General features: G+C 60.1%; 64 protein-coding genes and 7 pseudogenes (1 of these 71 cut by a window edge). 35 read left to right on the plus strand and 36 right to left on the minus strand.

Annotation, left to right across the window (positions count from 1 at the left end):
* Positions 1-297 precede the first annotated feature (297 nt).
* The 5 genes and pseudogenes from ACIPSK_RS19100 to ACIPSK_RS19120 form a co-directional block, all read right to left on the minus strand.
* Positions 298-474: pseudogene (locus ACIPSK_RS19100) on the minus strand (DUF3606 domain-containing protein).
* 376 nt (positions 475-850) lie between these two features.
* Positions 851-970: pseudogene (locus tag ACIPSK_RS19105) on the minus strand (DUF6894 family protein); the annotation flags it as partial.
* 192 nt (positions 971-1,162) lie between these two features.
* Entirely contained in the window at positions 1,163-1,390 is a 228-nt protein-coding gene (locus ACIPSK_RS19110; RefSeq protein WP_017963296.1) for a hypothetical protein, read from the minus strand.
* A 169-nt stretch (positions 1,391-1,559) separates the two neighbouring features.
* On the minus strand, positions 1,560-2,120 hold the full coding sequence (locus ACIPSK_RS19115) for a hydrolase (RefSeq protein ID WP_162118183.1): 561 nt from the start codon (positions 2,118-2,120) through the stop codon (positions 1,560-1,562).
* Positions 2,121-2,125: 5 nt separating this feature from the next.
* The gene (locus tag ACIPSK_RS19120) at positions 2,126-2,302 is read right to left on the minus strand and encodes a DUF3606 domain-containing protein (protein ID WP_162118182.1); all 177 of its coding nucleotides are present in this window, start codon (positions 2,300-2,302) and stop codon (positions 2,126-2,128) included.
* Positions 2,303-2,733: 431 nt separating this feature from the next.
* On the opposite strand from ACIPSK_RS19120, the gene ACIPSK_RS19125 reads away from it, so the two are divergent.
* Together ACIPSK_RS19125 and ACIPSK_RS19130 are read left to right on the plus strand one after the other, a co-directional pair.
* On the plus strand, positions 2,734-3,030 hold the full coding sequence (locus ACIPSK_RS19125) for a DUF982 domain-containing protein (RefSeq protein WP_162118181.1): 297 nt from the start codon (positions 2,734-2,736) through the stop codon (positions 3,028-3,030).
* A gap of 254 nt (positions 3,031-3,284) precedes the next feature.
* Positions 3,285-3,893 (plus strand): L,D-transpeptidase, encoded by a 609-nt coding sequence (locus tag ACIPSK_RS19130; protein ID WP_162118180.1) that lies wholly within the window; start codon positions 3,285-3,287, stop codon positions 3,891-3,893.
* A 225-nt stretch (positions 3,894-4,118) separates the two neighbouring features.
* Here ACIPSK_RS19130 and ftsH read toward each other — a convergent pair whose 3' ends face one another.
* The 7 genes from ftsH to ACIPSK_RS19165 all read right to left on the minus strand — a co-directional run bounded on the left by ftsH (position 4,119) and on the right by ACIPSK_RS19165 (position 9,959).
* Positions 4,119-5,960 carry an ATP-dependent zinc metalloprotease FtsH gene (gene ftsH / locus ACIPSK_RS19135; RefSeq protein ID WP_017963301.1) on the minus strand — a complete coding sequence of 614 codons (1,842 nt, stop codon included), beginning with the start codon at positions 5,958-5,960 and terminating at the stop codon, positions 4,119-4,121.
* Between the two features lie 12 nt (positions 5,961-5,972).
* Positions 5,973-7,358 (minus strand): Do family serine endopeptidase, encoded by a 1,386-nt coding sequence (locus ACIPSK_RS19140; protein ID WP_162118179.1) that lies wholly within the window; start codon positions 7,356-7,358, stop codon positions 5,973-5,975.
* Positions 7,359-7,453: 95 nt separating this feature from the next.
* The gene (locus ACIPSK_RS19145) at positions 7,454-7,819 is read right to left on the minus strand and encodes an SPW repeat protein (protein ID WP_017963303.1); all 366 of its coding nucleotides are present in this window, start codon (positions 7,817-7,819) and stop codon (positions 7,454-7,456) included.
* Positions 7,816-8,166 (minus strand): DNA-directed RNA polymerase subunit omega, encoded by a 351-nt coding sequence (locus ACIPSK_RS19150; RefSeq protein WP_017963304.1) that lies wholly within the window; start codon positions 8,164-8,166, stop codon positions 7,816-7,818. The genes ACIPSK_RS19145 and ACIPSK_RS19150 overlap by 4 nt, the downstream gene beginning before the upstream one ends.
* A 9-nt stretch (positions 8,167-8,175) precedes the next feature.
* Positions 8,176-8,823 (minus strand): ETC complex I subunit, encoded by a 648-nt coding sequence (locus ACIPSK_RS19155; protein WP_017963305.1) that lies wholly within the window; start codon positions 8,821-8,823, stop codon positions 8,176-8,178.
* Positions 8,824-8,892: 69 nt separating this feature from the next.
* Entirely contained in the window at positions 8,893-9,402 is a 510-nt protein-coding gene (locus ACIPSK_RS19160) for an Hsp20/alpha crystallin family protein (RefSeq protein ID WP_017963306.1), read from the minus strand.
* Between the two features lie 83 nt (positions 9,403-9,485).
* Positions 9,486-9,959, minus strand: a complete 474-nt coding sequence (locus ACIPSK_RS19165) for an Hsp20 family protein (RefSeq protein ID WP_017963307.1) — start codon at positions 9,957-9,959, stop codon at positions 9,486-9,488.
* Between the two features lie 576 nt (positions 9,960-10,535).
* Here ACIPSK_RS19165 and ACIPSK_RS19170 point away from each other — a divergent pair.
* The 5 genes from ACIPSK_RS19170 to ACIPSK_RS19190 all read left to right on the plus strand — a co-directional run bounded on the left by ACIPSK_RS19170 (position 10,536) and on the right by ACIPSK_RS19190 (position 13,496).
* The gene (locus tag ACIPSK_RS19170) at positions 10,536-10,808 is read left to right on the plus strand and encodes a DUF6894 family protein (protein ID WP_017963308.1); all 273 of its coding nucleotides are present in this window, start codon (positions 10,536-10,538) and stop codon (positions 10,806-10,808) included.
* A gap of 131 nt (positions 10,809-10,939) precedes the next feature.
* On the plus strand, positions 10,940-11,665 hold the full coding sequence (locus ACIPSK_RS19175; protein WP_017963309.1) for a Crp/Fnr family transcriptional regulator: 726 nt from the start codon (positions 10,940-10,942) through the stop codon (positions 11,663-11,665).
* 228 nt (positions 11,666-11,893) lie between these two features.
* Positions 11,894-12,286, plus strand: coding sequence for a hypothetical protein (locus ACIPSK_RS19180; protein WP_017963310.1), 393 nt, complete (start codon positions 11,894-11,896; stop codon positions 12,284-12,286).
* Between the two features lie 281 nt (positions 12,287-12,567).
* Positions 12,568-12,738 carry a hypothetical protein gene (locus ACIPSK_RS19185; protein ID WP_017963311.1) on the plus strand — a complete coding sequence of 57 codons (171 nt, stop codon included), beginning with the start codon at positions 12,568-12,570 and terminating at the stop codon, positions 12,736-12,738.
* Between the two features lie 107 nt (positions 12,739-12,845).
* Positions 12,846-13,496, plus strand: coding sequence for a pyridoxamine 5'-phosphate oxidase family protein (locus tag ACIPSK_RS19190; RefSeq protein ID WP_017963312.1), 651 nt, complete (start codon positions 12,846-12,848; stop codon positions 13,494-13,496).
* A 115-nt stretch (positions 13,497-13,611) separates the two neighbouring features.
* Here ACIPSK_RS19190 and ACIPSK_RS19195 read toward each other — a convergent pair whose 3' ends face one another.
* Positions 13,612-13,800 carry a hypothetical protein gene (locus ACIPSK_RS19195; RefSeq protein WP_017959409.1) on the minus strand — a complete coding sequence of 63 codons (189 nt, stop codon included), beginning with the start codon at positions 13,798-13,800 and terminating at the stop codon, positions 13,612-13,614.
* A gap of 389 nt (positions 13,801-14,189) precedes the next feature.
* Here ACIPSK_RS19195 and aac(3) point away from each other — a divergent pair, with 389 nt between their 5' ends.
* Positions 14,190-15,005, plus strand: a complete 816-nt coding sequence (gene aac(3), locus ACIPSK_RS19200; RefSeq protein ID WP_026154049.1) for an aminoglycoside 3-N-acetyltransferase — start codon at positions 14,190-14,192, stop codon at positions 15,003-15,005.
* Between the two features lie 21 nt (positions 15,006-15,026).
* On the opposite strand, the pseudogene ACIPSK_RS19205 reads toward aac(3), so the two are convergent.
* From ACIPSK_RS19205 to ACIPSK_RS19215, 3 genes and pseudogenes are all read right to left on the minus strand, one after another.
* Positions 15,027-15,197, minus strand: a pseudogene (locus ACIPSK_RS19205) (kinase); the annotation flags it as partial.
* Positions 15,198-15,767, minus strand: coding sequence for a pyridoxamine 5'-phosphate oxidase family protein (locus ACIPSK_RS19210; protein ID WP_162119637.1), 570 nt, complete (start codon positions 15,765-15,767; stop codon positions 15,198-15,200). It abuts the pseudogene before it with no gap.
* Between the two features lie 85 nt (positions 15,768-15,852).
* Positions 15,853-16,557 (minus strand): SDR family oxidoreductase, encoded by a 705-nt coding sequence (locus tag ACIPSK_RS19215; protein WP_162119636.1) that lies wholly within the window; start codon positions 16,555-16,557, stop codon positions 15,853-15,855.
* A gap of 122 nt (positions 16,558-16,679) precedes the next feature.
* Here ACIPSK_RS19215 and ACIPSK_RS19220 point away from each other — a divergent pair, with 122 nt between their 5' ends.
* From ACIPSK_RS19220 to ACIPSK_RS19230, 3 genes are all read left to right on the plus strand, one after another.
* Complete coding sequence (locus ACIPSK_RS19220; protein ID WP_162119635.1) at positions 16,680-17,561, plus strand: LysR substrate-binding domain-containing protein; 882 nt, start codon at positions 16,680-16,682, stop codon at positions 17,559-17,561.
* 199 nt (positions 17,562-17,760) lie between these two features.
* On the plus strand, positions 17,761-18,015 hold the full coding sequence (locus tag ACIPSK_RS19225; protein WP_246709952.1) for a hypothetical protein: 255 nt from the start codon (positions 17,761-17,763) through the stop codon (positions 18,013-18,015).
* Positions 18,016-18,045: 30 nt separating this feature from the next.
* The gene (locus ACIPSK_RS19230) at positions 18,046-18,384 is read left to right on the plus strand and encodes a LysR substrate-binding domain-containing protein (RefSeq protein ID WP_246709951.1); all 339 of its coding nucleotides are present in this window, start codon (positions 18,046-18,048) and stop codon (positions 18,382-18,384) included.
* A gap of 258 nt (positions 18,385-18,642) precedes the next feature.
* Here ACIPSK_RS19230 and ACIPSK_RS19235 read toward each other — a convergent pair whose 3' ends face one another.
* Both ACIPSK_RS19235 and ACIPSK_RS19240 read right to left on the minus strand, forming a co-directional pair.
* Entirely contained in the window at positions 18,643-19,626 is a 984-nt protein-coding gene (locus ACIPSK_RS19235) for a phosphotransferase enzyme family protein (protein WP_162119634.1), read from the minus strand.
* Positions 19,613-19,951: a hypothetical protein gene (locus ACIPSK_RS19240; RefSeq protein ID WP_162119633.1), complete on the minus strand. Its 339-nt coding sequence runs from the start codon at positions 19,949-19,951 to the stop codon at positions 19,613-19,615. Before ACIPSK_RS19240 ends, ACIPSK_RS19235 begins: the two co-directional genes overlap by 14 nt.
* Before the next feature lie 63 nt (positions 19,952-20,014).
* Between ACIPSK_RS19240 and ACIPSK_RS19245 the strand changes: the two genes are divergently transcribed.
* From ACIPSK_RS19245 to ACIPSK_RS19260, 4 genes are all read left to right on the plus strand, one after another.
* Positions 20,015-20,377 (plus strand): DUF4087 domain-containing protein, encoded by a 363-nt coding sequence (locus ACIPSK_RS19245; protein WP_130699755.1) that lies wholly within the window; start codon positions 20,015-20,017, stop codon positions 20,375-20,377.
* A 234-nt stretch (positions 20,378-20,611) separates the two neighbouring features.
* Positions 20,612-21,361, plus strand: a complete 750-nt coding sequence (locus ACIPSK_RS19250) for an SDR family NAD(P)-dependent oxidoreductase (protein WP_162119639.1) — start codon at positions 20,612-20,614, stop codon at positions 21,359-21,361.
* Positions 21,351-22,268 carry an RNA polymerase sigma factor gene (locus ACIPSK_RS19255; protein ID WP_162119632.1) on the plus strand — a complete coding sequence of 306 codons (918 nt, stop codon included), beginning with the start codon at positions 21,351-21,353 and terminating at the stop codon, positions 22,266-22,268. Before ACIPSK_RS19250 ends, ACIPSK_RS19255 begins: the two co-directional genes overlap by 11 nt.
* Positions 22,269-22,343: 75 nt before the next feature.
* The gene (locus ACIPSK_RS19260) at positions 22,344-22,853 is read left to right on the plus strand and encodes a GFA family protein (protein WP_246709950.1); all 510 of its coding nucleotides are present in this window, start codon (positions 22,344-22,346) and stop codon (positions 22,851-22,853) included.
* A gap of 88 nt (positions 22,854-22,941) precedes the next feature.
* On the opposite strand, the gene ACIPSK_RS19265 is transcribed toward ACIPSK_RS19260, so the two are convergent.
* Complete coding sequence (locus tag ACIPSK_RS19265; RefSeq protein ID WP_162119631.1) at positions 22,942-23,286, minus strand: ArsR/SmtB family transcription factor; 345 nt, start codon at positions 23,284-23,286, stop codon at positions 22,942-22,944.
* Positions 23,287-23,393: 107 nt separating this feature from the next.
* On the opposite strand from ACIPSK_RS19265, the gene ACIPSK_RS19270 reads away from it, so the two are divergent.
* The 6 genes from ACIPSK_RS19270 to ACIPSK_RS19295 all read left to right on the plus strand — a co-directional run bounded on the left by ACIPSK_RS19270 (position 23,394) and on the right by ACIPSK_RS19295 (position 28,221).
* Positions 23,394-24,140 carry a glucose 1-dehydrogenase gene (locus ACIPSK_RS19270; protein ID WP_162119630.1) on the plus strand — a complete coding sequence of 249 codons (747 nt, stop codon included), beginning with the start codon at positions 23,394-23,396 and terminating at the stop codon, positions 24,138-24,140.
* 539 nt (positions 24,141-24,679) lie between these two features.
* Positions 24,680-24,982: a hypothetical protein gene (locus ACIPSK_RS19275; RefSeq protein ID WP_017963329.1), complete on the plus strand. Its 303-nt coding sequence runs from the start codon at positions 24,680-24,682 to the stop codon at positions 24,980-24,982.
* Positions 24,983-24,998: 16 nt separating this feature from the next.
* Positions 24,999-26,093 (plus strand): sialidase family protein, encoded by a 1,095-nt coding sequence (locus ACIPSK_RS19280; protein ID WP_446532956.1) that lies wholly within the window; start codon positions 24,999-25,001, stop codon positions 26,091-26,093.
* Positions 26,094-26,232: 139 nt separating this feature from the next.
* Positions 26,233-26,799: a hypothetical protein gene (locus tag ACIPSK_RS19285; RefSeq protein ID WP_017963331.1), complete on the plus strand. Its 567-nt coding sequence runs from the start codon at positions 26,233-26,235 to the stop codon at positions 26,797-26,799.
* Complete coding sequence (locus tag ACIPSK_RS19290; protein ID WP_446532957.1) at positions 26,792-27,208, plus strand: phage holin family protein; 417 nt, start codon at positions 26,792-26,794, stop codon at positions 27,206-27,208. Before ACIPSK_RS19285 ends, ACIPSK_RS19290 begins: the two co-directional genes overlap by 8 nt.
* Positions 27,208-28,221 carry a DUF3618 domain-containing protein gene (locus ACIPSK_RS19295; RefSeq protein WP_446532958.1) on the plus strand — a complete coding sequence of 338 codons (1,014 nt, stop codon included), beginning with the start codon at positions 27,208-27,210 and terminating at the stop codon, positions 28,219-28,221. The genes ACIPSK_RS19290 and ACIPSK_RS19295 overlap by 1 nt, the downstream gene beginning before the upstream one ends.
* 358 nt (positions 28,222-28,579) lie before the next feature.
* Here the strand turns inward: ACIPSK_RS19295 and ACIPSK_RS19300 are convergent, their stop codons facing one another.
* The 4 genes and pseudogenes from ACIPSK_RS19300 to ACIPSK_RS19315 form a co-directional block, all read right to left on the minus strand.
* Complete coding sequence (locus tag ACIPSK_RS19300; protein ID WP_162119048.1) at positions 28,580-29,128, minus strand: BA14K family protein; 549 nt, start codon at positions 29,126-29,128, stop codon at positions 28,580-28,582.
* A gap of 146 nt (positions 29,129-29,274) precedes the next feature.
* Positions 29,275-29,459, minus strand: a pseudogene (locus tag ACIPSK_RS19305) (kinase); the annotation flags it as partial.
* 26 nt (positions 29,460-29,485) lie between these two features.
* Complete coding sequence (locus ACIPSK_RS19310) at positions 29,486-29,920, minus strand: hypothetical protein (protein ID WP_162119049.1); 435 nt, start codon at positions 29,918-29,920, stop codon at positions 29,486-29,488.
* 72 nt (positions 29,921-29,992) lie between these two features.
* Positions 29,993-30,883, minus strand: coding sequence for a LysR family transcriptional regulator (locus ACIPSK_RS19315; protein WP_162119050.1), 891 nt, complete (start codon positions 30,881-30,883; stop codon positions 29,993-29,995).
* Between the two features lie 104 nt (positions 30,884-30,987).
* Here ACIPSK_RS19315 and ACIPSK_RS19320 point away from each other — a divergent pair, with 104 nt between their 5' ends.
* From ACIPSK_RS19320 to ACIPSK_RS19330, 3 genes are all read left to right on the plus strand, one after another.
* A complete protein-coding gene (locus tag ACIPSK_RS19320; RefSeq protein WP_162119051.1) occupies positions 30,988-31,857 on the plus strand; it encodes an SDR family oxidoreductase in 870 nt (289 codons plus the stop codon).
* Between the two features lie 37 nt (positions 31,858-31,894).
* Positions 31,895-32,368: an AtaL-like protein gene (locus tag ACIPSK_RS19325; RefSeq protein ID WP_162119052.1), complete on the plus strand. Its 474-nt coding sequence runs from the start codon at positions 31,895-31,897 to the stop codon at positions 32,366-32,368.
* 467 nt (positions 32,369-32,835) lie between these two features.
* Positions 32,836-33,774 (plus strand): sialate O-acetylesterase, encoded by a 939-nt coding sequence (locus ACIPSK_RS19330; protein WP_017963342.1) that lies wholly within the window; start codon positions 32,836-32,838, stop codon positions 33,772-33,774.
* A 994-nt stretch (positions 33,775-34,768) separates the two neighbouring features.
* Here ACIPSK_RS19330 and ACIPSK_RS19335 read toward each other — a convergent pair.
* Positions 34,769-35,461, minus strand: a complete 693-nt coding sequence (locus ACIPSK_RS19335) for a type 1 glutamine amidotransferase domain-containing protein (protein WP_017963343.1) — start codon at positions 35,459-35,461, stop codon at positions 34,769-34,771.
* 121 nt (positions 35,462-35,582) lie between these two features.
* Here ACIPSK_RS19335 and ACIPSK_RS19340 point away from each other — a divergent pair, with 121 nt between their 5' ends.
* The gene (locus tag ACIPSK_RS19340) at positions 35,583-36,515 is read left to right on the plus strand and encodes a LysR family transcriptional regulator (RefSeq protein ID WP_162119053.1); all 933 of its coding nucleotides are present in this window, start codon (positions 35,583-35,585) and stop codon (positions 36,513-36,515) included.
* Positions 36,516-36,819: 304 nt separating this feature from the next.
* Positions 36,820-37,290 (plus strand): hypothetical protein, encoded by a 471-nt coding sequence (locus tag ACIPSK_RS19345; RefSeq protein WP_210254225.1) that lies wholly within the window; start codon positions 36,820-36,822, stop codon positions 37,288-37,290.
* 461 nt (positions 37,291-37,751) lie between these two features.
* On the opposite strand, the gene ACIPSK_RS19350 is transcribed toward ACIPSK_RS19345, so the two are convergent.
* The 9 genes from ACIPSK_RS19350 to ACIPSK_RS19390 all read right to left on the minus strand — a co-directional run bounded on the left by ACIPSK_RS19350 (position 37,752) and on the right by ACIPSK_RS19390 (position 44,933).
* Positions 37,752-38,216 (minus strand): DUF2269 family protein, encoded by a 465-nt coding sequence (locus tag ACIPSK_RS19350; RefSeq protein ID WP_162119054.1) that lies wholly within the window; start codon positions 38,214-38,216, stop codon positions 37,752-37,754.
* Positions 38,213-39,499, minus strand: coding sequence for an SDR family oxidoreductase (locus ACIPSK_RS19355; RefSeq protein WP_162119098.1), 1,287 nt, complete (start codon positions 39,497-39,499; stop codon positions 38,213-38,215). The genes ACIPSK_RS19350 and ACIPSK_RS19355 overlap by 4 nt, the downstream gene beginning before the upstream one ends.
* A 256-nt stretch (positions 39,500-39,755) precedes the next feature.
* On the minus strand, positions 39,756-40,376 hold the full coding sequence (locus ACIPSK_RS19360) for a DUF4142 domain-containing protein (protein ID WP_017963348.1): 621 nt from the start codon (positions 40,374-40,376) through the stop codon (positions 39,756-39,758).
* 13 nt (positions 40,377-40,389) lie between these two features.
* Positions 40,390-41,799, minus strand: a complete 1,410-nt coding sequence (locus ACIPSK_RS19365) for a cytochrome B6 (RefSeq protein WP_162119055.1) — start codon at positions 41,797-41,799, stop codon at positions 40,390-40,392.
* 126 nt (positions 41,800-41,925) lie between these two features.
* The gene (locus ACIPSK_RS19370; RefSeq protein ID WP_017963350.1) at positions 41,926-42,144 is read right to left on the minus strand and encodes a hypothetical protein; all 219 of its coding nucleotides are present in this window, start codon (positions 42,142-42,144) and stop codon (positions 41,926-41,928) included.
* Positions 42,141-42,401: a DUF982 domain-containing protein gene (locus ACIPSK_RS19375; RefSeq protein WP_026154053.1), complete on the minus strand. Its 261-nt coding sequence runs from the start codon at positions 42,399-42,401 to the stop codon at positions 42,141-42,143. The genes ACIPSK_RS19370 and ACIPSK_RS19375 overlap by 4 nt, the downstream gene beginning before the upstream one ends.
* A 426-nt stretch (positions 42,402-42,827) precedes the next feature.
* The gene (locus ACIPSK_RS19380; protein ID WP_162119056.1) at positions 42,828-43,403 is read right to left on the minus strand and encodes a DUF308 domain-containing protein; all 576 of its coding nucleotides are present in this window, start codon (positions 43,401-43,403) and stop codon (positions 42,828-42,830) included.
* Positions 43,404-43,641: 238 nt separating this feature from the next.
* A complete protein-coding gene (locus tag ACIPSK_RS19385; protein ID WP_162119057.1) occupies positions 43,642-44,271 on the minus strand; it encodes a hypothetical protein in 630 nt (209 codons plus the stop codon).
* Between the two features lie 71 nt (positions 44,272-44,342).
* Positions 44,343-44,933: a TetR/AcrR family transcriptional regulator gene (locus ACIPSK_RS19390; protein ID WP_162119058.1), complete on the minus strand. Its 591-nt coding sequence runs from the start codon at positions 44,931-44,933 to the stop codon at positions 44,343-44,345.
* A 197-nt stretch (positions 44,934-45,130) separates the two neighbouring features.
* Here ACIPSK_RS19390 and ACIPSK_RS19395 point away from each other — a divergent pair, with 197 nt between their 5' ends.
* The 3 genes and pseudogenes from ACIPSK_RS19395 to ACIPSK_RS19405 all read left to right on the plus strand — a co-directional run bounded on the left by ACIPSK_RS19395 (position 45,131) and on the right by ACIPSK_RS19405 (position 46,475).
* Entirely contained in the window at positions 45,131-45,847 is a 717-nt protein-coding gene (locus ACIPSK_RS19395; RefSeq protein ID WP_162119059.1) for an SOS response-associated peptidase, read from the plus strand.
* Positions 45,848-45,922: 75 nt separating this feature from the next.
* Positions 45,923-46,243, plus strand: a complete 321-nt coding sequence (locus tag ACIPSK_RS19400) for a hypothetical protein (protein ID WP_162119060.1) — start codon at positions 45,923-45,925, stop codon at positions 46,241-46,243.
* Positions 46,240-46,475 (plus strand): annotated as a pseudogene (locus ACIPSK_RS19405) (hypothetical protein). The gene ACIPSK_RS19400 and the pseudogene ACIPSK_RS19405 overlap by 4 nt, the downstream one beginning before the upstream one ends.
* 25 nt (positions 46,476-46,500) lie before the next feature.
* Here ACIPSK_RS19405 and ACIPSK_RS19410 read toward each other — a convergent pair.
* The gene (locus tag ACIPSK_RS19410; RefSeq protein ID WP_162119061.1) at positions 46,501-47,340 is read right to left on the minus strand and encodes an oxidoreductase; all 840 of its coding nucleotides are present in this window, start codon (positions 47,338-47,340) and stop codon (positions 46,501-46,503) included.
* On the opposite strand from ACIPSK_RS19410, the pseudogene ACIPSK_RS19415 reads away from it, so the two are divergent.
* A pseudogene (locus ACIPSK_RS19415) lies at positions 47,306-47,602 on the plus strand (helix-turn-helix transcriptional regulator); the annotation flags it as partial. The gene ACIPSK_RS19410 and the pseudogene ACIPSK_RS19415 overlap by 35 nt on opposite strands.
* Before the next feature lie 388 nt (positions 47,603-47,990).
* Positions 47,991-48,341 (plus strand): AraC family ligand binding domain-containing protein, encoded by a 351-nt coding sequence (locus tag ACIPSK_RS19420; RefSeq protein WP_162119062.1) that lies wholly within the window; start codon positions 47,991-47,993, stop codon positions 48,339-48,341.
* A gap of 15 nt (positions 48,342-48,356) precedes the next feature.
* On the opposite strand, the gene ACIPSK_RS19425 is transcribed toward ACIPSK_RS19420, so the two are convergent.
* A complete protein-coding gene (locus ACIPSK_RS19425; protein ID WP_162119063.1) occupies positions 48,357-49,148 on the minus strand; it encodes an aldolase in 792 nt (263 codons plus the stop codon).
* A 313-nt stretch (positions 49,149-49,461) separates the two neighbouring features.
* Here ACIPSK_RS19425 and ACIPSK_RS19430 point away from each other — a divergent pair, with 313 nt between their 5' ends.
* Entirely contained in the window at positions 49,462-49,860 is a 399-nt protein-coding gene (locus ACIPSK_RS19430; RefSeq protein ID WP_162119064.1) for a hypothetical protein, read from the plus strand.
* Positions 49,861-49,868: 8 nt separating this feature from the next.
* A pseudogene (locus ACIPSK_RS19435) lies at positions 49,869-50,079 on the plus strand (hypothetical protein).
* Between the two features lie 91 nt (positions 50,080-50,170).
* On the opposite strand, the gene ACIPSK_RS19440 reads toward ACIPSK_RS19435, so the two are convergent.
* A complete protein-coding gene (locus ACIPSK_RS19440) occupies positions 50,171-50,746 on the minus strand; it encodes a TetR/AcrR family transcriptional regulator (RefSeq protein ID WP_162119065.1) in 576 nt (191 codons plus the stop codon).
* A gap of 114 nt (positions 50,747-50,860) precedes the next feature.
* Between ACIPSK_RS19440 and ACIPSK_RS19445 the strand changes: the two genes are divergently transcribed.
* Both ACIPSK_RS19445 and ACIPSK_RS19450 read left to right on the plus strand, forming a co-directional pair.
* Entirely contained in the window at positions 50,861-51,649 is a 789-nt protein-coding gene (locus ACIPSK_RS19445) for an SDR family NAD(P)-dependent oxidoreductase (protein WP_162119066.1), read from the plus strand.
* 121 nt (positions 51,650-51,770) lie between these two features.
* Positions 51,771-52,126 carry the 5' portion of an alkene reductase gene (locus ACIPSK_RS19450; protein WP_162119067.1) on the plus strand. 718 nt of this gene lie beyond the right edge of the window, so the window shows 356 of its 1,074 coding nt (coding positions 1-356); the start codon lies at positions 51,771-51,773; its stop codon lies beyond the right edge, outside the window.

The raw sequence follows: 52,126 nt of genomic DNA on the forward strand, positions 1-52,126 counted from the left end.
ATCTCTCATTCGGCCGAACACTGATTATAGTCGTTCTGATGATGGGTGATCGCTGGGATTGTCGCGGTGTTCCTGCGGATGGGTTGGACGCTGAGTGTTTAGATCTCAACCCTTCACGTTGGGAGCACCGCCGTCTAAATGCATGGGCAAAAAAGGCAGAACAGTCAAAGCGCATCCTAACTTCGTTGCGGGCAACCGAAAATAGACTTTGGTCCGATGCAGCTGACGGGGTACGGAAACGTACGAGCCGCGGGCGTCCCGCATGGACGTGCCACAGTGACCGTCCAACGGCGCTGTTCACTTACGGTCGAGTTTGTCTTCGACCTTCTTGCGGCTGTTGCCGAGACCGCCTTGACGGTCTTCTTTACCGCGTCTTTTGGCACGCCTTCTTTCGTCGCCTTATACTTCACTTCGTGCTCTTAGCCGCCGGCGACGTGCGCGGTCCTGAGCGCGGCTTCGAGATGGTGTCGCCATGTCTGAAGTTTTTCTTTCGGTTGCCAGGAAGAAACCGAGGCTGATTTAACAAGTCCGCTCGCACCTTCGCATACGCGACGACGGGTTTAATCCAACGCCAAAAAGAAAGCCCCGCGCGAGAGGCGGGGCTAGTAATTTTCGACAGAAGGAGTGGTCGCACAGAAGCAGCGAAGGGTCGCGGCGTCAAACTTGCCTCCGCACGGCCCGGCCCCTTACTCTCACTGAACGAATTGGTTCCGGAGCCGGCGGACATACCCAACAAGGTGGAACTACTCGGTTGGTGGCTTCTCGCGATCTCGGTGATGGCGGCATCGACGGCAACCTCGCGAAGGATCGTGCCTTCCTTGCCGCAGATCGCGATGCCAAGCGGAATTCTTTGCTTTCTGGACAAAAGAGCCGTTGCGACTATTTCTTGGAGCCTCTCCCTGGCTGCTTCAATTGCAACAAAAAGGTCGGGGAATTCCCGGCCCTCGGTGTCCAATACCGAACCATCCATGTGCGTGATATGAAAGTACAGCGTCAGCAAGGCACACCTCCTTCACAGGTGCCCACTTACGCTTGATCTGCTTCAGAAGTTTCGGTCAAAACCGTACAGTTGCTCGAGCGGCGCCAGCGCAGAGCTTGGAAGAGCAGCCACCCAGCACCAGAGACGGGAACTCGTGAGACAGGCGCGCACGGCAACTCTGCTTCACTGCGAATCGGGCGGTTCGCCGACCGGTCCATCAAGTCTCTTGGAGAGCTCGAGCGGCAGCGCTTCACGAAATCCCGTCGTCTGGATCAGATCCACGGCGGTCGTAAGCGCAAGTCTGCCGCGACGGCTATCGATGGTGCAATGATGCTGTGAGCACCAGTCCCGCACCGTATCGATGACACATTCGACATCCTGGTCGGAAAGAGAAATCAGGGATTGCAGCATCGTTTGCTCCACTATTCTCTAGCGCAGAGAGACGACGTCTCTCCAGGTTCAAGATGACAAAAGATCTGTGTGACCAAAAAGATAGTGCAGTTTTGTGACGATTTAAATGAGCGCATGCGAACGGAGCGATATCGTACGTTCTGGTAGCCGGCGCCGAAATGGACCAGCCTCAGCGTCGGCCTTCTTTCACGGCTGATCCCTGGGTCGCGTTCACTATAGCTCGCCGTGCGTTAGCCTTTTGGCGGCTCGAGGAAAGCAGAGCGTCAAGCCGAACCGGCTGGAGTTCACGTGCATCGACGCCGACATCGAACTGACGGGGGACCGGCTTCAGCCTGCCGTGGGAGTGTCCGTGCAGATTGATCGAGCCCTTGCCCATCTTGTTCCAGGTTCTAAACGCGTAGTGGCATAGCACCAGATGGTAGCCGTCCAAGGCCAACTCTTTGTAATGCTGGACGCTGCTCCAGCCCGATGCATCGGTCGTCGCCTCTGTATCGTTGTTGCCGACAATGAGATGTTTCCTGCCGTGCAGGCGGTCGAGGAGCGTGTCGCAATCGCCCGCCCGCGATGACATGAAGTCGCCCAAATGCCAAACTTCGTCGTCGATCCCGACGATCAGGTTCCAGTTCCTGATGAGGGCAAGATCGTGGGACACCATATCAGGGAAGGGTCGCCGATCGATGCGAAGGACGCGAGAGTCGCCGAAGTGGGTGTCGCCGGTGAAGAAGATCATGCTGATCACTTATGATCGAGTCTGTCTTCGACCTTCTTGCGGCTGTTGCCGACCGCCTTGACGGTCTTCTTTACCGCGTCCTTTGACGCGCCTTCCTTCATTGCCTCGTACTTCACTTCGTGATCCTGGCCGCTGGCGACGCGTGCGCGGTCCTGAGCGCGGCCTCGAGATGGTGTTGCCATGTCTGAAGTTTTCCTTTCGGATTCCAGGAAGAAGCTGAGGCTGATTTAAGAAGTTCCCTCGCTTCGCATGTTCGCCGATGCGTTCAAAACAACCTCCAAAAAGAAGCCCCGCGCGACGGGGCCAGCTAATTTGCGACAGAAGGAGTGGGCCGCACAGAAGCAGCGAAGGGTCGCTGTGTCCAACTCACCTCCGCACCACCCGGCCCCTTACTCTCACCGAACGAATTGGTTCCTGAGCCGGCGGATATACCCAGCGAGGTGGAACTACTCGGTGGGCGGCTTTTCGTGATCTCGATGATGCTGTGAGCGCCGGTCCCGCACCGTATCGATGGCACATTCGACGGTGACGATCTCGGCCAAACCGTGATCTTGAACAGCCGATATTCGTTGCCTAAATCAAGGGCACTCAATGCCATGAAAGGAGGTAAACGATGGCACTCGATACTTTTGAACACCCGATCTACGCGCAACGAAAGTACTTCGTGCAGGAGATCGCTGGGCTTGACGATGTCTTTGACTTTCTCGACGAATGGCCACAGGAGAAACGCGATATTACCTACGAGGTAATGTTGGAGGCCTGCCGGAAAGCAGCCAATCGCCAGCTTCCCGCGTCGGTCGTGGCGGGGAATTTCAGCCGCTTTCTCAAAAAGCATGGCAAGCTTGCAGACATAGAAGATGTGCCCCTGCACCTGCGGCGGTTCAGCGATCGAAATGTCTCGGGTATTTAGGACCGAAGGCGATGGGCGCCGGCCAGAGCGGCCGATGGGGCGCGTTGCGCTCCTGCCGTATCCGTCGAAAGCGACCGTGATTGGTTGCGCCGCCCCCGTGGAGCTGCGCAGGCCGAAGCGCCCCGCAGCTTCCGCGACGTGTTCACACGAAGTCAGGGCTGAGAAACGGTCGCGCATGACATGGACACCGCGGCCTTAGTGCCGCCACAGAATTGGGCCCAATCACGCTTGTACAACGAGCGGATAGCGACGAAATGAGAGTACTGGTTCTTGTGGCAGCGCTCTTGCTGACGGCCTTTGCGGCGAGAGCACAGGTTTACGGACCTTATGACGGGTATGACGATTATGGTGGCGAGGTGTATGACGATCCATACAGCCTCTACCCACCGATCCCAGATTATGAACCGGTTCCTCGCCATCGTGACTACCTGCACGATCGCGGGCCGCTGCCAAGACAAAGCCCGGGAGGCACGATCTTAATAGTGACGAGTCAGCATACGCTCTACTACACGACCTCATGGGGCGAGCAGTACGCGTATCCGATCGCCGTGGGTCGTGAAGGCAAGCAATGGTTCGGCTCCACGCGGGTCGTATCCAAAAAGGAGCATCCTGAATGGAGGCCAACGGCGAGCATGCGCCAGAAGAACCCGAAGCTTCCGACTGTCGTAAGGCCCGGCCCCTCCAATCCACTCGGAACGCGGGCCATCTATCTCGCCGATGGACTGCTGCGCATTCACGGCACCAACGACCCTTCATCCATCGGCACCAACGCATCGAGCGGCTGCTTTCGGATGTATCGCCAAGACGTCGAGGAACTTTACGAATTGGTCCAGCCCGGAACTCACGTCATCGTCCGACGATGAGCCTTGGCCGATAAGAACGCTCGCCACTGCGGTGGTCTGAAGCATTCGTCGCCCCAATGCGCAACCTAGAGCGGTTCAGCGAAGCGCTGAACCGCTCTATCCGACTGTTTTTACCCAATTCCGGACGGAAAACCGCTTCACACTTTTCCCGGAATTGCTTTAGTCTAAAGACGAGGCGGTTGCGACTGTGCAACCCGGATCCTGCCGCGGCAAGCGGGGCGCCATTCATGCTGTGCGCCCGCGTGCCGGCTGTTCAACGGTCTCTACAAACGCCTGCAATTCACGCTCATCGAGAGTTTCCTTCTCAAGGAGAAGCCTTGCGGACCGATCCAGTATCTCTCGTCGCTGTCCGAGGAGCTCCACCGTTCCATCGAAGACATGGTCGACGATCCGGCGGATCTCCTGGTCGACCCTCGCTGCAGTCTCATCGGAATAGTCGCGTTCCTGCGGACCGTAATACAGCCGATCAGCCTCCAGTAACGAGCGCCGGTCTTTCTCCAGAGCCACGTGTCCCAGCTTGTCGGTCATGCCGTAGCGTGTGACGATCGCGCGGGCAATGTCGGCAACTTTAACGAGATCGTCAGCAGCGCCGGTTGAAAGATGGCCAAAGACGATCCATTCCGCCGCGCGGCCACCGAGCAGCACAGCCATCTTGTTCTCCAGTTCCTCCCGCGTCATCAGGAAGCGATCCTCGAGTGGACGCTGGACGGTATAGCCGAGGGCGCCGACCCCTCTGGGAATGATGGATACTTTGTGCACCGGATCGACGCCGGGCAGCGCCATGGCGACCAGCGCATGTCCCATCTCATGATAGGCGACGATTTCACGCTCCCTTGGATTGAGCAGCCGATTGCGCTTTTCGAGACCGGCGACGATGCGTTCGACGGCGTCATTGAAATCGGCCATCGTTACCGCCTCCGCCCGACGGCGCGTGGCGAGCAGGGCTGCCTCGTTGACGAGATTGGCGAGATCGGCGCCGGTGAACCCTGGTGTGAGCGCGGCGATCTTTTCCGGTGAGACATCCGCCGCGAGCTTCACTTTCTGAAGGTGGACGCCGAGAATCTGGAGTCGGCCCGACTTGTCCGGCCGATCCACCAGCACTTGCCGATCGAAACGACCGGCACGCAGCAGAGCGGGATCAAGAATCTCTGGCCTGTTGGTCGCGGCTAGCAAGACGAGGCCAGTGGAGGGATCAAAGCCATCCAGCTCCACTAGAAGCTGGTTCAGCGTCTGCTCCTTCTCGTCGTGCCCGCCAGCCATGGAACCAATCCCACGAGCGCGGCCGAGGGCATCAAGCTCATCGATAAAGATGATGGCGGGTGCTTTGGCGCGCGCCTGCTCAAACAGGTCCCGGACCCGTGCTGCGCCGATACCGACAAACATTTCCACGAACTCCGACCCGGAGATCGAGAAAAAGGGCACACCGGCTTCGCCCGCGACGGCGCGCGCCAAAAGCGTCTTACCGGTTCCAGGTGGACCCACTAAAAGCACGCCCTTTGGCATACGCCCGCCAAGGCGGCCGTAACCCGCCGGGTCCTTCAGGAAATCAACGATCTCCTTCAGTTCGTCCTTGGCCTCGTCGACGCCGGCGACGTCCTTGAACGTCACGCCGGTGTCGGTCTGGACATAGATCTTCGCCTTCGATTTGCCGATCTGCATCAGGCCTCCGCCGAGCCCACCGCCCATGCGCCTGATCATGAACATCCAGACTCCGATAAAGAGCGCCACCGGGATGAGCCAGGACAGCAGATCGCGCAGGAATGTGCTCTCGATCTGACCTGTCACGACGACTCCGTATTGCCGGAGCTGCTCGGCCAGATTGGGCTCGACGCGTGTCGTGACGAAAAAGGGGCGCTCATTCTGAGGCTCCTTATACCGGCCTTGGATAAAATTGTCGGAAACGGCAACCTCGGCGATCTTCCCCTCCTTGAGATCCGTCTCGAACTGGCTGTAGGGAATCCGCGCAATCTGGTGAGTAGTCGCGAAAAAGGACTGAAATGCCGCAAGAAGCAGGAAAGCGATAATCCAGTACCAGATGTTGAACCGCGTCTTCCTATTCATCTCCATGGCCGACTACTCCTACCGGATTACCAGAAGGAGTCGCGCACCCTCACGGATCAGTTCAAGCGCCAATACGCTAGGTTTTTCGGCGATCCTGCGCTGCAACTCGGTGACGGAAGCGACCGGAACTCTATTGAGCGCGACGATCATGTCACCTGCTTGAAGGCCGGCACCGGCAGCCGCGCTGCCGGAAGCCACCTTTTCGATCACCACGCCGTAACCTCCGGCTTGCTGCGCCTCTTCGCCAGAAGCATTCCTCATCGTAGCGCCCTCGAGCGGCGTGCCGGAGAGAGTTGCGGATGACCGATCGTCCATCGCAATGGTAGCCGTGATCACCTTCTCCTCGTCGCCGCGCTTCACCGTGAGGCTTAGCTTGCTGCCGGCAGGCATGAGGCCGATGCGGTTCCTGAGGTCGGTCGCACCACCGATCGGGCGTCCGTCAGTTGCGGTGACCACGTCTCCGGTCTTCAGTCCGGCCTGTTCAGCCGGCGAGCCCGACTCGACGTTGGCGATCAGTGCGCCGCGGAGGTCACCGAGTCCGAGAGCCTCCGCCAACTCCGGCGTCAGATCCTGGATGCCGATGCCTAGCTCGCCGCGCTCCACCTTGCCGTGCGCGATCAACTGGTTCATGACCGACGCCGCCATGCTGCTTGGCACGGCAAAGCCTATACCGACGCTGGCTCCGGCGGGGCTGAGAATTGCAGTATTGATGCCGACCAATTTGCCGTCGAGCGTCACCAGGGCACCACCTGAGTTTCCAGGGTTGATCGAGGCATCTGTCTGGATGAAGTCCTCATAGCCTTCGATATTCAGACCGCTTCGCCCCAATGCGCTGACGATGCCTGAGGTCACAGTCTGGCCAAGCCCGAACGGATTGCCAATCGCTACGACGTAGTCACCGACTTTGAGTGCATGAGAATCCCCGATCTGAATAGCGGTAAGGTTTGGAGCATTGACCTGCAACAGAGCGATGTCCGTGTCCTTGTCGCTGCCGATCAATTTGGCCGAAAGCTGTCGTCCATCCTTCAGCGTTACAGAAATCTCACTGCCCTCGTCGACGACGTGATGATTGGTAAGCACATATCCTTTGGCGGCGTCGACGATGACGCCGGATCCTGCGCTCATCCTCGGTCGTTGTTGCTGTTGCGGCAGATTGAAGTAGCGGCGGAAAGTGGGATCGCTGAAGAGAGGATTGTCTCGCGGCGGTGCGCGGGAGACGACCGCGATGTTGACGACGGCCGGCGTGACTTGTTCAAGCATCGGCGCCAGAGATGGAAGTGACGCCGAAGCGGTGCCAGATTGCGGGGTTTGCGAGGTGACCGGCGCTATCGTAAGCAGGATTGCTGCAAAGGCGATCACGACTGACGCGGCAATCCTGTGAAATCCCTGGCGGATATCGAACATGGTTTGCTCCTTGGATTTGACGGGAGGTCAATGCCGCCCAGCCGCAACGCAAACTAAGAAGCGGGCCCGGAGTTCCGGGCCCGCTCGCATTTGCCTCAAGTGGTCGACAGCGGGTGGTTGTGAGTGAACCAGATGCTGCCCGCGGCCAAAACCGCGACCACGATGCCGGCAATCAGATGTGCCCACATTGCAGCGGCCACGGCCGAGAAACCCAGGACCCATGGCGCCACGACAGACCAGACGCCGAGCACCAGGTTGATCCATTCTTCCGCCTCGTAAAATGCGAAGAGCGCGGCGGCGGCGATCACGGTGATGGCAGCGCCGACAATCCAGGCATTCCACGGTGCATATGCCTCGGTTGCGAAACCAAGGAGCCAGGGTGACAGGAAAAGAGCCAGCCCAGCAACGATATTGATGATATCGAATGCTGCACGGTCCTTTGAAGACTGAGACTTCATCATTGTCGTTTCTCCTTCTTGTTTGCATCATCATTGAACCGCCTCCGGTGGCGTGGAGACGGGTGCTGCAGCGGCGATTGTTCGCCGTTGCCGCGAAGGCGAGTGGCCGGATCGGCGGAGTGAAGTCGCTTTGTCCCTGCCGGTCCGCCCAGAAAAGGTGCGAGCTCGCTGCTGGTGAACGAGCCTCTTGCAATCTCCTGCAGCGCGAGTTCGCTGACGCAGGCATCTGAAGGATCCAGCCTCGGCTCCGCCCCTCGATAAAGGGCGCGGCTTCGTGCGGCCGCAGCCATAGTCAGCGCGAACCTGTTGGGCAGGATCTTCTCGCAATCGAAGACGATAGATGGGTTCATGGCTCCACCTCACGCGGCATCTCGGTTGATCGTCGGCTGAAGATCTCGCCTCTCGACGTTGCGCTCGAGGTCAAGCAGTGCCTGCAGCGTCCGATCTCGGACAACGTCAGCAGGCGATGGCCATGTTGCGGGTTCATAGACGTGGGTCTGCAAAGCGGGGCCTTGTGCCTGTCCGCAGATCTTCTGACATGCGGCGGGACCGAGCCGTTGCAATGCAGCGTCGGAGAAGGCACGAGATGTCCGGCGCGTTTGCTGGCGGGTTCTCTGCTTTGTCGACGCCGCGGCACTACTCGCCTGACGCTGCACTCTGTAGGTCAGCCCCTGGCGCTCCGCATATCGGATTGCTGATTCAAGGGTTGGAAATTCCAGCTCAACCTGCGTGAGCGTATCGGTACTGCCCGTATAGCCCATCAAAGGCTCGATGAACGGTGCGCTACGGCGCTGGAAGACGAGCCGCCAGCCTTTCGTTCGCCGGGTGCCTGACGTCATCGCCGAGCGCGATGGCTTGAAGATTCGGGCGACAGCATCCTCGGGAAATACCGAGCGGCCGAATGACAGAGGCTTCCGCTGGTTGTCGTTTGCTGGCCAGCTATCCGAAACAGCCGTATGTGGTTTCTGCGTCTCTCTGTTGTGCGTCTCTCTGTTAACGTCCATCATCATATCCCTCCCTATCGGCGAAGGATGCCGACGGCCGCCACAAGGCCGGCCGTCGGTTGGGTCAATTGGTTAGCTCTTGATGGCGATCCGCTTGACTTGCGACTGCGCCTGCTCACTCTTCGGCAAGGTCACTGTCAACACACCGTTTTTGAAGCGGGCGTCGATAGCGTCTTCCTTGACCTCGGCACCGAGCGGAATGCGACGCTCGAAGCGACCGTAGTAGCGCTCGGAGAACTGGCGATCCTTGTCCTCCGTCTCGGACTGCTTTTCGCCTTTCAGCGTGAGCACGCCGTCATTGAGCAGGACTTCTATGTCCTTTTCCTCAAGGCCAGGCACCTCGGCCGTCACCTTGATCTCCTTCTCGCTGTCGGAGATCTCGACGCTCGGCCATCCGCCACCAAAGGCTCTGGGGCCAGTCAACGACGGAAAGTTGGAACCGAATCCGCGGAATGCCTCGTCGAACAATCGGTTCACCTCGCGATGCAGGGACAGGAACGGATCACGATCATCATCACGCAACAGGCTGGGAGCCTGATGGCCGTTGTTCCCGCTCCAGGGAATGAGATCACGAACACTCATGTCTTTTCTCCTTTCTCTTGGATTGGCAGCGAAGCATTCACATCGGCGCCGGGTGTGCCCGGCGCCGATGCGCCTTTCGAGGCTTACGCTGCTTGCGTCTCAGCTTCGATCTGCTTGGGCTCGAACTTCGGAAGGGCCTGGCCGGTTCCGATTTCGATCTGGCGCGGCTTCATTTCTTCAGGGATCTCGCGCTTCAGATCGATGATCAACAGTCCGTCGACAAGTTCAGCCCTTTCGACCTTGACATAGTCGGCAAGTTCGAACCGGCGCTGGAAGCTTCGCTGAGCGACGCTGCGATGAAGATATTGCACGTCGTCATCGCTATCCGCCTTCTTGCCCGCAACCACGAGCAGGTTCTGCTCCTGCGTCATCGTCAGTTCATTCTGGGAGAATCCCGCCACCGCCATTTCGATGCGGTATTCATCCTCGCTCGTCTTGAGGATGTCGTAGGGCGGCCAGTTGTCGACGGTGTCGATGCCGGCTTGAAGCGCACCTAACATGCGGTCAAAGCCGATGCTCGACCGGAACAGGGGAGAGAAATCGAGGTTTGTCCTCATAGCCATATCCTCCTTTGAAGCAACATGGATACAAGGAGACGCCAAGAGCTACCGGCGTCTCCTGGACTTTGCCGGTCCCAATTGGGCTACCAGCATAAATCATTTAATTCAGGCTATTAGCGGTTCAAGAGGGGCCGGCCATCCAAAACGAAAAAATGCAATTGCTGCGCTGTGCCATCGTGTGGAATCGGTAAAATGCTGCGTCGCGGCGCGGGCGGAGAAAGGGACCCAGTTGCGCGACCGCTGATATTCAAGGCGCAATGGATACCCGCGCCCCCGGTTCAGCCAGGCTGTCAAAAAAAGCCCCGCGCTGGACGCGGGGCTAGTGAGCGTACATGGAAAGGGGTTCAATGAAGGCTAGGGGAAAGACCTTCAGATCCGCCCGCTGAACGCATGGAAGCAAAAAAAGTTCCGGCGCGGCCGATGAACGCTCCGCCTCGCCGCGCGAGCACTTTCGGGCTTACGGGCCTTCTTTAAAACGTGATTACATGCGACAATCGATCATCATCCGCCATCGACCCAGGCGCGGATGGCTGGGAGATATTAGTTGCTCTTGCCTGTACAGGAGCAACAGATATGGCTCGCTACTTTTTCAACGTTCATGACGGCATCTCCATTCAGGATACGGTGGGCTCAGAGCACCCGGACCTCCAAAGCGCCCGCAGCGAAGCTGTTGAGACCATAGCCGAGCGGCTGAGGGGCGCTCTGTTGAAGAAGGCCGACGTCTCGGCATGGCTGATGAACGTCACCGATGAGCAGGGGGTCACGGTCATGGTTCTTTCCTTCACGGCCGCCGTCCAGATCGTGGACCAGGTCTACCTTGCTACGCAAGAATCCGGCGCATTGTAGCAATGTCAAAACCGCACAGAAGACCGGCGCCTCTTGGCCTGTGAAGATGGTCTGGCACATAAGCGAAACATTGCCGGCGCTTCGCCGTACGTCGACAGGAGATCGGGCTCAATCCCGCCGGAGGCTGGGCCATGTCCGACTTTTCGCAGTCAAACATCCAAAACCTTCTTCTCAGAGCACTTGCGCCTGAAGCATTCGATCTGCTGCAGGCGACGATGCAGCCGCGCGAGCTTCCGGTGCAGTTCGAACTGGTCGCGCCTGATGTGCCAAGTGAGACCGCCTGCTTCCTTGAGAGTGGCTTAGCATCAATTGTTGCCACCAACTCCGATGACGAGTCCGTCGAAGTCGGGCATGTCGGATATGAGGGCATGGCAGGAGCCCATGTGTTCCTGAAGGTCGATCAAACGCCAAACAGGACCTTCATGCAGGTCGAGGGGCACGGAATTTCGGTGCCGGTATCCGCACTTCTTTCCATGGCGCAACGAGTTCCGTCGGCCAACGACCTGCTGCTCAAATATGTGCATTGCTGCGAGTTGCAGCTTGCCCATTCCGCCCTTGCCAATGCCCGTTACACCATGCCCGGGCGGCTGGCCCGATGGCTGTTGATGTGCCACGACCGGCTGCGCGACAGAGATCTGCCTCTTACCCACGAGTTCCTCTCGCTTATGCTCGGCGTACGACGTGCAGGCGTCACCAATGAAATCCACATCCTCGAGGGCGTGCACGCGATCAAGGCGACGCGGGGGAATATCCGGATTTTGGACCGGCCCAAGCTGGAGGACTTGGCCGGCGGCTCCTATGGTGTCCCAGAGCACGAATATGAACGGCTCATTGGGGTCCCCATCAGGCGGACTTGACCTCGGAAAAGTGGCAGCTTTTCCCATGCATCGCTGACATCCTAAGGCGCGATGCAGCTAATCCGGCGCCCAACAAATCATAAATTTTCAATAAAACTATAATTTATGACTAATCTTTCCAAGATATCTGCTGAAAACTATCAAACTATAGCTAATTATAAGAGATGACTTGTAGTTCGTATATGGTGGACGGAGACTGTGCTTGACGGCGGTGGGAGAAATCGGCAAATGCACAGAACTATACTGACTGGACTATCTATGGTGTTTCTCGGAACCCAAGCTATTGCTGCTACCGCGATGATAGGAAAGGAGCTTCAGGCCCTGCTTTCAGACGGCAAAGTGATTGCGCTGGGCGGCCCAAAAGAGGGTTATAGTGGCGAGCTTTCTGTACTCAAGGACGGCACCGCACATGGTCAGGTTAAACTCGATTCCGGAGATGTAATCTCAATTGATGGCATGTGGCGCATTTCTGGCAACACGTTCTGCAGTAGCTGGAAGGGTGGGAGGGACGCGGGCACGGCGGTATGTGACACCTGGAATAAGACAGGCCCGAAGTCTGTCAGCGAGTTGAACGGAAAAAGAATATTGGCGGAAATTCTTAGAAATAGCCTCGAGCCATGATCGATTTGCAAGCCGGGCGCGGGCGCTGCAAGCATCGGTGAAGCAGGTGAGATGCCGTCCTCTTTGAATTGGAGGATCCGCAACATCGATCAAGAGCACCGTCGACCTGCAAGCCGTGGCGGCCGCCCGGCTTAACAGGAGACAGCGGTTTTCGGGGTGAAAACCAGCCGAGCGACCGGCTCTCAAATCGCCTGAGAGTTCGGCGGTTCCGCTTCTCACCCGAAAGGACGATACCTTCACGAAGCACGAAGCGTCGGCCCTGGGCGATCGCCGGTATCGGGATGTCGTCGTCGACCGAAAAGATGGAAGAAGTGTTCCAGACGTCGGACGTCACGCCGCTGGCCGAACCTCATATTCTCCGCCTGTTCCGCCCCTATCAGCGCGGCTTGCCTTGCAATACGGCGATTCAATCCCGCATTGATCCTGCATCTCAACTGATGTATACCTTCTGAGGTACGTACATCATATTCATGGCTTGCGGGCGGAGACGAGCGTTGCGAGGCCTGAATTCCAGACCTGCAGTTCGGCCATGCGATGAGAGGGACTTCGGGAGGGGAGCATGACGGCCTTACAACTCAATCCAGAATGTGCCATCGCCGATGAGCAGTCGCTTTGGGCGCTGTTCGAGCCGACCCACGCCCTGGCAATCGTGAAGTGTCAGAATTCGCTTGGCGAGCACGCGCAGGAATTCATTCGGCGCTCGCCGTTCTTCTGCATCGGCACGCAGAGTTCGGAGGGAAGGGCCGACGTCAGTCCTCGCGGCGACCCTCCGGGGTTCGTCAAGGTTCTTGACAAGCACACCCTGGCGATCCCGGATCGACCCGGCAACAATCGTCTTGATACCTTAAGCAACATCATCGCCAACCCGAATGTCGGGCTGTTGTTTCTCGTCCCCGGTTTCGACGACACATTGCGCGTCAACGGGCGAGCAAGTCTGACCAATGATCCTCAACTGCTGGCTGGCATGAGCGTTGCCGATCGTCTCCCGAAACTCGCTATTATCGTGACGGTAAGCGAAGTTTTCATGCATTGCGCCAAGGCATTCAGACGGTCCCGCTTGTGGAGCCCGGATCATTTCCAGGACCGCACCGAGATGCCCTCGCTCATGAAGATCATTCTGGATGAGACGACAGGGGCGCCGAGGGACGCGGATGAAATGCGAAAGATGGACGAAGACCTGGAACAAGCCTACCGAAGGACACTTTACTAAAGCATGATGCCCGCAGAAGCGGGCGGTGGCGACGCTCCAAACAGGCCGGCGGCTCATTGCGGATCAGAACGGCGCTACCCGTCCTTTCCGACGGTCGTGACTTTTCGCAGAGGTCTCAGATCGCGGTCTGCATCAGATAAGGAGATTTCTCGACGGGAACCCGCGCGACGATCTTCATCACCAGCGTGGGAGCGACATCGGGAACAGAGCTCACTCGTCCGTCTTTGTAGAGCACCCGCAAGACGCAGGTCTCGCTATCATATTCAAGTTCGGCGATCGTCTTTGAATGGACCAGAAATTGCATCTTCAGCTGCCTCCTGCACTGCAGCATGACCAATGAAAATGACCGACCGCCGCCCACCCTCGAGGACAATACTTGATCGGCACGAAAACTCTTTGCCATTTCGGCGGCCGGCGCTGTCCGAAACGCGATCCAGAAGACATGCGTCCCACCAAATCGTGCCGGCGAAGCCGTGAAGAAATCTAGTAAAATCCACCATCGAAATCGCGTGAAATCAGCGTGACACACGCCCCGCGACTATATGCGACCCGGGACCACCAGAATAAGATGTGCGTAGCGCCTGCCGCAACGAGGCCGAACGCAGTTGCACCGCGGTCGTCGGCTGAAGGTGAGTATCAGGGCAGGGTCGCGATCGCTTGACTCTCGCATGCGACCCCTATGATCATCTGCCGATGATCGTTCCGCGCATTCACACTCGCCTCTCGCTGGCCAGGGATCTCGACAGTCTCGGCATTCGCGCCGGCGACATGGTCATGGTCCACGCCGCGATGAAGCGGGTGGGGCGGCTGCTCAACGGGCCTGATGTACTGATCGAAGCGCTTCGCGATGCCGTGGGCCCCGCCGGCACCATCGTTGCCTATACCGACTGGAACGGTGACTATGATGCGTTGCTGGATGAAAATGGCCGCGTCCCGCCGGAATGGCGCGCCCATATCGCGCCGTTCGATCCGGCTGTTTCCCGCGCTGCCCGCGATAACGGCGTGCTCGCCGAATTCATTCGAACGACATCAGTGGCAAGACGCAGCGGCAATCCGGGCGCCTCGGTCGCGGCGATCGGCGCGCGCGCGGATTGGCTCACCGCCGACCACCCGCTCGATTACGGCTATGGAGAGACATCGCCGCTCGGCAGGCTGGTGGCGGCAGGCGGCAAGGTTCTGATGGCCGGAGCTCCGCTCGACACCATGACCCTGCTCCACCATGCAGAACACCTGGCGCGAATTCCGAACAAGCGCCTCCGCCGCTACGAGGCGCCCTTTGCCACATCGGCCGGCGTGGTGTGGCGGATGCTGGAAGAATTCGACACAAGCGACCCGGTCGTGCCGGGCCTTGACGACGATTATTTCGGCGGGATCGTGGGCGCGTTTCTCACCAGCGGGCAGGGTGCGCAGGGCCTAGTCGGAGACGCAGGATCGGTGCTGGTCGATGCGGCCGCGATCTGCAGCTTCGCTGTCGCATGGCTGGAGCATCATGTTCGGCTTGAAGGCTGAGCGGCTAAGCCGCGCGTTGCTTTAAAACAGGTGGTCGACACATTGCTCGGTCTCCCACGTCTTGAGGAAAATCGCCAGCCTGGCAATCCAACCGATAGTCTGGCTTCCCCATTCCTGTGCCCCGCGTATTCGCCCATCAGCCGGATGTGGCGGACGATCACAAAGCGATGGCGCTTCGACGTCGTCCGGCGTTCAGGGGTTGACCCAGCCGGAGGAGGTCAGCGCGCCGAGATGATCGTAGGCAAAGACTGCGCGTTGGTTGTCGGCGTGGCGCAGCTGGAGCCAGTCCAGCGTCTCGGCCCGGAATATCAGCACCCCGAAGAAGGCCTGTCCATCGGCGTCTGCGACCGCCGCCTCGCTTGCTGGCCGCTCGCCGATGTCGTCGCCCGGCGGCCCGCCCATATAGGTGCTGCGCGTCGACAGCGGCAGCAGGCTCCAGGCCTCGGCCGCGCGTTCGCTCGACGGTCCGTTGAGTTCGGCCGATCCTTGAAGGCGAAGCTGCACTTTCGGCTGCGGGCCGAAGCCGAGGATGGTGACCCGAGGATTGGCCGATATTTCCAGCCATTTAGGGCTTCTGACATCCGTATGGATTTCCAGCATGCGCCGCGCCGCATCGACGCGCCTCAGCACCACCATGCGGGCTTGCGGCCGGCCGCCGGCGTCGACCGAACAGAGGTTCAGGTAGCGGAAGGCCGACTGCGGGTCGGCGGCGGCCCCTTCGAGCTCGGCCCAGGCCGATGCATCGACCTCGGCGAGGGTCACTCTGTCGCCTCCGCGTGCTTTATCTCACCGGCCTTGACGTTCCAGTTGAAGCACATCGCTGTTTTCCTTGGGCGTAGAGATCCTGTCAGACGGACCGGGTAAGGCCGCCGTCGATCCTGAGGCTCTGGCCGGTGATATAGCCCGCTCCCTCGGAAATGAGGAAGGAAATCGTTGCGGCCACTTCGGCGCTGGTGCCGTAGCGCTTCATCGGCACGCTGTCGCGGCGCTCCTCCGTCGGCGGCAGGCTGTCGATCCAGCCCGGCAGCACGTTGTTGATGCGAATGCCGTCGCCAGCATAGGTATCGGCGTAAATCTTGGTGTAGGCCGCGAGCCCGGCGCGGAAGACGGCCGAGGTCGGGAACATCGCGGACGGTTCGGACACCCAGGCGGTGGAGATATTGACGATTGCGCCCGACTTCTGCGCCTGCATGACCGGCGTGACCAGCCGAACCGAGCGGATGACGTTCATCAGGTAGACCTCGAGGCCGGTATGCCACTGTTCGTCGGTGATCTCGGTGATCGGCGCACGCGGACCGTGACCGGCGCTGTTGACGAGAGCGTCGATCCGGCCCCACTTTTCCATGCATGCGTCCACCAGGCGCTTGAGGTCGTCGTTGGATTGGTTCGAGCCGGTGACGCCGATGCCGCCCAGTTCTTTCGCAAGCGCCTCGCCCTTGCCCGACGAGGATAGGATGGCGATCTTGAAGCCATCGGCCGCCAGCCGCCTCGCGGCTTCCGCACCCATGCCGCTGCCGCCGGCCGTAATGATTGCTACCTTTTCTACTGCCATCGCCGCTCTCCCTACTCGGTTTGCACCCATTGCCGGGCATTGATCCCTGGGATATCATGGGTCCCAAGCGGGAACGAACCAGTTTTCCTGAAATGTCCCAGTAGAAAAACTATCGAACGTCTATGCTGATCGGCAATCTTCCCTCTCTTAACGGCCTCAAGGCCTTCGACGTGGCAGCGCGCCATCTGAACTTCCGGCTTGCGGCCGAAGAGCTCGGCGTCACCCAGGGAGCCGTCGCCCAGCACGTGCGCGGGCTTGAGGCGGAACTCGGGGTGACATTGTTCGAGCGCCTGCCGAAATCATTGGCGCTGACGGGCGAGGGGCGAAGCTACGTCGCCGATGTCAGGCGCGCCTTCGAATTGCTCGCAAACGCGACGGCAAACCTGAAGCCTCAACCGGTCAAACTGGTGGTCAGCACGACACCGACCTTCGCCTCGAGATGGCTGATCCCGCGTCTTCCGGACTTTACCTCGAGGCATCCCGATCTCGATCTCCACATCCTGGCGACAGACCGCATTTCCAGCTTCCAGGTCGACGGCGTCGATCTCGCCGTCCGATATGGCAGCCCTCCCTTCGGCCCAGGCCTTGCCGCCGAACTGCTGTTCGAGCAGGAGATCATTGCCATCTGCAATCCGAGCCTCGTCGCCGAGGGAGCCGAGCCGCAGAACGCCGAAGAACTCTCGCACTACACGCTCCTTCACGATGCCCATAATTCCTGGCCCGAATATATCGATCGTTTCCTCGGCGGCGGCGACCCCTCGCTGTTTCGGGGCATCAGCTTCTCACAGACATCGCACGCGATCGAAGCTGCCATCGCCGGGCAGGGCATCGCTGTGGCAACCCGCGCCTTCGTCTCGACCGACATCGAGGCGGGCAGGCTGAGGCAAGTCTTCGACGGCGCCCTCAGAGCGCAGTCCCACGTCTATCTGGTGAAGCCGCGATATCGGAAGTCCGAAGCCGTGGACAAGCTTCAGGACTGGCTGCGCTCGCAGGTGCAGGCCTGATGGCTGCTCTTACGGCACCCCTTCTGGGACCATTTGACTTCCAGACTCGATTGCTCGGCAGATTAGACTTGTCGCCGCCCGAACCATCGTTCGCACGCAGCGCAGTACTCCAGCACGGTCTAATTGTCGCAGGTCGGAACCCACTCCCCACCAAAGCGTTTGCGGGTGGGGCGATTATGCCCTTTCGGAGGAAATGCACATGCTGAGATCGATTTTGATCGCGGCCGTATTTGCGGCTGCGGGCACTATGCCCGCCTATGCCGCATCTATGGCGAAATGTGACGACGCTTCCATAACGGCCTTGCAGACCAAGGTGGACGCAATGGCCGATCAGACGAAGAAAACAGCCGCCACCAAACAGGTGGCCATGGCGAAGGATGCCATGAAGGCGCACAAGATCAAAACTTGTGTGACGCATATGGAAAACGCCGAGAAGGGCATGAGCAAGATGTAACGGCGCACCCGGCGTAGTTGAAATCAGAGGATGAGGCCCGGGCTTCCGGGCCTCAAATCGAGGGGATACTCCGGATGGGAATATCCGGACGGCGACAGCTACGCGACGCTTCCGTTGCCAGGTGCGCTGCACGTCAACAGTGCGCAGACTTACGACGCCGCTGCCCTCGCCGGCCTTGGCGTGATTCAGGCGCCACTCTTGGGGATTGGCCAATACTTTAAGAGCGGAGCGCTTGTGGAGATCATGCCCGATTTTCGTCGCCGGGCGCTCCCCGTATCCCTCATCGTAGCACATCGGAGCAATCTGTCGCGCCGAGTCCGCGCATTCATGAAGCGGATCGAAGATGTGCTGACGCCGTATCTGGAATAGATGGCCGATTTTGGGACGACCCACTTTGCCCGAGAACAGCGAGGAGAAGGCGCAAAACAACCTTATCCTTCGACAACGAAAAAAGTCCGCTTAGGGCCGACGGGCCGGTGGCCCTAAGTGCTGATGTCCCTGACAAGTTCCCCTATATCGACCTTCTCGGGCGTTCCTTTACCCTGCCCCAAGGGTGGGCGAAGGTCGAAGCGATCGCCGACTGCGCCGACGCACCGCCGATCCTCCGGCTGCCGAGCAGACCTGAATTCAGAGCAGCCGGTCGACACATCGCTCGGTCTCCCACGTCTTGAGGAAATTTGCTTCCCGGGCAATCCAGCCGACAGCCTCGCTTCCCCATTCCTGTGCCCGGCTGGCGTATTCGCCCATCAGCCAGATGTGGCGGACGATCACGAAGCGGTGGGCGGCTTCGAAGTCGTCAGGCCTGATCGGCCGGACGGCTCGATAGGCATCGACGAAGGCGTCCCACATGGCGGTCGACGTCCGGCCGAAGGATGTTTGCGCCCACAAAAACACCGACAAGTCGTAGGCGAGGTATCCCGGACCGCCGTCATCGAAGTCGAAAAATACGGCTTCGCCGGCGTCGTTGATCCGTGCGTTGAAGCCGTGACAGTCACCATGGCAATAAGTCGACGTCAAATTGGTGGAGGCTTCAATCGCGTGTGCGGTCCGCGCCGCGATGGCTTGAAGATCGCTGCGGACGTCGACGTCTTCCACGACGCCGCTATCGCATATGCGGGCGAGCGGCCGATGCAGCAAGTGTTCGAGGTCGAGCCGATAGAGCGCTCCGTCCGGCTGGAAGGTCTCGGCGGCGTTGTGCAGCAGAGCAAGGGCCTTGCCGTTGGCCCTTGCATCGCCGGAATCCGCCGCATCCGGCTTGCGGCCCTCGATCGCCCGGAAGAGCACCGCCTGACGCACACCCTCCGGCGCCTGTCCCTCGACGAACAAGCTGCCCTCGCGTGTCGCGATGGCTGCTGCGACCGGAACGCCCGATTGCGAGAGATGCGCCAGGAAAGCCGTTTCGGTCTTGACGTCGGCCCGGCCACGGGCGCGGCGATGAGAAAGCCGGAACACGTAACTTTCTCCGTTGCTCCCGAGGGCAAGATACACATCATTCAAGCCGCGTTGCAGCATCCGGCAGGAAACCGGCCCCGCAAGCGGATAGTGCTGATCGATGAACCGTTCGATGGCAGCAACCTGTGGGGTCGAATAGAGCGGATTAAAATCGAGCATGGGCGCTGTACCATCGGGCTTTGCTGGCAGGCTGCTTCCGCGGTGAGAAGGCCATGAAGGCGGTGGCGGCCGCAAAACAAAATGCTGGTTTCTCAATGTGATCAAGAATTAAGTCAAGGCCAGCGATTTCGATCTCGATCATCGGCAAAGCCTGGGCCAGCTCCGTCGTCGGTGGAACGGGCAACTGGATCCTTGCGACCATTCGTGTCGCCTGCAGCACCTGGTCCAGGTTGATCGAAACAGGATCTTGTAGTTGGCATTGCTGTCGAAGGGCGGATCGCGATAATTTCAGATCGACGCTTGTGAAAGCGACACTTTTATCCACAATCGAAACCTGTGATGCTGTCCTTCCGCTTCAAGGCTAACAGTTTGCGACTCCGGAGTGTCTGTGAAACTTCTGACATCAGTTATCATTCTCGCGTTGGGTACAGCTTCGGCTGCACAGGCTGAACGGCGTTGCGGTTGGTTGTCTAATCCGGCCACGGGAAAGTGGGAGCTGTACGATGCCAAGGGAGGCTGGCAGATCATGTTTTTGGGAGGCGACGGAAGCCGGGCTGAAGGCGTCGATAAAATTCCGGACCTGACGGCAGGTGAATACGTGTACACGTTCGCAATCCACGGCTACGCGTGCGCATGCATGAACGTCGATGCTGATCAAGAAGCCATTACCCGCATCTATTCAGTTCAGCAGCTGCCGTTGGCCACGTGCCGAAACGACCCCGCCATCCAGTACTTTCTGAAGCAAGATTAGTCGCTGCCAAAGTTAGGCACCTGCCGGCCTGCCGAACGTCCGCATGGTTGAGGAATTGGGATTTCACATTTGCAACTGCAGCCGGCACAGATGGAAATCCGTCTGAGTTGGGTCGCGCCGGGTCAAGCTTTTCATTATCCACGCCCAAGCGCGAAAATAATGACTCTTTTCAGCTCATTCGAACGTCCTTGTTGCGACTGCCTTTGCGCGGTCGGATCGAATGAGGAAAAGAAGATGGATTTGGATGGAAAACGGATCGTTGTCGTCGGTGGTAGCCGCGGTTTGGGCTTCGGAATGGTCGGGGCCTTTGTAGCGCGCGCAGCTAATGTGACCGTCGTGGCGCGCGACTCGACGATTTTGCAAGCGGTGGGAGAGCAACTGGCCGTCACGACTGTGGCTGCCGATGCGACCAGCGCCGACGCGGCAAAGAGGATCATGTCGGAGACACGACCCGATGTCGTCATCATGAACGCCGGCGCGGAACCGCCCATGGACCGTATCGACCGTATTGGCTGGGAGGCGTTCACGACCAACTGGAACGTCGATGTGAAGGCCGCCCTGCATTGGGTCCAGGCCGCTCTGACGTTGCCGATGGCGCCGGGCGGGCTGGTCGTTCTCGTTTCCAGCGGAGCCGCGGTGCAAGGCTCGCCGCTATCGGGAGGCTATGCAGGAGCAAAACGGGCGCAGTGGTTCATTGCAAAATATGCCGAGGGCTTGTCGACCCAGCTCGGCCTGGGCCTGCGTTTCCGGGTCATCGTTCCCCGGCAGATGTTCGCAGGAACCGGCGTGGGCAACGCCGGAATCTCCGGTTATGCTGCGGCGGCGGGCCGGACATTCGCAGAACAGGCAGCTGCCTGGCCGGACATGACACCGCGCGGCTTTGGCGATACGGTAGCCGAACTGATCGGCGAGACGGCGCTGGAAGAGGCTATGATCTACGCAGTGCGGGGAGATACGGGCGTGACGGTCATCAATGATGGATGAAGCTGCCCTCGAAGGAGAAGCGAAGAGCACACTCTACGTGGCGCTGGCCAAGGAGGCGGATGCAGTTCGCCCGGAACTGCATCGCTATGCCGCCCGGTTGGTCGGCTCGGTGATCGACGGCGAGGACGTGATTCAGGACGCGTTGGTCAATGCGTTCGCGATGGTCGGCTCGATCTCGTCCGGCACGCCGCTGCGACCATGGCTGTTTCGCATTGTTCACAATCGCGCCATCGATACGCTGCGCCAGCGAAGTACCCATCCGTCAGAGCCGCTGGAGACGGCCTTTGATCTGGCGGATGCCAGTGCTGTTGATCCGGAGGATGCGCTGATAAGGCAGGACACGGTGCGGATCGCCTTGGCTCACTATGCCAAATTGCCGGTGCCGCAGCGTAGCGCGGTGATCCTCAAGGATGTGCTGGGAGAGCCCATCGCAGACATCGCCGCGCTATTGGGCCTGAGTATCGATGCTGTCAAAGCCCATCTCTCACGTGGTCGGGCAGGATTGCGATCCATCACCGAGAGGGAGTCCGAAGTTCCGCTGCCCCCAAGCGCCGAGGTTCTGAATTTCGCAGCGCTCTTCAACGCGCGGGATTGGACGGCCCTGCGCAGGCTGCTTGCCGAGGATGTTCGGCTTCGTCAGGCACGACGGCCGCAGGTCTCCGGTGCGGCGAATGTTGGCCGATTCTTTTCCTATTATGCGGATTATCCGCGGGTTTGGATCGAACCGGCTTGTCTGGAGGGCAGGGAAATATTGCTGGTCTCGGCTGCGCCGTCCGCTGCTCCTGCCTACTTCATGCTGCTCGAATGGAGGGACCAAAAGATAACACTGATCCGCGACCATCGATATGCGACCTACGTCATGGAGGACGCGGCTGTGACGCCGGCCGCATCGCAACGCGAATCTTAGGCCCGGCGCTTTCACGGCTCGTGCCGGCGCACGGATCGCCGCGTCAAAGCAGGCCGCTTTCGGTCTGAGGCCACAATGACCTCTATGACCGCGAGCTGCCATGCTGAATTTTTGATAGACCCTGTCGATTCCGGCACCGTAAGATCGACAAAGCCTGATCAACATGGAATGAGCCAAATGCCCGTCTTTCATGCCAAATGCAGCTGCGGCGCCCTGGCCCTGGAGGTCGATGGTGAACCGGTCCACAATCACACATGCACCTGCACGCGCTGCCAGCGTGCATCCGGCAGCGCACTGGCACATAATGTGTGGTTCCGGCAGGAACATGTGCGGGTCGTTTCCGGAGACTCTTCCGTTTGGTTTCCGCAAGGCGAGACGACGCCTGATGTGATGAAAGCCTTTTGCCGGGTCTGCGGTGGCGGCGGCTTCTCGAAGTCCGGAACATACCTCCCCGGCACCGTTGTTATCGCCGGCGGCACATTCGCCGATCCAGCGTTTCCTGCGCCCGATCACGTTCACTGGTGGGACAATCGCCCGCATTGGATCGATCTCGCCCAATCGATCGAGCGTCATGGCGGAGATTAGCGTTTCCAGAAACGCGAGACTGCGGCTAAAGATTGCAAAGATGACGAACTCTAGGGGCCAGGATGCGCCGCATTTTGGTGATGCGGCATCAGTCCGTCTTCGGCTCCCCGGGAAGTTGGCCGTACGCCGTCAGAATGGCCTTGATCAGGCCCGGGAAGCGCTCATCCAGCTCGGTGCAGCGCGTTTGGTTGCGCATCTCCACACCCTGGCGCTCGCTCAGGATCAGCCCGGATTCGCGCAGCACTTTGAAATGGTTGGACAGCGACGATTTGGGAATGACGCGGTCGCCGAGATCGGCAAGCGCAGAACATGTTCCGCCACCGGCGGCGCCGGCAAGCTTTGCATAAATGGCAACGCGCTCCGGATCCGACAGCGCATAGAGGATCGCTTCGGGCTTGATGTCCTCCAGGTCTGGGTGAAACAGCGGTCTCATGAATTTTATATAGCGTCCCTTGACATCGAGATCAATAGTTCCGAATTTCTGAACTATGGAACAAGCCTGCCAATCCCGGCGGCGATCCAGATCTGAAGGAACGAGAAATGGCTAAGCTCACAGGAAAGGTCGCTGTCGTTACGGGCGCCTCCAAAGGCATTGGCGCTGCGATTGCCAAGGCACTCGCAGCGGAAGGTGCGCAAGTGGTGGTCAACTATGCTTCGAGCAAGGCGGGAGCCGACGCCGTCGTTCAGGCGATCGATGCAGCCGGCGGCAAGGCCATCGCGGTGCAAGGCGATGTTTCAAAGGCAGAACAGGCGCAAGGCGTGGTCGATGCCGCGATCAAGGAATTCGGCAAGCTCGACGTGCTGGTCAACAACTCCGGCGTCTATGAATTCGCCCCGATCGGCGATGTGACCGAGGAGCACTATCGCCGCATGTTCGACGTCAATGTTCTCGGCGTTCTCCTGACCACCCAGGCGGCGGCCAAACATCTCGGCGAGGGCGGCAGCGTCATCAACATCTCCTCGGTGGTCACCAGCCTGGGGCTGCCGGCCTCGGCCGTCTACACCGGCACCAAGGGAGCCGTGGAGGGCATCAACAGCGTGCTTGCCAAGGAGCTTGGCCCGCGCAAGATTCGCGTCAACGCCATTCTGCCGGGCATGGTCGAGACTGAGGGCGCCCACTCGGCTGGCGTCATCGGCTCGGATTTGCAGCAGACCATGGTTGCCCAGACGCCGCTCGGCCGCATCGGCCAGCCGGACGATATCGCCGACATTGCCGTCTTCCTCGCTTCAGACGATGCCCGCTGGCTGACCGGCGAGCGACTGGTTGCCAGCGGCGGTTTTCGCTGAAGCAGGATGATTTGAGGCCGGGCCGGCCTCAAATCTGAATCCTGTTCTGAATTAGACAGCTGGAGCATGATGTTATCAGAGAACCGCTCACACGTTTCGGCATCATGCTCTGGTCGTGCGTGCGCCTTCACAGGGCGCGCGCGATCAAGTCTGCCGGGTTTCACGAAGGGGCGGAACTCACCGATTGCTTGGGTCAGCTCTTCGTCCGCGCCGCAAGGGCATCGGAGACGACGGTAATCGAGGCATCGCAAAATGGTCGCCAACTGCTCGCAGAACGCGGACGGCTGCCCAGATGCGTTCGTCGAAGGCACGCCGCAGATAGGTGACATCGCCTCGTGGACCTTGCATGAATTGCCGCGGCGGTCCGGTGCACACCGTTAACGAGAGAACGACCGCCCGTCGCCACTTCCTCGTCCTCCAACCGGATATCCGTCAATTCGGCGGCGAGGGGAGCTGCCACCCATGGCACGGCTCCAGATTTCGAGCTGGGCCGGAACCTCGTCGGACCTCCGAAGTTTGCGGGACGAGGAGAATTCCAGATGCATTTGATACAGTTGTTTATTCCTGCAGCACCGCAAGCGGCGATCGACATCGAAGACATTATCGCGATGATTCAGCGCGAGATGACGGAGCGCCATGGCGGGGCGACTTCATACCTCAATTCCCCGGCAAAGGGCTTTTGGTCCCATGGCGAGGGCACTGAAGAAGATACGGTCATCGTCATCGAAGTGATGGTGAACAGTCTCGATCGGGCCTGGTGGCGCCAATACCGGCGCAAACTCGAACAGTTGCTCGCCCAGGAAGAATTGCTTGTGCGGGCACTTCCAGTCGAAACGCTCTGACCGTCTGGAAGCTTCCATGGACAAGCAGTTCCGCAATCTTGAAATCTACCTCAGACGCGGCGAGTTCGCAGGCTGGCCGGCAAATTATGGCCTCTGGTCGTGGGGTGACGAAATGGTCGTCGTCTTCGCGCGCGGCAAACTCGGAGCGAAGGGCGAGTTGCACGAATTGGACCGTAACTACCCCTTCGTACCCTGGCAGGCACGCAGCCTCGACGGCGGACTGACATGGATGGACGAGCCGTTCTGCGGCCACGTGCCGGGTGGGCTCTCGCTTTCGGCCGACGAGCATCTGAACGTCGAGCTCAAGGTCCGTCCCCGTCTGTCGGTCCGTGAAGACCTCTGCTCGATTGACGATCCCATAAACTTTCTCGACTCCGAGACGATCGTCATGTGCGCCAGAACCGATGTAGAGGGCAATGCTGTCAGCTGGTTCTATATCAGCCGGGATCGGTGCCTGACATGGCAGGGTCCGTTTCGTTTCGCCGGTTTGCACCTTCCGATCTCGGCACGCACCGATATCGTTCCTCTCGGCAGGAACGATGCACTCTTCATGCTCAGCACGTCCAAAGACGACGGTACGGAAGGCAGAGTGTTCTGCGCGCGCACCGTGGACGGCGGGCGCAGCTTCATCCTTCAAGGTTTTGTCGGCCCGGAACCTGAGGGCTATTCGATCATGCCGGCGTCGACGGCACTGTCCGGAGGCGCCATTCTGACGCTGACGCGCTGCATGGGCAGAGGCGGTGGCAAGGGTTGGATAGAGGCCTTCACCTCCCGTGACCAAGGGAGGACCTGGACGCAGGAAGGCTGCATCGTCGAAAACACCGGCAGCAATGGCAACCCGCCGGCGCTCGGGCGGATCGAAGGCGTTCTGGTGCTCGTTTACGGCCACCGTGATCCGCCATTTGGTATCAGGATGCGCATGAGTTTCGATGATGGCCGGACATGGGGCGCCGAGACGGTCATCCGGAGCGACGGCGGCACGGCTGATCTCGGTTATCCCAAACTCGTACAACGCGGCGATGGATCCCTGCTCGCCGTCTACTACTTCAACGATGGCGACAGGGAAGAGCGTTACATCGCGGCGTCTATCGTCACGCCTGCCAAAGATTAAGAACATCACAATCGCAGTTTTGAGCCCCATCATGTCATCATGGGCCGAAGAGGAACGTTTCAGGCGCGTCCGGGGAACAAAGCGGGCCATCCATGGTTCGGGGCTGCGGCAGTTGCCGGCACGAATTGGGAGGTTCGAAATGCAAAACGATTTTACAGATTCGGCAGGGCGGAGCGCGTCCGCGCAGACCCCGTCCTCATCCCCAGGTTCCGGCTTCTCGCCGGGAACGCGCACGTCCATTTCCGATCTGGAAGCGAAGGTGAGCGAGGATGTTTCCGCCGCCAGGGAAACGATCAGGGAAGGCGCCGACACCGCCGTCGAGAAAGCCAAGGAGGTCATGTCCGAGCGCACCAACTTTGCCGCTCGCCAGATCGGCGGAGTTGCAATGGCGCTCGAGAAGGCTGGCGCCGAAATGCAAAACTCCGGTCAGGCGGAAGTCGGACGATTCGCCAAGCAAATCGGCCGGAGCGTGCAGACCGTCGCTCGGCGGATGGAAGGCAAGGACATCGGCGAGATCGCCACCATGACCGAGGATTTCGGGCGCAAACAACCGCTCGCCTTTCTCGGCATCGCCGCACTTGCAGGCCTGGCCGCAAGCCGGTTCCTGACAGCGTCCGCGAAAAGGCAAACAGCTGCCGCGCCGCGCGAACCATCGATTGGCCTTCGCCCCGGCACCGCAACGACCGGAGGCGAGAACAATGGCTAAATCTTCAGAGAACATACCTCTCTCCGAACTCGTCAGTGGCCTCGTTGGTGATGTCATGGGCCTGCTCCGCAAGGAAATCGATCTTGCCAAGACGGAAGCTTCGGAAAAACTTTCGCAGGCGCTCAGCGGCGTGGAGATTCTCCTGTTTGGTTTGGTCCTGGCAATCGGGGCGGTCGGCGTCCTGCTGAGTGCCCTTGTCGGCGGTCTCGCGGCCTTCCTCGTGACAAAGGGTTTTACCGAAACCACCGCCGGTGCACTCGCCTCGCTGATCGTCGGCATCATCATTGCCGGCATCGCGTGGGCAATGGTCTCCCGGGGCCTCTCCGCGCTTCGCGGCAACAACATGGCACTGGATCGAACTGCGACCTCGCTTCGCCGCGACGTTGATGTTGTGAAGGACAAAATCTGATGGAAAACTCAATGGAGAAAACATCGGCCGAGCTTCAGCGGGAGATCGACCAGGACCGCCGCCGCATCGGGGACCGGATTGACGCTATCCAGGAACGGATGTCGCCGGGCCAGTTGGTCGACGAGGTGATTGCCTACACCAAGGCAAGCGGCGGCGGAGAGTATGTCAGCAATCTTGGCCACGCCCTCAAGGCGAACCCTCTGCCGGTAGCCCTGATGGGCGTGAGCCTCGCCTGGCTCATGGCAAAAGGCAGCCCGTCCTCAGGCGATATGGCGACCTGGAGCGAGGAGGATGCCGAATACCCGCTCTATCCGGCGACCGGCCGGGTCCGCAGGATCGGTCCGCCGGCCATGGAAAACGGAGCGCGTTACAGCCACTTTGCCGACGAATCCGGCAAGAGGCTGAAAGCCTTGACCGACGAAACAGGGGGGCGTGCCGGCCATTTCATCGACGAGGCAGGCAAGACCTATCGCGGCTTCGCCGACGCCAGCGGAAAACAGATCAGTCAGATCGCCGACGAGACTGGTGCAATGCTCGACGCGGCAACCGGCTGGGCGGCGGAGAAATGGGAGCAGGCGAAAACCGCCGCGAGCGACCTCACCGCCCGTGCGTCTGGCGCGGCGAGTTCGCTATCGAGCCGATCCTCTTCGGCGGCGACCAGTCTTCAGGAGCAAACGACCAAGCTCAACGAGGCGATCCTCACCCATTTCCGCGACCAGCCGCTGGTTGGCGGAGCCCTGGCTTTCGCAGTCGGAGCGGCGATCGGCGCGGCGCTGCCGCACACTGACACTGAGGATGAATGGATCGGGGAAGCCGCAGACAGCGCCAAAGACACCCTCAGCGATCAGGCGCAGGACGTCGCCGCGCAGGGTAAAGAGGTGGCGTCGGAGGTCTATCAAAAGGCTGTGGACGTTGCGTCCGATACTCATGATGCCGTCAAGGAACGCGTGGTGGATGAAGCCGAAACTTTCATAAATCGCAAGGACAGCTTGGGCGGAACCAATGGCCGGTAGAACGATGGCGACGACGAGATGCAGGTTAGGCCACTGACCGGCCTTGTGCGAGGGCTTCCTCCAGAAGTGCGAGGAGCTACATAGCAGGGCGCGAAAAAGTGTCCGGCGCTTTTGCGACGATGCTTGGTGGTCTGTCACGACCGGTGCAGCGCCGAGAGTCGACGGCGGCGCCGTGGACTCGCTCATCTAAACCCGATCCAAACCCACGCCGTGGTCACCGGCTTCAGACGCAGAAGACCGCCAGGCTGCTGAGTTTCGCACACACTTCAGCGGTCAAATCCCACTTGGGAAAGGCGAAGAATCCGATACCGGCGCTTCGGAAAAAGCGCCGGGTGGTCACCAAGCACGCCCGCAATCATCAGTAGGGCGAGATGCACGCACGCCGCGGACCGTAATAGGGCTGGAAGGTGTTGTCGTAAGCCCTGTAGGAACGGTAGCGCGCATAGCACCAGCTCGTATGTCCGTTGCCGCCACTATAGACCTGGCTGTAATAGCGCGGCGCGTAGTAGCGTGGACGGTAAAGGGTCGAGCCGTAGTAGCGCGGCGCACCGTAATAGGGCGATCCGTAGTAGCCCTGGCCGTAGTAGCCCTGATTGTAGTAGCCCTGACCGTAGTAGCCCTGGCCGTAATACGGCTGCGCCAGCATTCCGCCGATGATTGCGCCGGCCGCGAGCCCGCCGAGCCCCCATGCCCAGCCGTTGTTACTACCGTGGTGTCCATGCCCGTAGTAGCCGCCATGCCCGTAGTAGCCTCCATGGCCGTAGCCGCCGCCGTGATGTCTGTACTGGACCGGCTGCGCCTTTGCGGCTTCGATCTTCGGTATGGAAACGGTGGGAAACGCCATGGCCGGCGGGACGCTTGTCAGCGCCGTCACCAGCGATAGGGTAACGATTGCTAACCTTTTCATTGGCTCATCTTTCCTTCTACTGCACCGCGCGTCGCATACGGCGCGCAAGGACGTTTCAGCCCTCTAGGTAAACTGATCGATTTTACCCTAAAATCGGCTTTGATTCGAGGAATTATGCAGGAAAGCTTTTCGTCGGCGGCGGGGGTCGCGAGAGGCCGGTGCCGCAAGTGTTCCGAGGGCAAGCCGATAGAGCACTCCATCCGGCTGGAATGTCTCAGCGGCGTTGTGCATCAAAGCAGGGGTCTTGCCGTCGGCCCGTGCCTCGCCGGCATCCGGCTTGCGGGCCTCGATCGCCCGGAAGCACCTGGCGCACACCCTCCGGAGCATCTCCCGGTTATCGGCGCAGGTTGATCAAGCCTACTGCTGAAGCTCGGCATCATGCGCGGCTTTCAACGCGTCGCATCCTCCAAGCTCTTGCGTCGCGGACGACGCCCACTCCTGCACCTGCGGTTCGGAGAGCGCCAGACCGGGGTCTCCAATCTGAGCGAGAAGCTTTAGGCTCGCCCCCTCAACCTTTGCAATCGCCGCCTCGAGCTCAGAATAGATCTCTGTTCCAGGACCACAACCTTGTTTCTCGACATATTGTAAAAATCGCGGGCGCATCGGCTTCGGTTCCGCCCCGCAATATCTCTCCGCAAGCACATGCATAATCAGCGCGTAGTCGATTCCCATGAAACGCGACTCGATCGGTTCGTTAGGTTTGAAACTGGTTCTGCAAAAATTTGGCGGTTCTGCGTTGGCGGCAGCGAGCGGCACGGACGCCAATATTGCGCCAAGTAGGTAACGAAACACGCTGCTCTCCTCTGGATGTCGATCTCGTCGGTTATGGGCCAGATTCCCTGCGTCTGAAAGCGGGTTCGGTCATCACCTGCCGATATAGGCGGCCAGCTCGTCAGCCGTTCCATTGGGGAAGGCCTGTTTCAGGAAGTCCAGGAACGCCGACACGCGCGCGCTGAGCAGCCGCCGGGAGGGGTAGAGCGTCCAGAGGGTGACCTCGGGGGCGTCGATCTCCCCCCAATTGACCAAAGTGCCGTCAGCCAGGTCGTGGCTCACCAACGAAATCGGAAGACGGCCTGCGCCGACACCGGCGCGCACCGCATCGCGGATGGTGATCAGCGTTGACAAGGTGAGGACCGGCTCGATTTTGATCGTCGACCGGCCGCCTGATGTCTTCACCTGCCATGTCTGCGCTTCGGATGCCCCGCGCGCGACCCCGGGAGCGGCGCGTCCGCCGGTCGGGCGGGGTAGATCGGGGCTTGCCACCACCACCAGCCGATCATGCAGAAACGCTCGTCCGACCAGGCTTTCGTCGGGATCGGGATTGACCCGGATGACTAGATCGTAGCCTTCCTCGATCATATCGACGGACCGGTCCTCACTCGTCACCTCGAGCCTCACCTCCGGATATTGGAGGGCAAAGCCGGCGGCGATCCTTCCCATCGCGGTCTGGGAAAAATGTAGAGGTGCGCTGATCCGCAATCTCCCTTTGGGTTTCTGACCGCCTGAGGCAATCGCTGCAGCCGTCTCGTCCAGTTCGGCGAGCAGCGCCGCCGTCCGCTCGAACAGCGCCCGCCCTTCTTCGGTCAGCTTCAGGCTACGCCCGCCCCGTTCAAACAGCCGTAGAGCGAGATCGCTTTCCAGCTCGGCGACGCGGCGCGACAATGTCGCCTTCGGCCGGCCCGTCGCCCGTGCGGCTTTGCCGAAGCCGCCATGGCGGGCAACAAGATTGAAATCGGCAAGCGCGAGAAGATCCATATCCGTTCCACCAGTGAGACTGTCTGTCTAAAATCGCCGTCTATCGGACTGCCAGTGAACCATACATATTCCGGGTGTCAAGCAACCCAACACGGAGAAAGACCATGACCATTCTCGTTACCGGCGCCACAGGCAATGTTGGCCGCCAAGTCGTCGAACACCTCGTCAAGCGCGGCGCCGATGTCCGTGCCCTTGTCCGCGACCCGTCGAAAGCCGATTTCCCGGCTGGTGTCAGCGTCGTGCAGGGCGAGTTCCTCGACGTCGACTCGCTGCGCAACGCCATGTCGGGCGTATCGACGCTGTTCCTGCTCAGCGCCGTGGTGCCGGACGAATTCACCCAGGCTTTGATTGCGCTGAACGTCGCCCGATCGGCCGCCATCGAGCGGATCGTCTATCTCTCGGTGATCCACGCCGACCTCTACGTCAACGTGCCGCATTTCGCCGGCAAGTTCGGCGTCGAGCGGATGATCGAGCAGATGGGTTTCAAGGCGACCATCCTGCGCCCGGCCTACTTCATCCAGAACGATCTGACGGTCAAAAACGTCATCACCGGCTACGGCGCCTACCCGATGCCGGTCGGCGCCAAGGGTCTCGCCATGATCGACGTCCGTGATATCGCCGAGATTGCCGCCCTTGAACTGCTGCGCCGCGAACAGGCTGCAGAGCCGCTGGCGCTCGACCGGCTCAATCTCGTCGGTCCGGAGACGCTGACTGGGGCTGGTATTGCCGCCATCTGGTCTGATGTGCTCGCTCGCCCCATCGCCTACGGCGGCGACAATACCGAGGGCTTCGAGCAAAACCTCAAGCAGTTCATGCCCGCCTGGATGGCTTACGACATGCGCCTGATGGGCGAGCGCTTCCTGACTGACGGAATGCTGCCTGAGACGGGCGACGTCGAGCGCCTGACAAAGCTGCTCGGCCGGCCGCTGCGCTCCTATCGCGCCTTCGCGTTGGAAACCGCTGCCTCCTCCTGAGGCAGCAACGGCGATCTAATCCAAAAGGAGTATCACCATGATTTATTCCACAGCCACAGTTCCGGTGAACCCGCACGGCGAAACCCCTTTGACACGCGCCGAGGCCTGGCAAGGTCTCGAACGAAAGGCACGCGACGCCCGGCTCTTTCTTCCCGTCGGTCTCTGCACCCGCTGCGATGTCGTCGAGGAAAGCCCGACCCATTTCGTGCGCGAGGCGACGATTGCCGGGCAGGATCTGCGCGAGATCATCACCCTGGAGCCGCAAAGCAAGGTGACCTTCTTCCAGGCAACGGGACCGCGCGAGGGAGCGATCGTCAACGAGCTGTTCGAGGATGAAGACGGTCAGCTGCAACTGCGGTTCTACTGCTATCTCGGCCTGCGCGGCAAACGGCCGAACGGCCCGGAAGAGCAGGCCGAGCAGGCACAATTCGATGGCGAAACGGGCTATAAGGCCGCCCTTCTATCGACACTCAAGCGGACCCGCGAACTGCTGGCAGAGGGAAAGCTCTGAACGCCGCCGGAACCACAAACAACAGGGTGGCCTCTTGACGAGGCGCCCTGCCTCGCGTCGCACAAAACGGTGCGGCCGATTTCGAAAGATGCGTCAGGTCCAGCGCGCAAGATCGGTTGGCGGTTGCGCAACATTAGTGGAAATGCCTCGTAACCGGTCTTCCGCTCCCACGGGGGTCTCGCTGCCCAATCGGTGATCGCCTTTCCATGGACGGGCAACGGCAGTTTCTCCATGGCGCTGCAAGCTGCATAGCAGACACGATCTCTCACCCAACCGGATGAATTGCAATCACTCGTACGGTCTATAGTTTAGAGCAGGTTTCCGGCGAGCCCACGCGAAATTGTCGTCGATTGGGGCTCGCCGGAAGCAAGCAGATGTGGCTGGCGTAAAGGAACCTTCATGGCTGGAGCAGCCTTGAGCGCTCCGATAGGCTCCATGTCATCGGATGATGATTAAAGGGCAACGACATGCGCAAAACGATGGCAGCCGGCCTGGCCGCCTTGATCGCCATTTACTTTCTCGGCGGCATGAGCGCGAGACATGAGATCTTTCCTTGGCCACAACTTTCCGCGCTGAAGAAAATGGTTGGCGGAGAGAAGCCGGCGGCTCCAAGCCGTTATACTTTCGACGACAAGGCGCGAGTCATCGGGGATGAATCAAAAACGCCTGTGACCTGCCCGGCTCAGACTGACCGAACGGCTGTCTTACTCATTCTTGGCCAATCGAACGCGGCCAACGACGGTGGGCAACGGCACACGTCAAATTATGGCACCCGCGTTGTAAATGCCTTTGACAAACGGTGCTTCGTCGCGGCGTCGCCACTTCTTGGATCGACCGATACAAAGGGAGAGTACTGGACGCTTCTTGGGAACAATTTGATCGCATCGGGACAAAATGACAGCGTCATCCTCGCACCTCTTGCATATTCCGGATCTGAGGTCGCACGATGGGCGACAGGCGGTGACCTCAATCCTGTGCTGGTCGACACGCTGAAACAGCTTCAGAATTCCGCTTATCGGATAACGAGCGTCCTCTGGGTGCAAGGAGAGAAGGACCTCGTCATGGGCACCACTGCGGAGGCCTATCAGGAACATTTCATATCGATGGTCGACACATTGCGTCAGCACGGCGTCGAAGCGCCCGTTTACATTTCGATCGCATCGAAATGCCTCGAACCGAGCAACGGCGGCTTCAAGGAGCATATTCCAGACAATGCGATCGTGCGGGCGCAACTGGCCCTGTCAAAAAGCGGCCACGGTATCCGAGAGGGGGTAAATTATGACGCGTTGCTCGATGGAGAAGACCGCTACGACGATTGTCATATCGGGGGCTCAGGCGCGGAGAAAGTGTCGGGGGCCTGGCTGAACCTTCTGCGCGGCGATCGCCGCCTGGAAAGCTCTCGATAGTTTTGCCTGAGCCGATTTTCGCGCCTTCGCGAGCGTAGGCTTCTATCCAGCGGGCGATATAATCCTTCTACGACCTTTCGCCATGCGCTCCGCCGGCGAGCGAATATGTGCAAGTGACCTCCCGGACACGGAATTTCGCGACGTTTTGAAACCGCCTCGAAACCCATTCAACCGGCTGCCACTCCGCTTCTCGCGACCCTGTGAAGTGCATCAAAGACGTTGCTTTGGAAAGAGTTCGCCAGCAAGTGGAGATCAAAGCAGCGGAATGATTGGTTCGGCTGTTCGTCAGATCCAGAGTGGCCGCCCAACGTACAGGAGACGCAATGCTTGGGGTATAGCAAGTGATCGCTGAGCGGCCCGCCCCAATGATACAAAATATGACTCAAAGTTGAAGTAAATTTCTATTTTCGTGCGAAATCGAACAATGTATCCTGTAGTTGAAATATCAAATCTGTGCATAACGAATTTCATAAAAGTAATATTTATTGCAAGGACCCTGAGGTTGTGCGAGTAGTCATTCCAACGCCACGACGCGTTATTCCTAAAAACCACCCCTCTTCCTGATCCCCGCTCTTGCGGGGTTTTCTTTTTCTGGCTCGGTGAACCTCCGCTAACCGAGCATATTGGAGATCTATCCACCCAACGGTACGGAACCGCGCAGCAACTTTTTCCGGCTATCTCCCGTTAGGCATATAGGATCGCACAGGTGGCCCCATGCGGGGCCGTCCGCCATCCCTTCTTTCGCCCTGTGCGATCCACCTTTCCCAATTGCCTCTGCCTCGTTTCGGCGGGGCTCATTTTCGATCTGCGGCGAGCAATGAGTGGTGCGATCCGTGCGGAAAGAGCACCGGGAACCTAGCCGGCCCCTTTCTCGTTAGATCGGTAGGAAAGCACGGGTGTTCCTCCTGCGCGATCCATGAACTTGCCCCGTCTCGGCGGGGCCTTTTTTTCGATTCGTGCGCCGCGGAAACACCGGCGCCGCCAGGCATGTTGATCAGGCGGCCTTTGCCGCCGCCACGGCGGCAAGCAGGATGCCGGCAGTCTGCACCGATGAACCGGGGTTCTGACCGGTGATCAGGAGGCCGTCCCGCACGGCATAGGACGACCAGTCATCGCCGCTGGAGTAGATGCCGCCATTCTCCTTCAACATGTCCTCGACCAGGAACGGCACCACCTGGCTGAGGCCGACGCCGTCTTCCTCGGAATTCTTGAAGCCGGTGACCTTTTTGCCCTGAACCAGCGGCGTGCCGTCGGCAGCCTTGACGTGGCGCAGCACACCCGGTGCGTGGCAGACAAAGGCGACCGGCTTGCCGGCCTGAAAGAGCGATTGGATGAGGGCGATCGAATGCTTGTCTTCGGCCAGATCCCACAGCGGGCCATGGCCGCCCGGATAAAACACCGCGTCGTAGTCGGCATGGGAGACCGAAGTGAGCTTTACGGTCGAGGCGAGCACGGCTTGGCCATCCGGGTCGGCATGAAAGCGGCGGGTCTGGTCAGTCTGGAAGTCCGGTTCGTCGCTTTTCGGATCGAGAGGCGGCTGTCCGCCCTTCGGCGATGCGACGGTGATGTCGGCGCCGGCTTCGAGGAAGGCATAATAGGGAGCGGCGAACTCTTCGAGCCAGAAACCGGTCTTCCGGCCGGTATTGCCCAGTTGGTCGTGCGAGGTGAGAACCATGAGGATTTTCATCTGGAGATCCTTTCGAGGCGGATGTGATCGGTCACTTTCGATGAGGCGATCATGACTCGGTCGCTCTCATTCCTGAAATTTATTTCTTTGATTTCAGATATGCGTTTGGCAATATATCTGGATGAAGTATGACCTCAACCTCCTGCCTGTCTTCCTGGCGCTCATGGAAGAGCGCAATGTCACGCGCGCAGCCGGGCAACTGGGCATGACGCAGCCAGCCGTCTCCAACGCCTTGAACCGCCTTCGCGAGACGCTGCGCGATCCGCTCTTCATCCGCGAGCGCTACGGCATGAAGCCGACTGAGATGGCAGAGGCACTTGCTCCGGTGATCCGCGGGGCCTTGGCGAACCTCGATGACGTCATTCTCGGTCAGCAGGCGTTCGATCCGGCCCGGGCGACACGGCAGTTCACCATCGCCCCCAACAGCTACGTCGAGTTCGTCCTGATGCCGGTGATCGTGGCGCGGCTGCGCGAATGCGCTCCCGGGATCAGGCTGCGCCTGACGCCCTTCGGCAATGATCTGGCCGAGACCGGCGCGATATCAGGCGCGACGGAAATGGTGCTCGGCCGGATCGTCGAGCCGCCGGATAACATGGTCGTGCAGCATCTCATGGATGATGGATTGGCCTGTGTCGTGCGCAAAGACCATCCCGAGATCGCCGAAAGCATCTCCGAGGAACAGTATCAACGGCTGCGGCATGTCAACGTGCTTCCGCCCGGCCGGATGCGCGTCGGCCTATTCCAGATGCTGCAGCAGGCCGGCCTCAGGCGCGACGTTTCGGTCTCCGTCACCCATTTCCTGGCGGTCCCAGAAATGGTGGCCGTCACCGACTACTGCGCGACGCTGCCACGGCTGATCTGCCATCGCCTTGCCCGCGACCCGCGTCTCAAAGTCCTGCCAGCACCGGTCGATCTCGGCAGCTTCCCGGTGGAGCTGGCATGGCATATCCGCTATCGGAACGATCCGGCGCATCGGTGGTTGAGGTCATTGATATCAGAGGTCGCAAAGGATGTCTCCGACGCTGCGGTGGCAGAAGCGATGACTGGAAATTGAGAGCGCGAGTTCGAATCTCGGCGAGGCCTTCACGGGCGAAATAGCGGGGCAAAAACCGGTGTCGATGGCACCCGATTATGTTGGGATACGTCGCTGTTCCCCCTGCAGACGCCACCCCGCGCTCCGTCCTCCTCGGGCTTGACCCGAGGATCCGCTCTGGCCTCGCTCAGCCGCCGGCATGGATTCCAGGCTCAAGGCCTGGAATGACAGAGGGTGGGGGCGTCTTGGCCGGATCCCCAGGATTCGTTTCAGCCTCGCGCAATCGAGACGAAATAGACACGCCTGTGCATAAGGAAAGATACCGATGCCGAGAGCGTTCCTGAATCCGCACATGCGACTGGGCTTCACAGCAGTTTTTGCTTTATTGGTTATGGGTCTCAGGCCAGCAGCCGGATTGCCGCGATGCCCTCCTCAGGATGAACTGCTGGCGAAAGCGGAGATCGTGGTTGAGGCGCGCGTGAAATCGCTATCGATCGGCGAATCCGGTTTGCTTCTGACAGAAAATTTTCCGTCGCGGATGGTGAGAGCAGATTTGGAGATCAAGAGAGTTATCAAAGGCAAATCCCTGGGAAAGGAGGCGACGGTGTACGGTATCCTGTATCCCCCAGGGCCTTTCATGGAGTTGACCGCGATGGCGTTATCTTACGGTCTCGATGACCGTGACACCTTCGAACGGGAGCTTTCGCGCCACGAAATCGGTAATGATGTGGCGTTGTTTTCAATGAACGCCTGCAACTATCACAAATTCCCCGACTGGGCAGTTGCTCCCCGCTGATCGACGGGGTCACATCGCAATTGGCGCACGTCGGCTCACTCGCCATTCATGAGACGACGGGAGATAAGCCGTGCGGGCGGGCCGGCGGACGCCGACCGCCACGAACTTGGAGACTCGCGCTCCGATCAGCTCAGGCCCGCTTCGGCGTATCCGGCGATGTTGGCAATGGACGGCGCTTCCGGCATTTGCGCCTGGTCGCGCTCGCCGTTTCCTTCTCACCCAGAATGCCGCGCGGTCGAAGGACTCGCCGTACGCGCTGCCGCGCGCGTGAGGAGCAGGCTCAGGGCTGGATATGGCGGAGGTTCGGGACATGCCAATTATAAGGGCCCTCGCAAGATCGAGGATAAGGCGGGGTTTGAATGAGGATGTCCATTTCAGCCTCACGCTGCCGAGGCGAAATAGAAATGCCTATGCATAAGGAAAGATACCGATGCCGAGAGCCAGACAATGCCACGCTATCATCAAACCGGGCGCGTAATCATCAGCCAGATAATTCCCAACACCGCAGCGAAAGCCGGAAAGCCGAAATAAAACCAAGTCCAAAATAGCCGATGGTATCGCGCCGGCAGCGGCTCGCCTTTCGCCGCTGCTTCCGTCGCAATGTTTCGCATCTCCATCTGCATCCAAACAACCGGCAACCAAAAAGCGCCGGTGAACAGATAGAGAACGATCGACCAAAGGATCCACCGCTCCCAAAGGGAATAGCCGATATTCCAGGCAAGCGCTACGCCGGTGATCGGCTGAATAATCACGGCCGTTGTGGTAAAGACGAAGTCGGCGATCACCACGATCCGCGCTACTGCGCCCACGGTCGTCGCATTGCCGGAGCGATGCGCGACCAACATGAAGAAGGCGATCCCCGCGCCGGTGCCGAGAAGAACGGTGGCGCCGATAATATGCAGGAATTTCAGTACGAAATAGATCATCGCTCCTCCAGAATCGCGAGAGCAACCAGGTGCAGCACAAGGATCGGCCATATCTTTGTCAGCGGGCCGAGGGGCTCATTCCACAACTGAGGCAATATTGCCGTGCCGGCTGCCGCATAGAAGAGCGACAACAGGATGGCCGCATATAGCCCCCATCGTGCAGTGCGACGAAAGGCGATGGCGCATCCGACGAGAATGTCTGCAAGAGCTCCGGCAATCACGCTCGGTGCCGCCAAACGACCTGCGCCGCCGGCCAACATCAGTTGGACACCCTGGTCGAAACCCGATGTCAAAGAAACTATTCCGGTCGATATCCAAAACAGTGGCAGCAGCACGAAAATGACGGGCTTTAGAAAGTAGAGTTTAGCAAACCAACGCTCCTGAACCGAAACCGGGCGACGCGCCAAAGCATCGTCCAACGATAAGGGCCGGATTCCCGTAGCGGCACTCCAATTCGTTGGATCACCCACGGCGCCGTGGACGATCTCCCTTGCGGCAGTGCTTCGAACCGGCGGGCGCCATCCCAGCAGTCCTGCGAAATCGCCGAGCCGATAGAGAAGGTTGGCGAGGGGGCGGGGCAGCAGATAGCGCTTGGCGGGAGGCCAGCCAAGCCATCTCCGATATCGAGCTACAATCTGGTCGAATTCGAGCTCTTGCGGGCCGACGATTTCGAGCGAGATTTTCGATGGGGCAGTTTTGTCGACAAGGCGAACGGCGGTTTCGGCGACGTCATCGACCTGCACCACCTGAAGTTTGCCGGTCGACGGCATCAATGGCAGAAACGGCAGCGCGGCAAGGCCGCGAAACAATGCACTGGAACCGAAGGCGGCGTCGCCTAGGATCACGGCGGGACGCAGTATCACCCAGTCGAGATCCGTCTCCATCAGAGCCATGTCGCCGGAAAGCTTTGTGCGCGAGAACGCCGACGGCTGCTGCCGATCCACTCCAATTGCTGAGAAGTGAATAATTCGGCGTACACCAGACTGCTCGCAAGCGCGGAACAACGCTCGCGGTCCCTGCGCATGGACGCCCGTCATGTTGTGCCTCATTCCGTCCTGCAACGCGCCGGCACAGTTGACGACAGCATCTGTTCCTTCGAGATGACGCAGCCAATCAGAGGGCTCCACCGCCCTCGCCACGTCGACTTCGACCCAGGTGCCGAGCCCACCTGCGAGCTGTTTTCCAGGGCGAACCGCGCGGATGATATCATGTCCGCCTGTCGCCAGCCGGGCGCAGACGGCACTGCCAACAAGTCCGGTCGCGCCGATGACAAGGATTTTCATACTGACGACCCTCGTGCTCAACGGCTCTAACTTGTGCGTGCACAATTCGCTCCAGTGCCGGTTGATGCTATTCCTCAGATACAGCATGTCCGACAAAAGCCCGAATTCCTGGCGCTGATGCCCGGCGTTCGGCAGTCAGGCGCCACGAACGAACGTTGCGTTCTTGAAGGCGTGGGGGCGAAATGGACGCGTGTCGTTCCATGGTTCCATTTACGACTGTCGCTATGCTTGCACCAGGCCGCTCCCGAAGCATTGCCTACTGCCTATGCTCCATCTCGGCCAGCGTCTCCGGCGGGAGACGAACAGAGGCACCGGTCAGCAGTCCATGGATCTCCTGTGCTCGCCGCAGATGATCGAGGACGACCGGAAGCAGGGATGAGGCCAGCCGCTGCAGATCGCCGTCCTCGCCCATCGATATCTCCCAGGCTAGAAGTTGCGCGGTCTTTTGATGGTCAACGATCTGTGCCTTGATATAGGCGGCGTCGAAGGCATCTGCCTCCAACGTCCGCAGCCGCTCGCGAAGCAGGGCATGTTCGGGGTCGAGCTGGTCTGACAGTGGGATTTTAGCGGCGTCTGCAAGCTCCTTGAGCTTCCTGTTTGCGTCGGAATGGTCGCTGACCATCATGTCGGCAAACTGTTTGACAGCATCCGCTTTCGCCTTGCCGCCTGCAAGATTTCCGAGCTCGACTTCAGCAAGCCCCCCGGCGGTTGCAAGCTGCGCAAAAAGCCGGTCCTGATTGTTGGTCTGGTGTGGCGCTGGAACGCCTGGCCGAGCCATTCGCGTGTCGACGCCCATTCCGGCCGGATTGCCGATCTGGCCAAGCGCCGACGAGCCGGCCAGAACGACAGCGACGGTAAAAAGCACCCTGCGAAACATGGCGTCTCTCCCTCTAAAGCGTCACCAGATAAGCAACCAGGTCCTTCTTCTCCTGCTCATTAAGCTTGACGCCGAGCACGAGATTGAAGAATTCAACGGTGTCGGCCAAGGTCATCAGACGGCCGTCATGCAGATAGGGCGGCGAGTCCTTGATGTCGCGCAAGGTGAAGGTTTTGATCGGACCGTCGGGAAGGGCGACGAAGTCGTTGAAGACCTGCCCGATTTTATAGAAGCGCTCCAGCTTCAGGTCGTGCATGTCGTTGTCCATGAACTGGGTCTGCGGCACGTGACAGTCGGCGCAACGACCCTTGCCCATGAATATTCGCTCGCCCGACAGTTCCTGCGGCGTCGCAAGTTCAGGATCGAGTCTTCCGAAGACGTCGAGCTTGGGAGCGGGTGGAAAATCGATGATGTTCTGCATCTGCGCCATCATCGCGACCTGGTTGGTGCGGTCGGGAAGGTTTGCGCCCTTCCTCGTCGCGCTGACATGGTCGCCGTTGAAGTATGCGGTGCGCTGCTCGAATTCGGAAAAGTCTTCGACGGAGCGAAGCGAACGTTTGGAACCGTGGATCTGTTGGTTGAAAAGACCTCGCAGGCTGGTGCTGTCGAGGCGAAAGCGGTCTGCCTGCGGACGAATGTCGGGCGTGAGATGAAAGGCAGCATTGGTATGGAAGTTGGAATGACAGTCGAGGCAGGCGACACCGGTGCTTTGGTCCGCCACTTTGCGATCCTCGGTCTGATTGAATTCCTCCTGCGGGAACGGCGTCAGAAGGAGCCTCAGACCCTCCATTTGTACGGGGGTGACGATGCCATTCATGATTTCATAAAAGTTCTTGATCGTCAGAAGCTGCCCGCGTGAGACGTCGCCGAGTTCTGGGTGCGTCGTCAGGAAGATCGGAGGCGGAAACTCGGGCGTCAGGTTGTCGGGAAGGTCAAAGTCGACGTCGAACCTGCGGAGGTCGCGCATCTCCTGCGCGTGGATTTCGTCGATCTGCCGATTGGGAAAGACCTGTCCGCCAGTCGCCTGCTTGACATGGGGGAGAGGGAGAAAGCCTTCGGGCAGGAGATTTTTCTGCTTGATCTCCGCCGGCTTCATCTCGGCCAGCTCACCCCATGTCACGCCCGCAGGCAACCTGACGCGGATGTCAGCTTGAACGGGTTTCATGCCGCCTGACATCATCGCGCCGGGCATGGGCTTATCAGAGAGATCGTACCGCCTCTGAAGGAGATCCTGTTGGCGCTTCATGACGTCCGGCTTCTGCGCCTCGTCAATTCGCCGGGCGTCGGAAAACGGCATCGTTGGAAGCGGTCGGTACGTGGTGTCAGGCGGCAGCGGGTCGGAAAAAGCGCCGACGGCGAACACGCAGAAGCCGGCACCGATCGAGCACGCGGCGAGAATGAATGACCTCTTGTATCGAAACATAGCGCTCCCCTCAATTTTACACCGCAACCCTGCGGACCATGAAAAGTTCCGGCGCGTGAAAGCTTTTTGCTGAAAGGGCCGTTTCAGGCGACCGCAACGGATCCAGACTGCCAGAGGCTGCTATGGTCATACGAATACCAGCACCGCGATCATCGCGACCGCCGAAGTAACGCCCGCACCCGTGAAGGCGGAGATCAAAAGCTGAGAGGTCCGGCCTATCTTAACGTCTTTGATTTCCTCGGCAGCGCCAAGGACGGCCATCAACCCCGCCGCCATCCAACATACGAGCGTCAGCGCTCCCAGGATTATCGCCAATTGCGCGGTATCTATTGGAGGAACACTCATGAGAACACCTCCGCAGCGACAGCAGCATCTATGAATGTCCTGCGAGCAAGCTCAGCGCTTCCATGGTGTATGATGGCGTCTGAGCATCTGCACTTGGCAATGGCGTATTCCGCCTGCGTTTGCGACGGCCAACGATATATTAAGGCTTCCAGTGCAGCCCTGGGTCCGTCGATACGCTCGCGGAAGCCGTTGCCGATACGAACGAACACGGGAACTGCCCATGTGATGTCGAAGTCACCTTCGATAAGCTTCTCCAAAATGATGAGCTCCCTTGTTAGCTGCTTACGTGCCAACCAAACGAACCTGCCTGCTGCGTCGCAGTTCCTGCTCTGTCGCCGTCTGTGCGCAATCGGACATTCATCAAGCGCCTAGCAACGGAGGGAGGGCTGCAATTGCCGGTGGCCGCCGATACGTCGGTGAACATCCTTTTCTTCGGTCGAAGGCGAAGATCGAGGTTTAGGCGTGACATCGCTGTCGATCGGCGAATCCGGTTGCTTCCGCGCGGAAGACGTTCCGATGCGCCTGATAGGATGAATTTGGAGATCAGGAGAATCATTAGAGGCAAATACCTAGAAGCACGACGACGTCTCACGACTAATCATGACATGACAGGAAGTAGGGGCGGCGGGCGAGCCATTCCGACGCCGCCCGCCACGAACTTGGAGACTCCCGCTTCGATCACCTCAGACCCGCTTCCGCCGCATCTGCGTGACGCTCCGCCAGACGGCCGACACCAGGAAATAGAAGGCGCCGAGGCCGGCATAGCCAGCGATGTTGGCAATGGACGGCGCTTCCGGCATTTGCGCCTGGGCGATGAAGAAGCCGCCTGCGACGGCAGATTGGCCACCGCTGAGGATCATCGCCCACTGGCCGCCATTGGTCTTCCAGCGCCGCACAGCGGTTCCAAGTTGCAGCACGCCGGAAAAGATCGCCCAGAGGCCGAAGACACCGAGGACCCAGTTCATGCTCATCGTCAGCGCGACGATCACCGCGGCTGTCGTCACCGCGCTGACGGCGACGTTGATTGCCTGGCTGCGGTTGTTTGCCCGGCCGCCGTTCCGCGCTGCGTCGACCAGGTTGGCGGCGGCATCCCAGGCGGGATAGACGATCAGCAGGGCGGCCGCGACGGCAAGCGACTGGCGGCCTGCCGTCAAGGCGGTCGCCACCCAGATGGCGGAAAAGGCTGCTCGCGTGAAGTAATAGCGCGTCAGCCACTCTTCCCTGTCGCCAGACACGACGGTGGTTTGATCGGTGGTCATGATGATCTCTTTCCTGAATGTGATGGTGTTGGTCTGATAGGGGCGGCTCACCGTCGTGAGCGGTGTCGTCCGTCATGGGGATTGGATTTTCTTGGTTTGCCCGAACCGCTGGGCACCGACGGGCGGCTGTCGAGGCGACGTTCTCCGCCGTTCGGGTCCATCGTCTGCAGGCCAGGCGGCATTCCCGGCAAATCGCCGGTCGAACCGGGGGCGGCCCGACCGACCGGCGACGACGTGGTCACATGGGCGGGACCACGCCATTTTTCCCGACAAGCACCTGATGGGCGACAGGCCCCGAGGCAGCCTTTTCGGCGGGGATGAAGACGACGGCGCCGGGAACGAGATCGTCCTTGGTGGCTGGAGCGATGGTCACGACGGGCGTGCCGTCCGGAATGGCGATCTTCTTTTCCTTGCCGTGATAGGAGACGGTGACGGTGCGGCCATCGACGCCCTTGACGGCGTCGGCGACGGTCGCATTGGTCATGCTGCTGTTGGGCTTGAGGTCCCAGCCGTAGCTGCCTTCACCGGCACCCTTCATCGCCGGCGGGAAGATCAGCACCTCAAGCGCGCCGTCGCCGCCGCCTGCGCTCGGCAGCGATGCAATGCCGACGAAGTCGCCCGGCTTGATGTCGGTGACCGCAGCATTTGCGACGCTCGCCAGTTTCCAGCCGTCGGCAAGCGTCACATTGACGGTCTCTCCCTCGCGGGTCTTCACCTTGAGAGCGGAGCCGCTGTAATTGACGATGCTGCCCCTGATATGGATCTGCTCGGGTTTCTGGTCTTCGGCATGGACGGGCGCCGCTGGAAGTGCCGTCGACGCGATAGCGCTGAGCCCCAGCAAGAGGGCGGGGAGAATGGTCTTGATCATGTCGTTCTTCCTACTAGTTGGTAGTCTCGCTGAACGTGGTTGTCGCTCCGGGCTTTATTCCGCCCGGAACTTTATCGAGCGGCGGTCGGAGTGAGCCGCTGCAAGGTGGGGGCGAGAATGGTGGCGAAGATCTCCGGGGTCCCGTAGGCCCGGGCTGACAGCATGGCGCCGTGGACGGAGGCCATGAAGGCTTCAGCCTCGACACGCGGTACGCTCGATAGTGTCAAACTGCCATCCTTCAAGCCTCGCTCCATCACCGAGGTCAGCCATGTCGACGCAAAGCGGAAGAAAGCCTTGACCTCGGCTGCGACCTCCGGCGGCAGCGCCGGCAGTTCGCTTGCCAGCAGGGCGCACACGCAAAACGGCCGGCTGGCGTCCTCGATGCACTGGGCCCAGTGGCCCGCATAGGCCTGGAGGAGTGCCAGCGGATTCCGCACCTGCTGCTCCAGGCCGGCAATACCCGCCTCGGCATCTTCGCGATAGCGCACGACCAGCGTGCGCACCAGATCGGTTTTGCTCGGAAAGTGGTGATGGATGCTCGCCTTGCGGATGCCGACGACGGCAGCAATATCGGCATAGCTGAAGCCGTTATAGCCTCCGGTCATGATCAATGCTCGGGCAGAAGTCAGGATTTCGTCGGACGTCGTCGAAAGATTGCTCATGGCGCTTATCTACCTTCCAGTAGGAAGGCTGTCAAGCGGAATGTAGTTTTCTGCCATCGGCCGTCGTTGAGGTGGTAACCGGCTTCACTCTTGACGCGGGCGAAAGTGATGACGCGTCGGTTGTGGCGACCGGCCTTGACTCGCCTCGAGCCACCAGAACATAATCGGAACATCCAATATGTGGGATGGAGTTCTGGATGTGCGGCCGCGTCTATATCAAGACCTCGCTTGAGGAACTGGTGCGCAATTTCGCCTTTGCGGAGCGTGGTGCGATCGATGCGCTCGGAAACCGATTTCCGCGCTATAACGGCGCGCCGACGCTGGATTATCCGATCATCATTCGCGACATGGTCCGCGAGCCCGATATCATGGGGCCGGTATTCGCCAGCGCTCGCTGGGGTCTGATGCCGGCATGGATGAACCCGGGAGGGCGGCCGCCGCCGATCAATGCGCGCTGCAAGGGTATCGGTACCAACGGCCTGTTCCGCTCGGCCTACAGGTCGCGCCGTTGCCTAGTGCCGATCAACGGCTTCTTCGAGTGGAAGGATATTTTCGGCACCGGCAAGAACAAGCAGCCTTATGCGATCGCCATGGCTGACGGCTCGCCCTTTGCGCTCGCCGGCATCTGGGAGACGCGGCGCGACAATGACATAGAGACCCGGAGCTTCGCCATCGTGACCTGTGAGCCGAATGCGATGATGGCGCAGATCCATGACCGCATGCCGGTCGTCCTGCACCGCGAAGATTACGAGCGCTGGCTATCGCCGGAGCCTGATCCGGCCGATTTGATGAAGCCGTTCCCGGCTGAACTGATGACCATGTGGCCGATCGGCCGCAATGTGGGTTCGCCCAAGAACGACACGGCTGACATCATCGATCCGATCGACCCCGATCCGGAACCGACGCTGCTCTGAATTCACTGGCTCGGGCGGGAGCCATCCATCAACCGTGCGGTCAAAGAGATACCTCGCGAGAGGGCAGGACGACGCATGCCAGAACAAATCACATGGAAATCGTGGGAATATGTCAGCGGCCGGGACATCAAATACAAATGGCGGCACGCCTGGAGGGAGAAACCCGGCGACGATTACGTCGCTTTCGACGGCGATACCCAGATCGGAAGGATATTCCGGTCACAGGCAGGCGGAGGGATCGATAATCGATGGTTCTGGATCGTGGCGACAGACGGCAGCCATCGACTGGATTGGCCGTCGGCTGGATACGAGGACAGTGCCTACGTCGCCTCAAGGCGGCTCGAAATGATCTATGAGAGCATCAAGAGCGGGAAACGCAGGACGGCGCACCCATGAGCATCGAAGGCCATTCGCGTGCACCGGGCGCCGATGTGATCGTTGAGCATTATTGCGAGCACCGGCTTGCTGACGGCACAGGCTGCAAGGAATGGGGAGGCTGGGGCCACAGCCCATCCCCGGCCGTACCAACGCGCTGGTGGTGCTTTGAGCATTTCCCGCATAAATCACACGAACAGGAACAGGCACTCAGGCGGAAGAGGCGGCCGAGGGTGGGAAAATCATCCAATGAGGGCTGGCTGATTGATGTTCCGCCGTCAGCCGTCGGTCGAGACGGTGACGGATTTCCACGCCTCGATCTCCTGCTGGAGGCGAACGATCCTGTCCGACACGTGCTTGAGGGCGTCGCTGCCGAGCAGAAGCTGCGGCGGCGGATTATCGGATTCGATGAGCTCTAGAACCGCGGCGGCCAGTTTGGCGGGATCGCCGCGCTGCTTGCCGCTGACGGCCTGTCGCGCCTCACGGATCGGATCGAACAGGGCATCATAATCGGCGATCGACCGCTCCGTGCGGACCATCGATCGTCCGGCCCAGTCCGTCCGGAAGGAGCCGGGGCAAAGGGTCGTCACATGCACGCCGAACGGCGCCATTTCCGCCCGCATCACTTCCGATATCCCCTGAAGCGCAAATTTGCTGCCGCAGTAATAGGCGATGCCGGGCATGGTGATCATGCCGCCCATCGACGTGACGTTGACGATGAACCCTTGGCGTCGCTGGCGAAACCTCGGCAGAAATGCCTTGGCAACGGCGACGGCGCCGAAGACATTCACCTCGAACTGCCGCCGCATCTCTTCGATCGGCGACTCCTCGAGCACGCCCTCATGGCCGTAGCCGGCATTGTTGATCAGCACGTCGACCGGCCCATGCTCCTCCTCTGCGTGGGCGACGACATCGTCGATCCGGTCGAACTCCGTGACGTCGCAGAGGACCGGCCGCAGGCCAGGCAGGGTTTTGGCGAGCGCTGTCAGCGACGCTTGCGAGCGCACGGTGCCAATCACCCTGTGGCCGGCCTGAAGAGCCGCAGACGCAATGGCGAGCCCGAAGCCGGAATTCGATCCGGTGATCGCGATCACCGATCTGGCAAGGGAGGTGGGCATGAGCGTTCCCTCCTACCATGTCCATTTCAAGGCTCTGACCGGCAACAGTCCGATGCAACACGTCAAAGCAATGCGGCTTCACGAAGCAAGATTGATGATCGCCCGCCGGACGAGAACGATCGCCGAGGTCGCGGTTTCGGTGGGCTACGCCAGCCCGGCGCAGTTCAGCCGCGACTTCAAGCGGCATTTCGGGCGTACCGCATCGGAAGAGATCAAGTGGGTCCAGCGCCACCTCGGCGAAACGGGTGACGATCACGGTTAGGTATAGCGCCTGAGCTAAAGCGCGTCACGATCTTTCAGATTCGCTCCTCGCGCTTTCGGTCGTTGTTTTTACGCATGTCGTTATCGCAAACCGCGGCACAGCGCGCGACATGTTTTAGCTGGTCATCCGAGGTGCGCTGACGATCTTCCGGAACAAGGCCTCCATGGCCTCTTCAATACCTTCGGTGGGACTGACCGCGAAATTATAAACCAAAGGCAAATATGTACGGTTGTATCTTCACTAAATCGCTGAAGAACTCACGGTCGCGATGATGAGCGCCATCGCAGCCCGCAAAGCAGTCATCGGCACGTTCGTCGTTGAGATAAACGAGCGCTCTTGGCGCGCGGGATTTCCGCGCTACCTCTGCACGCGGCAATGGAGGAAGACGATGAAAATCCGTAAGTTCACGATTACCGATGTGGCGTTGGAGCGTTCCCCCGGGCAGCAGGCGGACATCTTCGTCGGCAATCTGGTCGACGAGCGGCAGGGCGGGCCGATCACCATCGGCTATGGACGCTACGCGCCCGGCCAGAGCCTCACCGAGACGATTGAAGTCGACGACGTCATGATCGTTCTGGAAGGGCGGCTATCGGTCTCGACGGATTTGGGAACAGTTACCGCCGGGCCAGGCGAGATCGTCTACATGCCCAAGGGCGAAGCGGTGACCATCCGCTCGCATGACGAAGGCGCGCTCACCGCCTATGTCACCTATCCACATTGGCGACCGGCGCACGCCTAAACTACGGTCTGCGGCTCAGCGCTTGTATTCCGGCTCGCTGCGATCGAGCGCGCGCTTCACCGACTCCAGATGGAGCCGGGCCGACTCCGGGTCTCCTTCGCGCATTTGCCGGTATGCCGCCTCCGCAATCTCAGGCGCGACGGCAAGGACTTCACGCCCGGTGGACAGGGCGAGCGTCTGCACTTCGCAGGCGCGCTCGAGGTAATAGAGGTCGTCCCAGGCCTCGGCGATATTCGGTGCACAGACCATCACGCCGTGGTGCTTCATGAAGACGATGTCGGCATCGCCGATCGCAGCCGCAATCCGATCGCCCTCGCGCGCGTCGAGCGCCAGGCCGTTATAGTTGCGGTCGACGGCCGTGCGTCCATAGAATTTCAATGCGGTCTGCCCGGCAAAAATCAGAGGATCGCCCTCCGTCATCGAAAGGGCGGTGGCATAAGGCATATGGGTGTGGAACGCCGCCTTGGCACGGGGAACGTTCTTGTGAATCCTGGCGTGGATGTAAAAAGCGGTGGCCTCAGGCTGCCCGCTGCCCGACACGACATTGCCGTGAAAGTCGCAGATCAACAACATCGAGGCCGTCAGTTCGGCGAAAGCGTAGCCGTAAGGGTTGACGATGAACAGGTCGTCATAGCCGGGAACGACGGCCGAGAAATGGTTGCAGATCCCTTCCTCCATGCCGAGCCTTGCCGCCATCCGGAAGCAGGCCGCCAGATCGACGCGGGCCTGCCAGATGTCGTCCGTATCAAGTTTCGGCTGGTTGGGGCCGCCGGCGGGCGATAGGGCTGTGTTGAGAGAGTGCGCCATGGGGGTCGTTTCAAATCGGTGTCGAAGGAGAGGGTGGCTGCGTTCTGGATTACGCCCGGATCAGCCTCGCATCAAGCCGGCTCGAGGCAAGCATGGTTCGGTTCCCCCGGGTCAAGGTCGTGCTCAAGCGTTAAGGCAACAAGACAAGGCCGGAGCGGGGTGCATATCTCTTGATCATGCCGCACGCTCCGGCGGTTGCACTGAAAGGTTGCTCACAGCAAAATACCCGTCTTGACTCTCTTCGTTATCAGAACATAATAAGAACATCGGCGCGGCGGCCGCCATCTGAAAACCGAAGATATGGAGAGCGGATATGCGTGAGCAGCCGATCGGCGAAGCCGTGGAAGATGATGCCTGGCCTGCAAGTGATGTGATGTGGCCGCCGGAGAAGGAGATTGGGGTCTCCGAGGTGCATGCAAGCCTGGCCAAGGCGGTGGCGGGGAGCCGCGGTGTGCGATTTTTCACGGCCTTCGTGATCGACATCCCCAGCGATGCCTATCTGGGCGATGTCCAGATGGCGATCGACGAGGCCGCCGGCGAGGCCTGCGGTATCCTGCTGACGATGCATGTGACCGGCCGCGACGCCGCAACCGGCGAGCCGATTCTGACCCAGGAAGCCACGCGACCGTTCAAGTTTCCCTGCGGTGAGGGCGTCGCGAAAGCCATAGCGAGCTTCTGCGGCAAGCTCAAAATGGCCGGCATCTTCCCCTGAGCGCCGCCATGGAAGCCGAAACATCGTCACCGCCGGTCGAAAATGAGCTTGCCGAGGTGTTCGCCTATCACAATGGCGATATGCGGGGGCGATATGCGGGCCGCAATCGGCACGCTGCTGGAGGACGTCCGCCATTTGCGCTGCAGTTGATATTTGGCAGAAGGCGCCATGGGCGGCGGCATGACCCGCGGCTGGCGGCCGAGCTACGATCGAGACTAAAACGCGTCGCGACCTTTCGGATTCGCTCCTCTTGGATCCGGCGATGGTATGACAGCTGCGGCGCGACGCGGCCGCTGGCCGTCGCATTTCCTCATTCGGCTTTTGCCGGTGCCGAAGCAGGTCGGTCGGCTCCGTCATCGATCCAGGCCAGCGTCTCCGTCAATATTTCCTTCGACAGGGCAGGATCGACTATGACGCGAGCGAGGATCGTTGCTCCGACCATCGCCGACCAGTTGGCGATTGCCCGGCGTCGGCGGTCGGCGTCCGGCCCTTCGACCTTCTCGCTCATCCAGTCGATCTGCGCCCGCACACCCTCCGTCACCGCCGCACGGGCCTCAGGGGTCTGGCGCAGCGTGTCGGCGGCAAGTCCGGAAATCGGGCAGCCACCGGCCCTGTTGTCGCGATGGCGCGGCGACAGATACTCCTCCATGTAGTCGCCAAGCGGCAGTGACGCGCCATTGCGCTGGCCAAGCGCATGCGCCAGCGCCTGGACGATCAACTCGTCCTTCGAGCTGAAATGACCGTAGAAGCTGCCATGCGTCAGGCCCGCAGCCTTCATCACCTCGGCAACGCCGACGGCCTCGAATCCTCTCTCCCGAAACAGCCGGCTTGCGACTTCCAGGATCCTTTGGCGGTTTTCGGCCATCTGCTCACGGCTGATTTTCATGTTGAGATTTCTCCCTCTCTGCCATTGACTTTTTTATGATAGCCATCACTTTAAATCAGTAATTAGGATCGTCATCATAATTATCATAACGCTCATTCGAAAGAGAACAAGACAATGACTGACACTCCCACCGTCCTCATCACCGGCGCCTCCTCGGGCATTGGAGCGACATATGCAGACCGTTTCGCCCGTCGTGGGCACAATCTCGTACTGGTTGCGCGCAATAAGGCAAGGCTGGAGGCTCTCTCGGCACGACTTCGCGAAGAAACCGGCGTAACGATCGACATCCTGCAGGCCGATGTCACCAAATCCGATGAGCTTGCTGCGGTGGAAAGCCGTCTGCGCGACGACCATCGGATCGGAATTCTCGTCAACAATGCCGGTACCAGCCTCGAAGGCACGTTCGTCAATCAGCCCGTCAATGATATCGCCCAGCTGATCGCGCTCAACGCGACGGCCGTTGCCCGCCTTTCCAGCGCCGTTGCGCCACGCTTCGTCGAAGCGGGCTCGGGCGCCATCGTCAACGTCTCCTCGGTCGTCGGGCTCGTCCCGGAATTCGGAATGACGGTCTACGGCGCCACAAAGGCCTTCGTGACCTTTCTTTCCCAGGGGCTCAGCCTCGAACTCGGTCCCAAAGGCGTCTACGTCCAGGCGGTCCTGCCGGCGGCAACGCGCACGGAGATCTGGGAGCTTTCCGGCATCGACGTCAACACGCTCTCCGGCGTGATGGAAGTGGGCGAACTCGTGGACGCCGCCCTGGCAGGCTTCGACAAGCGCGAGCCCATCACCATCCCGCCGCTGCACGATGCCGCCCAATGGGATGCCTATCAGGGCGCGCGCCAGGCGATGATCCCGGGCTTTTCGCAGGCTGAGCCTGCAGAGCGTTATCGCGCCGCCTCCTAGCGCTCCCCGAAGAAACGCGCTGCACCAACACAGGCTGTGTCGCAAGGCCGGCCTGTGCCGGGTTTCGGCGCGAAACTCCGAGACCTGACAGAGATCCATGAAATCAGACGAAAGAAACGCAATGACGGACAACGCAATTTTTGAACCCTACAAACTCGGCAAGCTGACGCTGGCGAACCGGATCGTGATGGCGCCCTTGACCCGCAACAGAGCCGGCGCCGGCTTCGTGCCGGGCAATATCGCCGCGACATATTATGCCCAGCGGGCGACAGCCGGCCTGATCATCTCGGAGGGCGCGCAGATTTCGCAGGAAGGGCAGGGCTACCAGGATACACCGGGAATTTATACGCAAGCCCAGATCGACGGCTGGCGGAAAGTCACCGACGCGGTGCATGCCAAAGGCGGACATATCTTCCTGCAGCTCTGGCATGTCGGTCGTATTTCGCATGTCGATCTGCAGCCGAATGCGCAGGCGCC

This window comes from Rhizobium sp. LARHSG275 (assembly GCF_052871115.1).

Coding starts and splice junctions, on each gene's coding strand:
- ACIPSK_RS19350 (WP_162119054.1), bottom strand. CDS start 38,216: ATGATCTATTTCGTACTGAAATTCCTGCATATTATCGGCGCCACCGTT.
- ACIPSK_RS19260 (WP_246709950.1), top strand. CDS start 22,344: ATGACCTCTATGACCGCGAGCTGCCATGCTGAATTTTTGATAGACCCT.
- ACIPSK_RS19320 (WP_162119051.1), top strand. CDS start 30,988: ATGACCATTCTCGTTACCGGCGCCACAGGCAATGTTGGCCGCCAAGTC.
- ACIPSK_RS19170 (WP_017963308.1), top strand. CDS start 10,536: ATGGCTCGCTACTTTTTCAACGTTCATGACGGCATCTCCATTCAGGAT.
- ACIPSK_RS19400 (WP_162119060.1), top strand. CDS start 45,923: ATGCCAGAACAAATCACATGGAAATCGTGGGAATATGTCAGCGGCCGG.
- ACIPSK_RS19410 (WP_162119061.1), bottom strand. CDS start 47,340: ATGCCCACCTCCCTTGCCAGATCGGTGATCGCGATCACCGGATCGAAT.
- ACIPSK_RS19280 (WP_446532956.1), top strand. CDS start 24,999: ATGGACAAGCAGTTCCGCAATCTTGAAATCTACCTCAGACGCGGCGAG.
- ACIPSK_RS19190 (WP_017963312.1), top strand. CDS start 12,846: ATGACGGCCTTACAACTCAATCCAGAATGTGCCATCGCCGATGAGCAG.
- ACIPSK_RS19335 (WP_017963343.1), bottom strand. CDS start 35,461: ATGAAAATCCTCATGGTTCTCACCTCGCACGACCAACTGGGCAATACC.
- ACIPSK_RS19185 (WP_017963311.1), top strand. CDS start 12,568: ATGTCGTCGTCGACCGAAAAGATGGAAGAAGTGTTCCAGACGTCGGAC.
- ACIPSK_RS19120 (WP_162118182.1), bottom strand. CDS start 2,302: ATGGCAACACCATCTCGAGGCCGCGCTCAGGACCGCGCACGCGTCGCC.
- ACIPSK_RS19290 (WP_446532957.1), top strand. CDS start 26,792: ATGGCTAAATCTTCAGAGAACATACCTCTCTCCGAACTCGTCAGTGGC.
- ACIPSK_RS19270 (WP_162119630.1), top strand. CDS start 23,394: ATGGCTAAGCTCACAGGAAAGGTCGCTGTCGTTACGGGCGCCTCCAAA.
- ACIPSK_RS19325 (WP_162119052.1), top strand. CDS start 31,895: ATGATTTATTCCACAGCCACAGTTCCGGTGAACCCGCACGGCGAAACC.
- ACIPSK_RS19365 (WP_162119055.1), bottom strand. CDS start 41,799: ATGTTTCGATACAAGAGGTCATTCATTCTCGCCGCGTGCTCGATCGGT.
- ACIPSK_RS19285 (WP_017963331.1), top strand. CDS start 26,233: ATGCAAAACGATTTTACAGATTCGGCAGGGCGGAGCGCGTCCGCGCAG.
- ACIPSK_RS19300 (WP_162119048.1), bottom strand. CDS start 29,128: ATGAAAAGGTTAGCAATCGTTACCCTATCGCTGGTGACGGCGCTGACA.
- ACIPSK_RS19275 (WP_017963329.1), top strand. CDS start 24,680: ATGCATTTGATACAGTTGTTTATTCCTGCAGCACCGCAAGCGGCGATC.
- ACIPSK_RS19445 (WP_162119066.1), top strand. CDS start 50,861: ATGACTGACACTCCCACCGTCCTCATCACCGGCGCCTCCTCGGGCATT.
- ACIPSK_RS19180 (WP_017963310.1), top strand. CDS start 11,894: ATGCACAGAACTATACTGACTGGACTATCTATGGTGTTTCTCGGAACC.
- ACIPSK_RS19420 (WP_162119062.1), top strand. CDS start 47,991: ATGAAAATCCGTAAGTTCACGATTACCGATGTGGCGTTGGAGCGTTCC.
- ACIPSK_RS19250 (WP_162119639.1), top strand. CDS start 20,612: ATGGATTTGGATGGAAAACGGATCGTTGTCGTCGGTGGTAGCCGCGGT.
- ACIPSK_RS19390 (WP_162119058.1), bottom strand. CDS start 44,933: ATGAGCAATCTTTCGACGACGTCCGACGAAATCCTGACTTCTGCCCGA.
- ACIPSK_RS19140 (WP_162118179.1), bottom strand. CDS start 7,358: ATGTTCGATATCCGCCAGGGATTTCACAGGATTGCCGCGTCAGTCGTG.
- ACIPSK_RS19255 (WP_162119632.1), top strand. CDS start 21,351: ATGATGGATGAAGCTGCCCTCGAAGGAGAAGCGAAGAGCACACTCTAC.
- ACIPSK_RS19345 (WP_210254225.1), top strand. CDS start 36,820: ATGCCGAGAGCGTTCCTGAATCCGCACATGCGACTGGGCTTCACAGCA.
- ACIPSK_RS19215 (WP_162119636.1), bottom strand. CDS start 16,557: ATGGCAGTAGAAAAGGTAGCAATCATTACGGCCGGCGGCAGCGGCATG.
- ACIPSK_RS19110 (WP_017963296.1), bottom strand. CDS start 1,390: ATGCTGCAATCCCTGATTTCTCTTTCCGACCAGGATGTCGAATGTGTC.
- ACIPSK_RS19370 (WP_017963350.1), bottom strand. CDS start 42,144: ATGAGTGTTCCTCCAATAGATACCGCGCAATTGGCGATAATCCTGGGA.
- ACIPSK_RS19295 (WP_446532958.1), top strand. CDS start 27,208: ATGGAAAACTCAATGGAGAAAACATCGGCCGAGCTTCAGCGGGAGATC.
- ACIPSK_RS19315 (WP_162119050.1), bottom strand. CDS start 30,883: ATGGATCTTCTCGCGCTTGCCGATTTCAATCTTGTTGCCCGCCATGGC.
- ACIPSK_RS19395 (WP_162119059.1), top strand. CDS start 45,131: ATGTGCGGCCGCGTCTATATCAAGACCTCGCTTGAGGAACTGGTGCGC.
- ACIPSK_RS19385 (WP_162119057.1), bottom strand. CDS start 44,271: ATGATCAAGACCATTCTCCCCGCCCTCTTGCTGGGGCTCAGCGCTATC.
- ACIPSK_RS19195 (WP_017959409.1), bottom strand. CDS start 13,800: ATGCAATTTCTGGTCCATTCAAAGACGATCGCCGAACTTGAATATGAT.
- ACIPSK_RS19265 (WP_162119631.1), bottom strand. CDS start 23,286: ATGAGACCGCTGTTTCACCCAGACCTGGAGGACATCAAGCCCGAAGCG.
- ACIPSK_RS19225 (WP_246709952.1), top strand. CDS start 17,761: ATGCTGAGATCGATTTTGATCGCGGCCGTATTTGCGGCTGCGGGCACT.
- ACIPSK_RS19360 (WP_017963348.1), bottom strand. CDS start 40,376: ATGTTTCGCAGGGTGCTTTTTACCGTCGCTGTCGTTCTGGCCGGCTCG.
- ACIPSK_RS19160 (WP_017963306.1), bottom strand. CDS start 9,402: ATGAGTGTTCGTGATCTCATTCCCTGGAGCGGGAACAACGGCCATCAG.
- ACIPSK_RS19230 (WP_246709951.1), top strand. CDS start 18,046: ATGAGGCCCGGGCTTCCGGGCCTCAAATCGAGGGGATACTCCGGATGG.
- ACIPSK_RS19145 (WP_017963303.1), bottom strand. CDS start 7,819: ATGATGAAGTCTCAGTCTTCAAAGGACCGTGCAGCATTCGATATCATC.
- ACIPSK_RS19430 (WP_162119064.1), top strand. CDS start 49,462: ATGCGTGAGCAGCCGATCGGCGAAGCCGTGGAAGATGATGCCTGGCCT.
- ACIPSK_RS19130 (WP_162118180.1), top strand. CDS start 3,285: ATGAGAGTACTGGTTCTTGTGGCAGCGCTCTTGCTGACGGCCTTTGCG.
- ACIPSK_RS19150 (WP_017963304.1), bottom strand. CDS start 8,166: ATGAACCCATCTATCGTCTTCGATTGCGAGAAGATCCTGCCCAACAGG.
- ACIPSK_RS19355 (WP_162119098.1), bottom strand. CDS start 39,499: ATGAAAATCCTTGTCATCGGCGCGACCGGACTTGTTGGCAGTGCCGTC.
- ACIPSK_RS19165 (WP_017963307.1), bottom strand. CDS start 9,959: ATGAGGACAAACCTCGATTTCTCTCCCCTGTTCCGGTCGAGCATCGGC.
- ACIPSK_RS19125 (WP_162118181.1), top strand. CDS start 2,734: ATGGCACTCGATACTTTTGAACACCCGATCTACGCGCAACGAAAGTAC.
- ACIPSK_RS19330 (WP_017963342.1), top strand. CDS start 32,836: ATGCGCAAAACGATGGCAGCCGGCCTGGCCGCCTTGATCGCCATTTAC.
- ACIPSK_RS19440 (WP_162119065.1), bottom strand. CDS start 50,746: ATGAAAATCAGCCGTGAGCAGATGGCCGAAAACCGCCAAAGGATCCTG.
- ACIPSK_RS19380 (WP_162119056.1), bottom strand. CDS start 43,403: ATGACCACCGATCAAACCACCGTCGTGTCTGGCGACAGGGAAGAGTGG.
- ACIPSK_RS19175 (WP_017963309.1), top strand. CDS start 10,940: ATGTCCGACTTTTCGCAGTCAAACATCCAAAACCTTCTTCTCAGAGCA.
- ftsH (WP_017963301.1), bottom strand. CDS start 5,960: ATGGAGATGAATAGGAAGACGCGGTTCAACATCTGGTACTGGATTATC.
- ACIPSK_RS19155 (WP_017963305.1), bottom strand. CDS start 8,823: ATGATGGACGTTAACAGAGAGACGCACAACAGAGAGACGCAGAAACCA.
- ACIPSK_RS19425 (WP_162119063.1), bottom strand. CDS start 49,148: ATGGCGCACTCTCTCAACACAGCCCTATCGCCCGCCGGCGGCCCCAAC.
- ACIPSK_RS19340 (WP_162119053.1), top strand. CDS start 35,583: ATGAAGTATGACCTCAACCTCCTGCCTGTCTTCCTGGCGCTCATGGAA.
- ACIPSK_RS19235 (WP_162119634.1), bottom strand. CDS start 19,626: ATGCTCGATTTTAATCCGCTCTATTCGACCCCACAGGTTGCTGCCATC.
- ACIPSK_RS19115 (WP_162118183.1), bottom strand. CDS start 2,120: ATGATCTTCTTCACCGGCGACACCCACTTCGGCGACTCTCGCGTCCTT.
- ACIPSK_RS19220 (WP_162119635.1), top strand. CDS start 16,680: ATGCTGATCGGCAATCTTCCCTCTCTTAACGGCCTCAAGGCCTTCGAC.